Here is a 44,681-nt window from a genome sequence, read left to right as displayed (position 1 = left end):
GCTAAGAAAAATAAGCTATTGCACGTCGAACATATTGAGCTTCTTGGCGGTCTCCATAATGCTATCAAACAATCTTTATCAGCTATTGGTAAAGTCTTTTACGCTCGTTACATTACAATCAATTCTAAACAGCCAGCACCTGTAAAATGGACTTATCAGCCTTCATTATTTGGCTTTCCTTTTATGGGAGCGCTTTCTCGTTTGCATAGGTTTACCGATCTATTTGGTCAAGTTGATAATGTCAATTGCCAAAGTCAATTTTGGTACACTGAAGCAGACCTTTATAATGCTTGTTTGTGTAGTGCCCAGTTAAGATTTAGCAATGGTGTTATTGGGGAAAGTGTCTATGGCAAAGGTGAAACATTTTGGCTCTCAGAAAACACTTTTACTCTTTACGGGGAAGCAGGCACATTAATTTTTACTCCTAAACAAGGCCAACTATTGCAGGGAGAAAAAACACAAACTATAGAAGTGGGCGCGCGGCGTGGTTTATTTGCTAAAGATACAAAAATGGTAATTGAACATTTACTGGAGGGAACTCCTTTATATGTAACTCCAGAAGCAAGTTTGTATACGCTAAAAGTTGCTGAAGGGACTAGAAAAGCATCAGAAATAAATAAAATTATTAATCTATAAAAGAGGGAAGGAGTCAGGAGTCAGGAGTCAGGGAGTCAGCCCACCCTAACCCCTCCCAGGAGGAAGAAAGAAGAAGAAAGAGAAAGTTTTTTTTATCACTATGATATAAGTTCATAACTCATAGCTGATAGCTGATAGCTGAAAGCTGAATGCTTACATTTGATTTATGAGAATTTTAGCCTTTAAAATACTGAATTAATCTAGAATTTTGATAATTTTTAAATATTATTTTAGTATCTAATATGTTAGTAGTTCGTGAAAATTTTGGCAGTGCTAATGTTTATGCACAAAATGCTAAATCGATATTGAATAAAGCTAGTGGTTTTATTAAAGCTTATGACTTTACTTTAAATCCATATCGTGGTTGTCAATATGGTTGTAGCTATTGTTATGCGGCAGCTTTTAGCCCTAATGAAAAAATGAGAAATGAGTGGGGAAAATGGGTTGTGATTAAAGAAAACGCTGCGGAAGTTTTAGAGAAAGAATTATTGAAATGGGAGAAGAAAAATCCTGCTAAAGCTCCTAGTATTTATATGAGTAGTGTAACAGACCCCTATCAACCGATAGAATCTAAAACTCAATTAACTCGTAGATTATTAGAAGTAATGTTGGAATATAAACCAATTTTAGTTATCCAAACTCGTAGCCCAATGATAACTAGAGATATTGATATTTTACAGCGATTTAAACACCTAAGAATTAATATGAGTATCCCTACTGGTAGTGAAAAAGTTAGAAAAGATTTTGAGCCTCAAACCCCTAGTATTAAAGCTAGAGTTAATGCCATGAAAAAAATTAAAACAACAATTAATGATTTAACAGGTTATTTGCCTAAACTTTCTATTACTATTACTCCTTTACTGCCGACGTTGCCAGAAGAACAAGAAAATTTTATTAGACAACTAAATTTTGTAGATAGAGTTGTAATTCAAGAGTTTCATGCTAGTCATAAGCGTTCTCTCATAGCCAGCACTCGCAATGAGGCTATCGATATGAAAAAAAAGTATAGTTGGTGGTACGATAATGAAAATAACAATTATCAAAGTTTCAAATCTAAGTTAGTAGAAATACTGAGTGATGTAGAAATTAAAGAAGGTCAGGCAGGATTTACTTATGAATAATTAAATCGCCAATTTTTGGTATTTTATCAAGTTTTAGTTTGCCCTAAAACAAGGTAAAAATTCTCAAATTAATCAAATATTTAAAACTATTGAAAATTCAGGAGCTAAATTATCGCCCCTAGAAAAGTTTGATAGGGAAATACTTACAAAGTTTCAGGAATATTTACATCAGAACTTACGCAAATTGACTTTTAAACCACCATCTGTAGGGGCGAATAATATTCGCCTTCCTCATCTGTAGGGGTGAATGATATTCGCCCTCCCCATCTCTATAGCAAGAAACGAGTTGGTGTTTGACTTATGTTAATGATGAACCGTAAGACAGATAAATACTTTTTCCACTTCCACTGTTCCCTATTCCCTGTTCCCTATTCCCTATTCCCTGCTGTAGAGTCTCTGTGTAAGTCCTGTACATAACAAAGATAGATAAATCAACAGTTTAATCTAGGGATAAATTATCAAAATTCTCCCGCTAAAGTTAATACAAACACTAACAGGACTTACACAAAATATCAAATAATACACCATCTGTAGGGGCGAACGGCCGTTCACCCCTACTATATATGGTGGTTATGCGTAAGTCCTGACTAAATAATTGAGGAATTAAATAATTTCAGACAGAATTGACTAATGAAGAATTACATCACAAATTTTTGGCGTTCTCTCAAGTTTTGGTTTGCCCTAAAACAAGGCAAAAATGCTCAAGCTAATCAAATATTTAAAGCTATTCAAAATTCAGGAGTTAAATTATCACCCTTAGAAAAGTTGTATCAGGATAAGCTGAAATTTCAGGCATCTTTACATGACAAAGATAGAGAAATAAACAGTTTAACCGAGCATCTGAGAAAAGCTGTTTACAAATTAGATGAATTAGAATTAAAAGTTGATTTTGACGAGCCAGTAATTAGACGACTTGATGACTATATATTGACCCCAGAACCAAAATTTATTGATTTTGTCACGAATAGTTTTCAATTAATTGAAAAAGATGAAAATTTATTGCAATGTACTGGAATAAATGAACGGATATTTGAAGATTTTGAATCAAGTTTGGCAGAGTATATCAAAACCGAAATAGAAAGAATACCTGAAAAAAAACGAAAACTAGAATTAGAAAAAGCTAACAGAGATATAGAGTGGTTAAAGCGTGGAGCCGATCCAGATTATGGCTTCAACTTAACTCCTCATGTCTATTTTATGAAATATTTTTTAAATAATGTTTATTGTAATTATTTAGCTTGGTATTTTGTCTACAAAAGTGGATTATTACCAACAAAAATGAAGATATTAGATATTGCTGCTGGTCCGGGAACAGTAGCCTATGGATTAGCCTTATTTCTGCAAAGTAGTAGTGGCTTTTTAGTAAACCCTCCGATGCACATATCTTATTATTCCCTAGAAAAACAAGCTCAATTTCAGTATCGAGGTCTTCAGTTTTGGCGACAATATATAGAACAGCAAAGAATGCCAACTAATCTTTATTTTCGATTTGATACAACTGATATTTTGTCGTACAACGAGCAATCGAAAGTTTTGCCTCGAAGTTTCTTTGACTTTATAGTTATTTCTCATGGTTTATTTGCTGACCAAGCAGAAAAGAAAAAGTCTTTCGAGGTTTATCGAAAAATCTTTCAGGAAAGTTTGAGTAGTGATGGTTCTGTAATGTTAATTGTTCAAATAAATAAATTTTTTAAAGTTTATAATATGCAGCGCAAAGAAGATACGATCCAAGAAAAAAATTAGTTGAAAAGTTTGTTGAGGAATTAGGATTAAAATTAGAGTGGTATAAATATGTGACTTCAACAGGTATGAGAGAAGAAAGAGGAAATTTCTCAAAATTTGTCAAGACATTACCAGTTTTGAAATATATGAGTCCACTTCAACGTGAATATCTAGGACAAAATTATGACTCGCATCATATAATAGATGACTATATAATTCTCTGCAAAAAATGAAAATAACTCCAAAACTTATCTAGAAAAATGCTCTACAAAATTAAACGCCGAATATTTAAAATTATTGAGCTAGATAATCCCGGAGATACTTACAGCAAAACCTTCAAAATCTGCATCATCACATTGATTTTTATGAGTATTCTAGTTGTAATTATCTCCACAGTAGAAGAGATTTATCAGCAATACCAAACCTGGTTAGATAACTTTGAACTAATATCAGTAATTATATTTACCATAGAATATATTTTACCGAAAAATTAAGGTATAAAGCCTCTCCATTCATGGAGAAAAAAGCGGTCGAGGGATGGCGAGGAAACCTCTCCATATCCAATCGACCAAGAGAAGAAAAAAATCCTTTTAACCCAATCCTATCCATTTTCAAGGAGAGGTAATTCTAAATTCTAAATTCTAAATTCTAAATTCTTGAAGGGTTTGGTCATCCAATGTTGCTTCTGGATATAAACATCCAGTATGGGGAAGAATACGATTTATGGTTAAACCTTTAGCAATTATTGATTTAATCGCAATTCTTCCATTTTATTTACCATTATTTTGGCCAAATCTAATATTTACTCGTTCGTTTCGCTTATTTAGAATATTTCGATTATTCAAAATTGGTAGATATTCAACTACAGTCAAATTATTTGGTCAAGTTATCAAGTCAAAACAAGAAGAGATAGTTATTGCTTTATTTATTGGTTTAGTTTTATTAGTAACTTCTGCCAGTTTGATTTACTTCGCTGAAAATGAAGCTCAACCAGATAATTTTCCTCATATTCCTGCTGCTATGTGGTGGGGAATTATCACTTTAACTACTATAGGTTATGGAGATGTTTATCCTGTTACTCCTTTGGGTAGATTTTTAGGGGCGATCGTTGCATTAATAGGAGTTGGTATATTTGCTTTACCAGCAGGTATAGTTGCTTCTGGTTTTACTGAAGAAATAGAAAAAAAACGGGCTTCAAATCAAAATAAAAAATCTATAATTTGTCCCCATTGTGGTCAAAAAATAGATGAATAAGTAGGTCGGTGTTGAAAATTATCGTTATGAAAAGGCAGGAGGCAGAGGGTAGAAGGCAGAAAGGAAGAGAGTTTTTAGCAAATTTACTTTTCGTTACTAACTTGCTGTTTTTTTGCACCGTTCTACTTAATAGCAAGATGATGGCATTAAACAATTAATAATTAATAATTAATAATTAGGGCTTTTTGATTAAATCTAAAAGTCATTACAGATAAAAAATTAGTCTTTTAAGTATCAAAAAGTACGATTTTTTAGGTGTCTCAGGTTCAAAAACTTAGGATTTTGGTCAAGAGTTGGGCAGAAAAATCACTATATCTCATTCTTCCTACTATCTCCTCTATAATTCCCATTTATCCTGACTCCTGACTCCTACTTCAAAAGATTTTATACCGATGCTACCGGATTTGATATAACTACATTAGCATTCAGCTATTAGCTGTCAGCTCTCAGCTCTCATGAGGAAGTTTATATAAACAGGACTTACGCAAATTGACTTTTCAACCACCATTTGTAGGGGCGTTAGCGGCAGCTCTGCGCTAGCAAATGGCATTCGCCCTCCCTATATGTAGAGTCTCTGCGTAAGTCCTGATAAATATAGACTTTAAAGTAAACTTTGGTAGTAAGTATAAATTATACCTCAATTAGTAAAGCTTTTATCTCAAACTAAAGACAATAGCTGAATGCGAGCGCATCCCGCAGGGAAGTGCTGAAGTGCTGACAGCTAAATGCTTACCATTAAAGTTACAAAAACAGACTTTAATTATGCAATAATGCCAAATGGTGAAATGTATCAAGCTGAAAATTATTAGCCATCAACACCAAGCCATAATCAATTAACAAAAAAAACAAAATATGACAACCCGCAAAATAATCAAAACTGACAAAGCCCCCGAACCAGTTGGCCCATATAATCAAGCGATCGCTGCCACAGGTCAAATGATTTTCGTCTCCGGTCAAATAGCGATCGATACTAGAATCAATCAAATAGTCTACACCGAGGATGTAAGTAAACAAACAGAACAAGTTATGGCAAACCTAGAAGCTATACTCACCGAAGCAGGTGCCACTTGGTCAAATGTTGTCAAAACAACCGTATTCCTCAAAGATATGAACGACTTTGCCACCGTCAACGCCATTTACGGTAAATACTTCGACCCCGAAAATGCCCCTGCTCGTGCCTGTGTTGAAGTTGCTCGCTTACCCAAAGATGTACTTGTAGAAATTGACTGTATTGCAGTGAGATAAAGAGTTTACAGCGGTTTTCAAATTGATGAGCCACATCTTCACAAGCAAAATCTTGTAGCCCACATTCCGCACCACAAACATACTACAAGGGTATTTTTAACGAAGAATTTGGATTACAGCCTCTATTTTTGAGAATTTATATTAATAGCCTGTTTCAACAATGAATAATGAATAATGAATAATTACCTCTCCTTGAAAAGAAGAGGATTGACAAATTCATGAAAATTTTTCTTCTCTTGGTCGATTGGATATGGCGAGGAGACCTCGCCATCCCTCGACCGCTTATTATCCCCTTAAAAGGGGAGGCTTTAAACCACAATTTTTCGGTAATATGTATTTTTACCTTTGACACTCCACGGGATAAATCCGCGTGGATTCGTGACTAGGAGTTGTAAATCGGGTTAAAACCTCGATTTTCACATTGCTCGCAACAACCACATTGCCAGTACCGTACCGTAGTACGTATACAGCAGCAGTAGGGGCGATTCGCGAATCGCCCCTACTAGGCGGTGTCAATTGCCACTACTCTCTCCGGCCAAAAGACCATTGAGGCTACTTTTTAAGTTTAAGGTTAATTATAACACATTTTTTGACTACGGATTAAAATCCGCGCCCGTCGTTTCCATCCACCGCTTAAAAGACGGTGGTTTCCCACTTACCGAAATTTTACGATGATTTTCATAATTATTATCAGGCAAGGGTTTAAATGCTTAGTCTGGGATACTACATTTTGACGTGCGGAATGTGGGTTGTAGGGACGTTCCATGGAAGGTCCCTACTACAGTCTACCCCAATGAAAACCGCTCTAAACTAAGTGAAACACTTATCCCTGTTCTCTGTTCCCTGTTCCCTGTTCCCTGTTCCCTGTAATTGTGAATCCGGTTATATAGTATATGTTGATAATTCTATAATTACTTCAATATTTAATCTCCCCCACTCACCCACTCCCCTACTCCCCTACTCCCCCACCCCCCACTCCCCACTCCCCTCTTCCCCTCCCAGGAGGTTAGGGGTGGGTTCCCCACTCCCAACTATACCTATTACCCGAATATTAAAAGTAACAATTTATTTCTGAGTTATGGCCAATTTTTGACATTAAGATTTGAGAGTGTTAGAATATTATTAGTTTTTGACTATCGTGGGGCATCTTCATGTGTAATCTTCTCAAAATCAGGGATACACAAATATAAAACCAGAAAAAAACATCATCATTGATACAAATTATATCAGGAAATGTCTACTAGATCAGTGAATAGACTGGTAGATAACTCCCTGACATCTAAATATAAACAACTGTTAAATTGTTACCTTTGTCAATTTAATTAATTTTTAGTATGGGTGGTTTGAAAATAGAAAATAGGAGGATTTAAATGAAAAAAATTTAATATTTTAAAATTATTCAAGCCCACTCTACCTAAATTAAAACCACTATTCTCGTAGGAGAGAGAAAATCATTAATATTTATCGTCAACAGTTAGTATTAATTGATAATAACAATTATATTTATTACCCACAAATTAAATAGGAATCAAAACAATTTTATTTCAAAAAGTACACTATTAGATATACAGCGTATTCGGTGGTTTATGAAGTAGGGACTAGAATTCAACGTCTGTACAGAGCAGGGAGGAACGTTGCATGCAACGTCCGTACAGAGTAAGGAGTAGGAAAGAATATAGTTTTTCCAATCCTGAGTATGGGTGTTAAATAAGCTTTCATTATTTGGACTCTGAACTACTGTGCCACATTTACATGGAATCTGCTGTAAATTAATATACTCCCAGATCATCATAAACTTTGAAAATTATGAATGACCAAGATAAAACTAAAGAGGAATTGATTCAGGAGTTAATTGCTCTGCGCCAAACTGTAAGTGAACTAAAAACGGCAAATTCAAGCTGCATTTTAAATGAGCATCAGTTAAATATCATAATTGAAGACCGCACTGCAGCACTCAAAGAATCAAACGATCGCTTAGTGCAAGAAATAGTTCAACATCAGCAAACAGAAATAGCTCTAAAAGCAGCCCAAGAGCAATTAAAAACAGTTTTGGCAGCAGTACCAGGTACAGTATCTTGGGTTAGTTCAGATTTACGCTACATAGAAGTTAATCATCAGGTAGCTGAGATGTTCGGTATGCCTACAGAAGAATTTGCGGGCAAAAGTATTGGTTTTTTAGGAGCAGGTTCTGAGTTTAATAACTTTCTACAAGAATTTTTTGAAAGTTCAAATTTAGAAACAAGTCGTGAAATTACATCAATAGTTCATGGAGAACCTCGCAGCTATTTGATTGTAGCAGAAAAGTACAACAAAAACAAAGCTGCTTTTGTAGTAGGTATAGATATTACTGAACGCAAACAAGCAGAAAATGACCTAATAAATGCCAAAGAACAGTTACAAACAGTATTAGCAGCAGTACCAGGTACAGTATCTTGGATTAGTTCAGATTTATGTTATATAGAAGTCAATCAAAAGCTAGCTGATATTTTTGGTATACCCAGAGAAGAATTTATGGGTAAAAATATTGGTTTTTTAGGCACAAGTTCTGAATTTAATAAATTTGTTGAGAAGTTTTTTGCCAGTTCTGAATCTGAAATCACAGGTGAAATAGTATCACAAATTCATGGAGAACCTCGAAATTATTTAGTTGTAGCAGAAAAGTACAACAAAAACCAAGCTGCTTTTATAGTAGGCATAGATATTACCGAACGCAAACAAGCAGAACAAAATCTTTTAGCAGCTAAAGAAAAACTAGAAACAGCGTTAGAAGCAGTTCCTGGAATGGTTTCATGGATTAATTCAGACTTAACTTATATTGAAGTCAATCAACAATTAGCTGATATCTTTAACCGACCACGAACAGATTTTGTCGGCAAAGATATTGGTTTTATAGATAAAAGCTCTGAATTTAATACCTTAATTAAAGAATTTTTGCAAGTTATCAGCAGGAAATAACTTCTGAGATTATTTCAAATTACCACAATAAAACCAAAAATTATTTAATTGTTGCTCGCAAATATAATCACGATCAAGCTGCATTTGTTGTTGGTATTGATATTACCGAACGCAGACAAGCTGAATCAGACCTTGGAGCAACTCAAGAACAGTTAGGAGCTATTTTAGAAGCAGTACCAGGAATTGTTTCTTGGATTAGCTCAGATTTACACTACTTGGGAGTTAATAAACATTTAGCAGAAACTTACAATTTACCGAAAGAAGCTTTTATTGGTCAAAACATTGGCTTTCTCAAAGCCAGCCAAGAATTTACTGAATTTATGCGCCAATTTTTTGCTAGTCCCGCTCACGATGACTGTCGAGAAGTATCTGCTCATGTGAATGGCGTTGCTCGCAATTATTTAATTGTTTCCCAAAAATACGCTGGAGGAAAAGCAGCTTTTGCTGTAGGTATTGATATTAGCGAGCGCAAAGATGCAGAAGCAGCACTAAAACAAGCAGAAGAGAGATATCGTACTATCTTTGAAAATGCCGTCGAGGGAATTTTTCAAGCAACTCCCGATGGCTACTTCATCAGCGTTAACCCCGCATTAGCTAGAATTTATGGCTATGAATCTCCTGAAGAGATGATTACTAACCTTACCTCCTTACAACATCGACTTTACGGTAATCCAGAAAGCCGATCTCAACTTATGCAAATGCTACAGGAGCAAGATATTGTAGTTAACTATCAGTCACAAGTTTATCGCCGAGATAGTAGTCTGATCTGGACTTCTGAAAATGCTAGAGCTGTGCGAGACCGAGATGGTCAGTTAATTCGTTACGAAGGAACTGTTGAAGATATTACAGAACGTAAACAAGCACAAGAAGCTTTGCAAAGAGCTAATCAACAGTTAGAAACAAAGGTTGAGGAACGTACTGCTGCTCTCAAAGAATCAAATCGTTTGTTAATGATGGAAGTTACAGAGCGTCAACGAGTAGAAACCGCCTTAAGAAAATCAGAAGCGGAACTGCGGGTTTTGTTTGAGGCAATGACTGATGTAATTACTGTCTTCGATGCTAAAGGTAGATATGTCAAAATCTTATCTACTAATTCAGAAGTGTTATATAGTCCCATCAATGAATTGATTGGTAAAAGTGTTTATGAAGTTTTGCCACCTCAACAAGCAAACCTATTTATGATTAATATTCAGCGGGTGCTGAATACACATGAAACTGTTAATTTAGAATATAGTCTACTTGTAAATCCACAGAACGGCAATCTTCAAAAGCCTAACTCTCTATGGGGAATCTCATGCAAAGTTCCTAATTACAACAAATCTTCTAGCTCGCCTCCCTATCCCTATTCTCCTCTTCCTAATCCTAATGAAATTTGGTTTACTGCTAATATTTCACCATTACCAGATAACTGTGTGATTTGGGTGGCACGTAATATTACAGAACGCAAACGGGTACTAGATGCGCTACAACGAGCCGAGGAAAAATATCGTAGCATTTTTGAGAATACTGCAGAGGGTATATTTCAAACTTCCCCAGAAGGATATTTCATTAGTGCAAATCCTGCTTTAGTCAAGATGTATGGTTGTTCCTCAGAAACAGAGTTGAAAAATCAGATGACTGACATTAGCCAACAACTATATGTTAAGCCAAATCGTCGCTCTGAGTTTATTGTTGCCCTTGAAAAAGATGGTTCTATATCATCCTTTGAATCAGAGGCTTATCGTGTTGATGGTAGTATAATCTGGATTTCTGAAAATGCTCGTGTAGTTCGTAATGTTGAGGGAGAAATACTTTACTATGAAGGTACAATTCAAGATATTACAAAACGTAAGTCTGCAGAGAGGGCGCTCAGATTAGAACAAGAAAAATCTGACCGTTTATTGTTGAATATTTTGCCTGCAAAGATTGCCGAAAAATTAAAACAAAATCAACATCCAATTGCTAAACGGTTTGAAAATGTGACTATTTTGTTTGCTGATATTGTCGATTTTACTGGTTTTTCAGCTCGGATACCTCCTAATCAATTAGTTGATATGCTCAATCGAATTTTCTCAGCTTTCGATCAATTGACTGAAAAACATGATTTAGAAAAAATTAAAACTATCGGAGATTCTTATATGGTTGTTGGTGGTTTACCCGCAGCTAGAGACGACCACGCAGAAGCGATCGCTGAAATGGCAATAGATATGCAGCAGGCAATTCCTAAGTTTTTAAATGACTTGGGAAAACCTTTCCAAATTCGGATTGGTATTAATACTGGAACTGTTGTAGCAGGAGTAATTGGTACTAAAAAGTTTATTTATGATTTGTGGGGCGATACAGTTAACGTGGCATCTCGAATGGAAGCAAGTGGAATACCTGGAAAAATTCAAGTTACCCAAGCTACTTATCAACTCTTAAAAGATAAATATTTATTAGAACCACGGGGAAATATTTCGGTTAGAGGTAGAGGAGAAATGGTTACTTATTGGCTTCAAGGTAGAATGGAAAATAGTGAAAAAAGTCCGGTCTTTTCGCACAAAAATCATTTGCTTGAGGGGTAGATGGGTAGATGGGGAGATGGGGAGATGGGAACCCACCCCTAACCCCTCCGAGGAGGGGAATATCGAGAAATATTTGGTAATGGTTGAAGATGGAACATTTTTTACGTGCCGAATTAAACGGATTTGATATTACTTCTAATATCATGTCCGGTAGCATCGGTATTGTATAGAGAAGGTAGGGAAGAAGTAGGGGCGTTTTGCTCCGCAACATATAAAGCGGAGCTATGCGTCAGCAAACGGCCGAAAGCTTGCACATAACTATCGTTAACGCCCCTACAAGAGAAGGAAAAACTTTGTATGACGATAGATATTTCCCCAACTTTTACACAAACGATACCAACGGACACGATATGACTTCATAGTCGTGGTGGATGGTGGCTAAAATGCTCACCATACCTTTACCAAAATCATCAAATGCACCACTACTATAAAATAAATTCAGAATAAACTAGAGGTTTATACAAAAGAAAAATCACTGCTATTCAAATCCATATTTCTAACATTCCTGACAATACCAACCAAATCATCATTATTGTAGATAGCAGTTCCTGTTGGCAATCCAGAAACATTTTCTTCTAATGTATAGTCACCACTACTTCCAGATAGTTGAATTTGATCGCCTTGATCACCATTGAAAGTCTCAATCCGAGCATAATCCTTTACACCATTTCCAATGTAGTAAACTTGACTATCATCCCCTAAGATAAATAGATCGGCATCAGCACTGCCCTGCAAAACATCTCTCTCATTATAACCAGGTTGAGCAGAAGTTATATCTACTCCTATAAGAGTATCGTTACCAGAACCACCTCTGAGCTGATCGTTTCCAAGACCACCATTCAGTAGATCATCACCTGGGCGCCCAATGAGTACATCATTGCCACCTTCACCGTTGATAAAATCGTTACCTATTGTGCCACGCATACGGTCGTTCCTGTCACCTCCGTACATAGTACGGAAGTTTTCAAGCTCAGGTGGAGTCTCATCCACATCACTGAGATTAATAGTCAACTGTTGATTGAAACTTTCACCACCATCATCAGTAGTGCGCACAGTAATATTATGAGTCTCATCACTTTCAAAGTCTAATTTAGAACCATCAGCAACTACTATTTGGTCTCCATCTAGAGCAAAACGACCATTAGCATCATTTAATAATTCATAAGTGTGAGTATCACCAGCATCAGAGTCAGAAGTAGTTAGATTACCCACCACTGTATTATTGTTACTATTTTCGGCAATGGTATCGTTATCTATTTCTACTGCTGTGGGGGCGCTATTAGGTGGAGTCTCATCCACATTACTTACATTAATAGTTAAACGTTGCTCAAAACTTTCACCACCATCATCAGTAGTGCGCACAGTAATATTATGAGTCTCATTACTTTCAAAGTCTAATTTAGAACCATCAGCAACTACTATTTGGTCTCCATCCAGAGCAAAACGACCATTAGCATCATTTAATAATTCATAAGTGTGAGTATCACCAGCATCAGAGTCAGAAGTAGTTAGATTACCCACCACTGTATTATTATTACTATTTTCGGCAATGGTATCGTTATCTATTTCTACTGCTGTGGGGGCGCTATTAGGTGGGGTCTCATCCACATTACTTACATTAATAGTCAACCGTTGATTGAAACTTTCACCACCATCATCAGTAGTGCGCACAGTAATATTATGAGTCTCATTACTTTCAAAGTCTAATTTAGAACCATCAGCAACTACTATTTGGTCTCCATCCAGAGCAAAACGACCATTAGCATCATTTAATAATTCATAAGTGTGAGTATCACCAGCATCAGAGTCAGAAGTAGTTAGATTACCCACCACTGTATTATTATTACTATTTTCGGCAATGGTATCGTTATCTATTTCTACTGCTGTGGGGGCGCTATTAGGTGGGGTCTCATCCACATTACTTACATTAATAGTCAACCGTTGATTGAAACTTTCACCACCATCATCAGTAGTGCGCACAGTAATATTATGAGTCTCATTACTTTCAAAGTCTAATTTAGAACCATCAGCAACTACTATTTGGTCTCCATCCAAAGCAAAACGACCATTAGCATCATTTAATAATTCATAAGTGTGAGTATCACCAGCATCAGAGTCAGAAGTAGTTAGATTACCCACCACTGTATTATTGTTACTATTTTCGGCAATAGTATCGTTATCTATTTCTACTGCTGTGGGGGCGCTATTGGTGGGAGTAGATGAAGGTAAATTGTCACTGACTACATCTTGTTTGACGTTTTCGGAACCAACAGTAACTTCATAAGTTGCTGTATCATCTGCCTGACCATCCCCATCGAGATCCCCAGAGAATGTTACATCGTAAGTCGCATTTGGGTCTACATCTAAACTATAACCACCTGACTCCCAAGTTGTTGTGGTAAAAGTATTAGCACTATTTTCTGTATCAACCGCTGTAACTGTTATTCCGCCTATTCCTTCACCAACTGTATAGAAATCGTCATCAGTGACTGCATCAGTGTAGGCAACACCTGTGATAAATGGGCCACTCGCTGCCGAATAAGCAAAGTTTTGGGCACTCATCACTGCGTTGAAAGTTCTACCACCAGAAGTCAACCGTCCCTGTAGTGAAGAAATTCCAATTTCCTGGAAGTCATCATTCATCAGAGTTACACGATGTCCTCTGTTACGGTAGTCTTTGTCAATAAACAAGTTTTCGTAGTTTCTCCTCACAAAAGTAGTGAGGTTGGGCGTACCTGTTGTTCCTAACCAAGCAAGGTTTTCCCCATTACCAGAGGGGTTTGTGAATGTGTAGCCCGCAGCTTGCATACGTTGTCTGGAGTTTGTACCACCTTCTCCTCTGTGTTGAAACTTGTTCTCATCTAGTAACCATTGAGCGTGATCTTCAGTAGCAGTATTCAGGTTGAGATTAAATGCTAGAGGTTGTTTTGCATCAGTGGTGATTGTATCTCGTGCGCGAACTCCTTGATTTAGGTCTCCATCTCTTCCATTTATTCCATCTAGATAACGATCTGCTTCTGCTTGAGGATTTGCTCGACCTCTGTTGATCAATTCGAGCATATATTGGTCTTGAGCGGAAGGAAGTGTAGTAGCCATGGTTTGTTGTGTTGTAAATTTAAACTGCAGTACTTGAAAAACAGGGATTATTTCCCTTGTTAATTCAGGTTTTTAGTAATTAAATATTGCCCGAAAAATCAGCAAAATCATGTAGTTTAAATTCATAATTAATTGAAACAATTTAACTACTTGTTTTGTGTTTTAATAACAAGCGATTATTTAATTTACTATCCAGTTTTACATGAGACTTTGTAAAGTTCCGGGAGTAATTTTGCAAGATAAAAAAGTTAGTAATTTTGTATTAAGTGAAAAAACTATTGTTCGATTTTTTTTTAAGCTAAAAATCGTATTTTGACGAGTCTTAGGGTGGGATATCCTTGAGGAGATTGTTATTTGATTTATTTAATAAACAAAAAAACTTTTGAATAAAAAAAGTAATTACTTCTAATGAGGTTGCACTCAAAAAAGGAGTAATTACTTAAGATAAGATATTTAATTGAAAATAACTAGAATTAGGATAAAAATTAAATCAGTAAAATATCAAGGGAAATTAGGTTCTGAAAAAAACAAGTCATAGTCTTGAAACTGAGAGAAAAGCTTAAATTTCCATTCCCTATCCTATAGGATTAACCCTTTCCTAATTTACATCCTAGAAAATACTTACATTTTTACTTCCAAAGCTCTCAATTTTAGGAACTCAGTATTAACTCCAGACTCACGAGTTAAAGCTATTTTGCCTGTCCTAGCAATTTCACGGATACCGTATTTAGCAAGCATTTGGACAATGGCAACCATTTTTCCTGGGTCTCCTACTACTTCAATAGTTAATGAGTCGTCACCTAAGTCTACTACCCGCGCCCGAAAAATATTTGCAATCTCAACCACTTCCGATCGCATATTTGTAGTAGCATTAATCTTGATTAACATTAACTCTCGTTCCACACAAGGAATAGCAGTAATATCTTGTACTTTCAAAACATTAATCAACTTATATAGTTGCTTGGTCAACTGTTCGATAACACGGTCGTCCCCAGGCACCACCATTGTAATTCTAGAAACACCAGATTGTTCTGCTGGGCCAACCGCCAGACTTTCAATATTAAAACCACGACGGGCAAATAAACCAGCAATACGGGTCAAAACTCCCGCTTCGTCTTCAACTAAAACAGAAAGAGTATGTTTCATTCTCTAAATCAGTAGATTTTTTGGCCAACCTATAGCGCTACGCGTAAGTTAGAAGTCAAAAGTCAAAAGTTAAAAGTCAAAAGTTAAAAGTCATTCCTGACTAACTTTGAGCTGCTTGGTGCGCGTTCCCGAAAAGGAGTCAGCATTCCCTCTCTTGGTCGGCGTTCCCATGGCGAGGAGACCTCGCCGGGTTCCGACCGCTTGAGACTAAGGTCGTCGTGGGGTCGCATCCGCATTTATCTAACCTATTTGCGTAGTGCTATATTTGATATTTTGTTATTTTATACTTAAGTTTAGGTTTAATCGGGTTTTTATCCCAAGAACAATTTTTACCGAAAAATTCTGGTCTAAAGCCTCCTGTCCTTTTAATGGGATAACATAAAGAGAATATTTCAGATTTCAAGCCTCCTTATTCCAGAGGTACTGATAACTGATAACTGATAACTGATAACTGAAATGACAAGTTATGGCTGATGAAGGTTCAATAATTTTAGAAGTAAAGAGTAAGAGTGAATTTGTCAAGCAAATAAGTCAGCGTTTGGATGTCTGGATATCTGAGCAAATACCTGATATCTCGCGATCGCATATTCAAAAGTTAATATCCCAAGGTAATGTGAAAATAAACGACCAACTCTGCACTTCTAAAAAAGTAATAGTACAGTATGGCGATCGGATTATTTTAACTATTCCCCCACCAGTACCTTTAGAAATAGAAGCTAATGATATTCCTCTGGATATTCTCTACGAAGATGATGCTTTATTAATTATCAACAAACCAGCAGGTTTAGTTGTACATCCAGCTCCCGGACATTCTGAAGGTACTTTGGTGAATGCACTTTTAGCTCATTGTGATTCTTTGGCGGGTATTGGTGGGGTGCAACGACCTGGTATTGTGCATCGTTTGGATAAGGATACCACCGGAGCAATAATGGTGGCGAAAACAGACCAAGCGTATCAACATTTGCAGGCACAGTTGCAAGCAAAAACAGCAAGGCGGGAATATTTAGGAGTGGTTTATGGTAGTCCGAAAACAGATAGTGGCAAAATAGACCTACCTATTGGTCGTCATCGGGTAGACCGTAAAAAAATGGCAGTGACACCAGTAGAAAGAGGCGGAAAAGTCGCCGTTACTCATTGGGAAGTTCAGGAACGTTTGGGGAATTTTTCCATGATGTTGTTTCGGTTAGAGACTGGGCGGACTCATCAAATTCGGGTTCACAGTGCTAAAATAGGGTATCCTATAGTGGGCGATACTATTTATGGAAAAGGTCGTTCGGTAGGAGTCAATTTAACTGGTCAAGCACTTCATGCTTGGCGACTAGAGTTACAACATCCGGTTTCTGGAGAGTTAATTTCAGCGATCGCTCCTTTACCAGAAGATTTTCTCACTTTAGTTGAGGTTTTGCGTAGACGTTCTGGGTTAGAAGTCAAAAGTCAAAAGTCAAAATTCAAAAGTATTGATTGCTAAAGTTATAATATCGTAGGTTGGGTTAAGCGCTAGCGCAGCCCAACAAACTCCTTTTGTCTGTTGGGTTTATCCTTGGGATCGGCTTCCCTACGGAATGCGGAGCAAATGCTAATGTTCCTCAGCCCAACCCACAAAAACTAATTTTTTTATTTATATAATCTCAGGAGAAAATTATGGATCGTGGAAAAATTGTGGCTATTATTACTGGAGCTATTTCTATAGCTTTAGCGATCGCCTATTTAATTATTGTACAACTACTAGATTTTAGAGGTAGTGAAATGATACCTGCCCCCACTTCAATCATACCTTTCTTATTTTAAAAAAATATAGTCTTTTAGAAGTAGTGATATTAGTTCAGTACATCCTTTTAATTATCAGGAGGTAAACTAAAAATCACTACTTAATTTATAATTCAATTTAATTGTTTTGCTCAACATAAATCATCCGAGTTCTGATATCAATACCTTGGCTTGAAGAAGTCCAACCTATAATAAAATAATCTTCGATGGCATCTTCAATTGTAATTTTTGAATGGTCATAAACCGGAACAACAAAGTTTTTAATATATTCCTCTGTCATCTCATCAAGACTGATGATAATAGCTTGACGGGCAATTCGATAAATATGCTCAATTGCTGTTTTAGCATCTTCGACAAAATGCAATGAACTTAAACAAAAAACAAAATCATAAGACTGAGAATCAATTTCAGCTAAAGCAGTTTCAATAGATTTGTGAATAGTTTTATAACCTCTTTTAGCTGCATAATCCAGCATCTTACCTGAAATATCAACCCCTGTATATTCAAAACTTCCTTGTAATAATTCACTTAAAAGTCCAGTTCCACAAGCAATATCTAAAATACTACCTTGATGATGATTGTATTTTTGGAAGATTTTCAACATCTCATTATGCAGATTTGCATTAGACTGTCTCTTTGCCACATCATCATATTTTGCAGCATAATTATCATAAAATTCTTCCGCGGAAATTTTATTTACCATGATTTATAGTTCAAAATTGACTTATCTTTTCCATTCCATATAATCTAATTAATCCACAACATTAAACGTTAAATATTATTAAACCATTACTTTAGTTTTTTGGTTCAATATAAATCATGCGAGTTCGGATATCAATACCTTGGCTTGAAGAAGTCCAACCTATAATAAAATAATCTTCGATGGCATCTTCAATTGTAATTTTTGAATGGTCATAAACCGGAACAACAAAGTTTTTAATATATTCCTCTGTCAATTCATTAATGCTGATTATAATAGCTTTGCGGGAAATCCGATAAATATGTTCAATTGCAGTTTGAGCATCTTCAACAAAATACAATGAACCTAAACAAAAAACAAAATCATAGGACTGGGAATCAATTTCAGCCAAAGCAGTTTCTATCGGTTTATGGATAGTTTTATAACCTCTTTGGACTGCATAATCTAGCATATTAGCTGAGACATCAATACCTGTATATTTAAAATCCCCTTGTAATAATTCACTTAGAAACCCTGTTCCACAACCAATATCTAAAATACTGCCTTGATGATGATTGTATTGATAAAAAATTTTAGCTGCCTCATTATGAAACTTTAGATTACTCCTAGCCTTTGCCAAATCATCATACTTAGCAGAATAATCATCATGAAACTCTTCAGCAGAAATTTTATTTACCATAATTTATAGCTCAAAATTGACTTAGATTTTCCATCCCATATAATCTAATTAATCCGCAACATTAAACGTTAAATATTATTAAACAATTACCGAAAAATCGTGGGTATGCGCCTCCCCTTTTAAGAGGATAAAAGAAAGAGAATTCCGTATTTTCGTAGCTTCCTTATTGCAGAGGTACTGATAACCGATAACTGAAAAAACCTTAGTTTTTCTGTTCAAAATAAATCATGCGAGTTCGGATATCAATACCTTGGCTTGAAGAAGTCCAGCCTATAATAAAATAATCTTCGATGGCATCTTCAACTAAAATTTTTGAATGGTCATAAACCGGAACAGTAAAGTTTTTAATATATTCCTCTGTCAATTCATCAATGCTGATTATAATAGCTTTGCGGGAAATCCGATAAATATGTTCAATTGCAGTTTGAGCATCTTCAACAAAATACAATGAACCTAAACAAAAAACAAAATCATACGACTGGGAATCAATTTCAGCCAAAGCAGTTTCTATGGGTTTATGGATAGTTTTATAACCTCTTTTAGCTGCATAATCTAGCATATTAGCTGAAATATCAATCCCTGTATATTCAAAATTTCCCTGCAATAATCCACTTAGAAACCCTGTTCCACAACCTATATCTAAAATCTTACCTTGATGATAATTGTGTCGATGGAATATTTTGACCGCCTCATTCAAATGCTGTGCATTACACTTACCCTTAAACACAACATCATCATATTTGATAGCATAATTATCATAAAATTCTTCGGCGGAAACTTTATTCAGCATAGTTTATATTTCAATATTTACTGATATTAATCTACCGATATAACCAAACTTTAGTGAGAAAACACATGACAAGAATACGATAGTTAAAAACTAAATATTACTGAAAAATATTAGTTGCCTTAATCATATGATAAGCAACAAGTAACTGAGTCAAAGCCAAAGGATAACTTTGAAGCACCTCCCCAGTCGTACCAACTAACTTACCAATATCTGGGTCTCCTTTCGGCGAACAAAAATCCTTTAAATAAGGCGTATCCTGACATAAAATCATCTCTAACTCATTTACCTGTTCCTTAGTAGCATGACTATCAATTTCCAAAACATCCACCGGTTTACCCATATCCCGGTCCAACCCCAAACGCACTGCTGGCTGAAAACTAGGACTACCTTGGCCAATAATCTCTAGAAAATCTGGGTGAGGAATAGTTGGCCTAAGCACCAAGCGTACATGAAGTTCAGAGCTATTTTCATCATTTGAAGGAGGATAGAAAGTAACAACCACATCTGCCCATTTTCTCTGGGGGCGAATAAACTCCTCCGAATCTGGTTCCCGTTTTTCCATCTCTTTGAGAACCTGTTCTTCACTATATCCCCTCTTCATCGTATCCCGTTTTACCTTCCATTTCGCCCTTAAATCCTCTGGTGGTGCAAGGTACACCTTCACATCGTAACAATCTCTCGCCCCCCTAGTCGAATAACCCAATAGTCCCTCAACAACCACAAACTTGTTAGGCTTAATATATTCTGGCGGGTCAAATTTTCCCGTTGAGTGATTATAAATGGGCTTAAGAATTGCTTGTCCAGTACGCAGCAGAGTCAAATGTTGCTGCATTATATCAAGATGGTTACAATCTGGGTGTAGGGCTGTAATACCTATTTCTGCCCTTTGTTTTCGATCATAGCGATGATAGTCATCTGTACAAATCACAGTCACATTTTCTGGCCCTAAGACTTGAGCAATTCCTCTAGTCAAAGTAGTTTTACCCGCAGCGCTATCACCGACAATTCCTAGAATAATTGGACGATAATTCATAATTTCATTTCTCCCTACTACCGGACAATGGCTTACATAACACAACCGGAAGTTTATAATTATTTCTTAATTTTACGATCTATTTAACACTGGGGCAAGATTTTTGAGAGAGGGACTAGGTGTTCAGACATACTACCTACAACTTCCCTTCTTCTACAGTTAATTTTCAGTCTTCCTTCTTCCTTCTTCCTTCTTCCTTCTTCCTTCTTCCTTCTTCCTTCAACTAATAGCAGACTTCAAACTTCGGCAAAACTGCCCGATCGCCTCCAAACCCTCATCCGGCGTCCCCTCTGCCAAACGCTTCACCACCGCACTACCAACAATAACCGCATCACTCCCCCACTCCTTTACTTGCACAGCGTGTTCCGGTTGAGAAATGCCAAAACCAACACCAATAGGTTTATCTGTCACCCCTCGCATTTCTACCAACAAATCTTCAACCCGTGTCTGTACCTGATTACGTATTCCCGTTACCCCAGTCACACTCACCAGATAAATAAACCCTTGAGACTGACGAGCGATCGCCTCTATTCTCTCTTTTGGGCTAGTAGGAGCCACCAACAAGGTCAACTCAACCCCAATATCCCCAGCAGGTTTTAACAAAATATCCGCCTCTTCCAACGGCAGATCCGGCACAACCAAACCCCTAGCACCAGCATCATAAACTTTTTTCAGGAAGCTCTCCACCCCTCGAGACAAAATCGGATTATAGTAAGTAAACAAAATAATTGGCGATCGCAACTTTTTGCTCGTCGTCTGCACCACCTCCAACACCGACTCCAAAGTAGTCCCCCGTTCCAAAGAACGAGTAGCAGCAGCCTGAATTACTGGACCGTCAGCCAAAGGGTCAGAATAGGGCACACCCAACTCAATCAAATCGGCCCCATTATTATCCAATACCTCCAAAGCTTTGGCCGTAGTTTCCAAATCTGGATCGCCTGCCGTAATAAAAGGAATAAAAGCACACTGGCGACCATTTTCCGAATTGCGTAGAGATTCAAAGCGATGAGAAACTGAAATCATTTTTAATTTTCAATATTGGATAAATAATTTATTCTGTTGCGGGTTTAATACCCCACCGTCATTTCAGTTATCAGTTATCAGTTAGCCTCCTGTCGGAGGAACTGCGTTAACAGTACCTCTAGTTAAAGTAAAGTGAATTGAAATATTGAACTTGATTTTTTTTCATCCCCTTGTAGAGCGGTAGCTCGCGGCGGAGCCAAGGGGAGGCTTGAGACCCTATTTTTTGGTCAATGGGGGTACTTAAAATTGCTTAGGGTTATAAGACACGAAGTGGTCGGTCATTGACTATCCATGAGCAATTTTCCCTTCTGACTTCTAACTTCTGACTTCTGACTTCTAACTTCTGACTTCGTTATTCCTGCTTATTCTGAGCTGCCCTTTCTTGTTCCACTTCTGCCTGTAACTGAGCCAACTCCTCTGGAGTCATTTCTTCCAGACGCTTTTGGATCACTGCTTCCTCATAATCCTTTAACTGTTGGTTATAGGTCATATTACTATTAGTAACCCGAAACAAATAGGTCAGTAGCCAGCCAACCAAGCCACCGACCAAAACTGCTTGTGTCCAGATACCAGCATCTACACCATTTACTCCTACTACCTGCAATATCAAGTAAAGGATACCACCAGCAGCAAAAATACCGACACTTATTCCAATGGCCTCAATTCGTCGCATTAACCTTCAATTTGTCGCCGTTTGGGGCGAAAGTTCAAAAATGGGGACAAAACTAACATACCAGGGAAGAAGAAGAACATCAAGAAATACATAAAGCCTCGTTCAAAGGAACTAACAACATACCAACGCATATTCAAGTAAGCATAGACTATAGCTGGCATTACCAAAAGGTAAGTTCCTGCTAGGACTGCATAAATAATTAGGATTATCAGATTCTCGTCTAGTTCTAAGTTCATAAACAATATTTATTTAGAAATTGCAATAGTTAATTGTATTCTGTTTAATATATTATTGGTTGAATGGCTATTTTTCCCTCAACCCTCCAAATTATTGCATATTTTGGCAGGACTCAGTTTTTTGAGAAAAAAATTCTGAAGTTGAGTAAATCTCTATGATAGAAAAAATCTGTGAACCAGAAATCCTATCTATTTTCAGGAGAATATCTGTCCTTGCCTCTTTACTTCTTTTGTTCAAGAATGCTGCCCTAGTATGTATAAAAGCTCGGCCTAGATGCGCGATGGTATGCCAAGCCTTAACTTTAGTCCAGGTTGAAAATTGATTCGGCCAGCCTTAAATACCTGGTGGTGGTCTATTGTAATTATTTTGTTAAGGGAAACAGCAGTGGGAGCATCTTGATCCCATAAAGCGACGTTTTTCATCTTCATCTACCATTACGCGAGTAGAACAAGCAAATATCTTTAGTCTTCCCTTTTTGAGCAACTCCCATTACCAACTTTTACAAGGAGTCTCAAATTTTTTTTTCAAAAGACTTGCCAAAAATTTGAACATTGTGATTAAATAAAGAAATGAGCTTTTTATGCAAATGCAGTAAGTTCAACACTCGACATAAAAACGGGGGTGTGGCGGAATGGTAGACGCTACGGACTTAAAATCCGTTGACCTTAACAGTCGTGTGGGTTCAAGTCCCACCACCCCCATCCGCAAGCGTAAATCAAATTTGGCCATCCGAAAAAAAATTTCAAACTTCAAACCAAACAAATCAAAGGCAACTTCTAAATTTATTCTCCTGGGGTGCTTCACAGAATGAATTTCAGAAGATTTGCTCTTCACCTTTAATCGAGAAGCATAATCACATCTAGTACAGGATGACGGAAATAACTGGTTACAAAATCCTCAAACCATTAGAAATAAATACTTTTGACTGTAATGAAGTGCGTCTTACATTCTGAGGTTTCCTCGCCAATTAGCACTCGCTTTTGTAGGGGCGAATGGCATTCGCCCCTACGACTTTTAACTTTTAACTTTTGACTTCCGCGTAGCGACACTAGGAATTTCATAACTCAGAAAATCATAAGCCATATCAGTATTAGGGAAAATAGCACGGGCCTCCTGTAGCAAATCATCCAACAAAATCGGATTCCCAGGAGCATATCTAGGACTAAAATGAGTCATCATCAAACGTTTAGCACCTGCGGCCAAAGCCACCTGTGCAGCCATAGTCGAAGTAGAATGTAATCTTTGAAAAGCCATATCAGCATCGCGATGAGAAAAAGTAGCCTCGTGAACAAGTAAATCAGCATCCTGTGCCAATTCCACCGCCCCATCACAAAAAACAGTATCAGTACAATAAACAAACTTCCGGCCAATCTGAGGTGCCCCACATAAATCTGCCCCACTAATTCTCCGTCCATCAGACAAAGTAATCCACTCACCCCGTTTTAACTTCCCATATATAGGACCAGGAGGAATACCCAAAGCCTTAGCCTTTTCCACATCAAAATGTCCTGGTCGGTCTTTTTCCGTTACCCGATAACCAACAGCAGGAACCCGATGTTTTAAATAACCACAACTAACAACATATTCATCATCCTCATAAATTACACCAGGTCTAGATTGGTAAATCTTCAAAGGATAAGCCAAACGAGTTTGAGAATATTTAATACAACCTTGCAAGTAATTCTCCAGCTCCGGGGGGGCCATATATGTCGATACTTTTAACATTCCCCCCCCCAAACCACAACTAGCTAATAACCCCATCAGACCAAAAATATGGTCGCCGTGCATATGAGTAATAAAAATACGAGTCAGTTGACTGACCTTAAGTTCACTGCGGAGAAACTGATGTTGAGTTCCTTCCCCACAGTCAAACAACCATAATTCACCCCGTTGAGGTAAACGTAAAGCAACACTCGAAACATTACGCGATCGCGTCGGGACACCAGAGCTAGTTCCTAGAAAAGTTACCTGCAAAACTTCAAAATTCCTCAGTAAACTCAAAAATATGATAATTATATCCACAAGTGATAATTATTCTTTAATTTTACCCTGTGAAATTTATTATCAAAATAATGTGGGTCGAAAACCCCGCCTTTTAAGGCGCAATATTTTTGGAGGTTTGCTCAAATCCCCTAGTTCCCTCCCCTCCACCGGAGGGGTTAGGGTGGGTTGGGAGGGGAGGGGCGAGGGGTGGGTTAACTTCTGACTTCTGACTTCTGACTTCTGACTTCGTTAAGGCTTGTGCCTACATTTTAGTTAACCTTAAATATAAAATCTAAAATCTGATGAGTTCTGGATTGCTATTTATTTCTGTTATTAATCGTTCCATTAAACCACTAAAACACTATTTGTGGACATCTATTCTATTCTGGTTACTAGCGATCGCCCCTGCTCAAGCTTCCCTAGTCTTGCGAATTGCCATTCAAGAAGGGGCGAAAGAAGTTAAAGTAGGAAGTTCTACAAGCGCCGTAATTAGAGATGGTGCGGGTAGAGCTATTGGCGAACTACAGCCGACGAAAGGCTTTACCGCCGAATTAAAATCGGGAAAAGTTGCTTTGTCTAACTGGGTATCTGGTCAAATGTGGATCGAACCTAAAGGAGAAGGTTATGTATGGATAGGCGATCGCTGGTATCGTGGACGTACTCACATTATCCCTAGCAAATCAGGAATTACAGCTATCAATTACGTTGATATAGAACAATATCTATATAGTGTTATTGGAGCAGAAATGAATGGCAACTGGCCTCAAGAAGCTTTAAAGGCCCAAGCAGTGGCTGCCCGCTCCTATGCTTTAAATAAGCGTCAAGAAAATAGTAACAATTTCTATGACTTAGGAAATGACCAACTATGGCAAGTATATCAAGGAATTAAAACAGAGTCTCCAGGTACTTATGCTGCTGTTGATGCCACTAAAGGTCAAGTGCTTACCTACAATGGTCAAATTATTTTAGCCCTATTCCATTCCTCCTCTGGAGGCCACACAGAAAATGTAGAGGATGTCTGGTCAAACCCACTTCCTTACCTCCGCGCGGTTCCCGACTTTGATCAAGATGCTCCAGTTTATGAATGGACAGAATCATTTACTCAAGCAGAATTGAAACAGCGAATATCAGGTGTAGGAAATATTATATCTATGACACCTCAGACTACTACTCCTCACAATAGTGTTATTACTATCAAAGTTTTAGGGGATGCAGGAGTTAAAACTCTTCAAGGTACAGATATTACAGCAGCTCTGGGATTAAAAAGTACCAGGTTTACAGTTACTCCTAATAAAGATGGAGGGCAACAAATTCCCAGCAGTTTCAAAATTACGGGGAAAGGTTTTGGTCACGCTGTAGGAATGAGTCAATGGGGAGCTTATAATTTAGCTCGGAACGGATATAATTACCAGCAGATTTTGTTGTATTATTACCAAGGTGCAAATTTAGCTAGAATTGATGTACGCTAAAACTAAATAAAATTTAGGCATTCTTTCTAAATCTAAGTAAATAAATCCTACTGTTAACGAAATAAATTTCAAAAAGTCAGATTTTACTAAAAATAAAAGAGTTAGATTGGTTTAATTAAAGCTTTTGAAATACAAAAATACTCCTGATTTAGGTAGAACTAGAATTTTATTGATTAGCTCATTTTCAAACAACTTTTTTTCAGATTAGGTTTAGATGATAATTCTTATGATAATTCTATAATCACAGGTATTTTTAGTTTAATAAAGTATATAACTTCTTCCTTTAAACCAAAGTTTATTTGCTCTATATAGGATATATTTTGGAGCTATATAAGCATATCCTCCAAAAGAGGGAGTAAGCGGTAGAGACGTTGTACGTCCGTACAGAATAGGTGGAAAGAATTGATGAATAAGAGTACAAAAATTGATTTTATTTTTGATGATTGGAGATTTCTATTTATGTACTTACAGCAGATTCAGTGATATATAAAGTACAAATATTAATAATTAGACGTTCCCAGTGCGGGCATCTTTGTACCCCACACCTGGTTGAATTTCTGTAAATTAAGAGAGATGGGGAGATGGTGAATATGAGGGTAAATTTCAACCTTTTTACCTTATTCTATTTTTCGAGTTCTTGACAATTAAAGGGATATACAGCAATCCTAAATAAGTTGCGGGTAATCAAAAAGTAGATAAAAAAACTGAAACTCCCACCTGTTGCCTGTTGCCTGTTGCCTGTTGCCTGTTCCCTAAAAGCGGTAAGATTTTTATACACAAATAAAATACGATTGCTATAGTGGCTAACATCCTGACATCTTTAGGAAGATCTAAAATAATACTAAGTTTTGTAGAAAAAAAGAGATGATAATTTTTACCTATTTCCCTGTACCTTCTTTTCATAATAAACATCAGTAAACCTGATTTATAATGTTAATTCTGCCTTCAAACCTCTAGACAGTTCTCGCAGAAAAAAAATGGTTCTATAATTTTATATTTTTAGATAACAAATGCAAAAATGGGAATATATATTAGTAGATGCTAGTCCTTATCCTTTTGGAGATAAACTGATTAGCATATATATCAACGGTCAAGAATGGCGAGACTGGAAAGACAGAGAATTACACGAGTTAGTTAATTACTTAGGGAATGAAGGATGGGAATTAGTAGCTATTCGCCATGACTCAAAAAATGATAATAATTACTTCATATTTAAACGCCCTAAAATGACACCAAATTAAGACTTTGTTGCATAGAATAAAATCTCGATCAGGGTTAACTGTATATCGAGATAGACAAGTTAATAAATTTGATAATTCTGTGTCGCCTCACATAAAATTGGTATAAGACCTAAAACCCAAAACCTAGCCCCTATCAGCAAATACCTAATTCTATGCCTCCTCACATAAAATTGGTATAAGACCTACCACCTAACACAATTTTAAGCACTTCAGTTAATATCTTAAGCATCTGATTGATTTAATCTTTTTTGCCATTCAGCATCAATTTTATCAGCTTGTTCAGCTTCCTGTTCTAGAATACTCTTTTCAGTTGTATATGCTAAACTTTCACGACCAATAATAGTTTCACTAGCAAATTTTTTAGCATATTCAATTTTCTGTTTTAACTGACTATCTGCTTGATTCAAAGTAATAACTCTTTTTTGTCTTTGTTGATTCCGTGCCTCTACTTTACCATTACGCCATTTTACCCAAAAATAACGAATTAAAGGTAAAACTAAAAAACCAACACCATAAACCAGTAGAAGAGGATAAATAACTTCAACAAAAGAAATAAATCCTCCTATCTGAGCTGCTACCGTACCATCTTCTAGCAAAGAACCCAAAACTAAAGCACCAACAAAATTTACAGCACCCAACCCAGTTGCTAACATTATTTGACCGGAAGTTGCTTCACTAAACCGCCAAATTTTTTCCTTTAAAAATGCAGAAATAGGTTGAGAATTCCACCCTTTTGCCGTTGCTTGTAACTCAGGAAAATGATAAACAATTTGACCTTCAGGACTAACCTCCGGGCGACCATTAAAACGAATTAATACTGGTAAAATATACTCCTCATATTCCAAAGCATAACCTTTACCCAAATCATCTAAATAAGGAGCAATTTGTTCAGCAACTACCGCCCCTTGATTATTCTTAATCACAGTAGCGATCGCTTGCCAACGTCGTTCATCTAAATTATAATTTGGGTTGCCATCTCCAAACAAAAAAGAAAACACAGCTTCAAAAAAATTCATCCCATCTTTTTTACCTTGAGAATGATATTCTTGTCTTTGACGTTGATATCTGTAGGGTCGGTCGTAATAACCCCAATCAAACAACAAAAACCAATTAGGATTAAACCAAAACCCAGGGAAAAACATCATCCCGCCACCGGAATTATTACTCCTACCACCTGAGTCATTTCTATCGCTACTAGAATTAAGAGAAATCACAATAATAGCAATAGCTACCAGTATAATTACCAGAGAAAGTATCAACAAAATACCAAAAGAAATCCGGATTAAATAAAACAATACTCGCCAAACTTTCTCCCACCATTCTCGCCATCTTAACCGCCAGAATTTATTCCTTAAAATACCTCTAAAATTCTTAGGAAATAAATAAGCAATTTCCCCTGCTTCTGATACTTGTAAATGACCACCAGCATCTGTAGCTAAAGCTAATAATCCTTGTTCTGCCACTTTCACATCTAATCCAGCTTTAGCCGCCACATCTCCCACAGTAACACGGTAGTCCAAATTCTCCACAGCTTTCATTATCGCAGGATTTGGAGTCATAACATTACCTCTGACCTAATTTACTTATCTATTAAAATTATAGACAAAAAATAATCTATCTAGGAGTAAGCATTTAACTATCAGTTATTAGCACTCAATTATCAAAACGTTATACTAATTAGGGTTTGCTGAAAAAGTCTTTTAGTAGGAGTAGGAGACAGGAGACAGGAGACAGGAGAAATGGCTTGGGAGCGAGGAGGTAGAAGTAAGAATTGTAAGAATGATTTTTCTGCCCAACTATGCGCCTAAAATACTAACTTTTTGAGCCTTTTAGACTGAAACAGGCGCACTTTTTTCGACTCCAAAAAGGCACTTTTCTTTGATCTGTCAATGCTTTTAGATTTAATCAGCAGAGCAATAATTAGAAAAATTAGCCCATACAAATTTTCCTCAAAAAATGTAGAAGTTGCCAGGTAGATCAAATCTAGTTTAATGCCATTTTATCCATAATTTTAATTCTTTCTCGATTGCTGAATCTTAATTCTGATTTCATTTGACCATAAACTATAGCAGAAGTAAGAAAGTGGATTATTCATATTTGATTGTTTCTCCTGCGGAGTGCTACGCAAACAGTTATTCCATAACTCAAGAATAGTAATAACAACTGTTATAATAACTGATTAGTGATGACTCATACCATTTTCATAAAATATTGCTACAGTGGTTGATTTCTAGGTGTTAGGTATTAGGTGTTAGGTGTTAGTTATGAGAGAGAACAAGTGCCAATTTTCCAATCCTTTGACCCCCGAATTTTACTGTAACAATCTTTCTTGAATTTGGTATTACACCTAGAGGCAAAAAGTGAGACTTGTTAACAAATTTCCGTTATTTATTGAGTTTATCAAAATCATAAGGGTCGCTCAACCCCGCTTTTTAAGGCGAAATATTTTTGGAGAGTTGCTCACGCATCCTCGTTACAAAAATAATTTCTGTACGAGCGAATAACCATTGGCTTCTACTGACTTCTGACTTCGTTAACTTCAGTCTCTTGTCACTGTATTTTTGCTACAAATAAAGTATTGATAAGAGGTATGCTTAAATGAAATTTATCAGCCCCAAAACCGACTTTGCCTTTAAAAAAATCTTTGGTTCTATTCACAGTCAAAACATCCTGATTAGCTTTCTCAATGCGATAGTTTATAACAATCAAAATATTATTCAATCCCTAGAGATAATTAATCCTTACAATCCTGGAGTTACTAATACTCTTAAGGAAACTTATTTAGATGTAAAAGCAGTTTTAGATAATGGTTCGACAGTCATCATTGAAATGCAAGTATTGAATGTAGAAGAATTTGAAAAACGAGTAATTTATAACCTAGCTAAAGCTTATGGCAATCAATTAGATGTAGGAGAAAGTTACCTCATGTTGAAACCTTTTGTGGCTTTGACAATTACCGACTTTGTTTTATTTGAAAAAACGGATAAAATTATTACTAAGTTTAGACTTAAAGAAGAAGCATAATTATTTAATTATCGTTCTGGAATTAACATTAATGTTTGTAGAATTACCCAAATTTAACAAATAATTATCAGGATTAGAAACTCTGAGTGAGAAATGGATATATTTTCTGACTTCAGCTCCAAAATTAGAAGTAGTAACCTCTTCATTAGGAGAAGTATCAGAAATAGAAGCAGCATTAAATATTGCGAATAAGGCGAACTTAAACAATGAATAATTAGAGGAATTAGAGAAACAGGAAAAGTTGATTAGAGATAGAAAAGGAGAAATTTCTCTAGCGAGAAGGGAAGGAATCGAAATTGGACGGGAAGAAGGAATAGGAATATTAATTAAACGTCAAATTCGCCGAAAGTTTGGAGAAATAGCGTAAGCATTCAGCTATTAGCTGTCAGCTATCAGCAACAAGACTCTCTCTTATACCAATTTGAAAAAAGAATGTTACGAATAGTTTAGTCAACTAAAGTAGTTTAATTCAGATACAAATTTACGCTTAATAGATTTTTCATGGCAAAAAATGATAATAAAAGCTACTTATACTGACTACTGACTATTGACTATTGACTACTAGAAATAGTCCAAATATTTGTAGCAAAAATTTATAAAATTGGTATTATGGGAGAGTATTTAAATTAGTATAAGCTTTAAGGGCAAGGGAACCAACTTTTTTAGTAAGACAATTAATACAGCTTTTATCCTAAACTAAAAGCAATAGCTGATAGCTGATGGCTGACGGCTGAATGCTTACGAAATAGCTCCAGAAGTTCAGACTCAGATAGAGCAGTTATCTCTGGAAAAATTAGATATTTTAGGTGATGAAATTTTTGACGCGCGCAACTATAGTAGATTTGGAAAATTGGTTGAATCAACAACTAAAATAGCTGATGGCTGTTTGGGCAGCTATTAGCTGTCAGCTAGCCTCCTCCGGAGGAACTGCGTTAACAGCAACAAGATTCTCTCCTTAAAGACAGTGTTTGAATTAATATAGACTTTAATAGCAAAGGAGCCAACTTTTGTAGTAAGAGAATTAAATATTGCTTTGATCTTAAACTAAAAGCAATAGCTGATAGCTGATTGCTGACGGCTGAATGCTTACAAAGTTTCCAATATCTCACAACTCAAATCATATTGCTATAGTTGATATTCTACTAATAAACAAAATAAAAAAAATATCCCTAATCCAATCAAGCCTTAATGTATTCTTCTGATTTGTATATTATAATTTTATCTTGAAGACCTCCAAGAAAAGAGAGTATTTACTGGCATAATTTTAGTCAGAGATTAAAGTCATAAACTCAAAAATTATGTTTGAGCGAAGCAGGATAAAAGTAAAGTGCAAACATTGTAATCTTCACTTCTTCCTTCTTACCGAAATATTGTGGTTTAAAGCCTCCCTTTTTAAGGGGATAATAAATAAAAATTTTCCTGTTCGTCAATCCTATCCGTTTTCAACGAGAGGTAATTCTAAATTCTAAATTCTAAATTCTAAATTCTAAATTCTAAATTCTAAATTCTAAATTCTAAATTCTAAATTCTTGAATTCCTTGAATAAATGCTTATATCCCTTCGCATTAACAACTTTGCTCTTATAGACCATCTAGACCTAGAATTATGTCCCGGTCTAAATGTCTTCACAGGAGAGACGGGTGCTGGTAAGTCCATTATCCTAGATGCTCTTGACGCAACTCTAGGCGGTAAAGTAGACCGTCGTGTAATCCGAACAGGAACTAAACGAGCTATCTTAGAAGCAACCTTTGAGCTAAACTCATCTCTGGCCAAATGGTTAGGAAATCAAGAAATAGACCCAGTAGATGGTACATTAGTAGTGTGTAGCCGTGAAATTAGTTGTGCCCAAAGTTCTCTCCGTACTAGGTCTCGTCTCAATGGTATTCTGGTTAATCGCAAAATAATGGACCAATTGCGCGATCGCCTAGTAGAAATTACAGCCCAAGGCCAAACTCTACAATTAGGAAATCTTAATCTCCAAAGGGAATGGCTCGATCTATATGGCAGTCATCCCCTACTAGAATGCCGAGAAGCAGTAAGTATTGCCTACCAAAAAGCTCAAAAAGCCAAAGCAGCATTAGAAAATCGTCGTCAGTCAGAGCAGGAACGTTTACAAAGAATAGATTTATTAGAATATCAAGTACAAGAATTAGATAAATCTAATCTTACTGAACCTCAAGAATTAGAACAATTAACACAAGAAAGTCAACGCCTTAGTCATGCAGTTGAACTTCAACATCAAAGCTATCAAATATATCAAGCTTTATATCAAAATCAAGGAGATAATTCAGCAGCAGCAGACCTCCTGGGAGAAGCAGAAACCATATTAAACGATATGGTAAACTACGACTCCACATTACAACCTGTATTAGAAATGATTAATGAAGCTTTATCTCAAGTTGTTGAAGCTAGCCGACAAATTAGTAGTTATGGCGAGGAATTAGAAGCCGATCCTCAAAGATTACAGGATGTAGAAGAAAGAATTCAAGAACTTAAACAAATTTGTCGCAAGTATGGTCCAACTCTAGAAGAAGCTATTAATTATTATTACAAAATACAAGCAGAACTCAAAGAATTACAAGATGGTGGAGAGTCTGTTGAAGCACTCGAAAAAGTATACTTAGAAACTCAAAAACAATTACAAGATAAATGTAGCGAACTTAGCTTAAAACGTCATAGTGCCGCTGCTAAATTAGAGACACACTTAGTAGAGGAATTAAAACCCCTCGCTATGGAAAAAGTTAAATTTCAGGTACAAATTACTCCCACTACCCCAACAATTACAGGAGCTGACCAGATTACATTCTGCTTCAGTCCAAACCCTGGTGAACCACTACAACCTCTAAACTCAATAGCTTCTGGTGGAGAAATGAGTCGATTTTTATTGGCATTGAAAGCTTGTTTTTCTCAAATAGAAGGATCTGGTACCCTAGTATTTGATGAAATAGATGTTGGAGTCTCAGGAAGAGTAGCAGCAGCCATTTCAGAAAAACTACATCAACTTAGTCGGAAACATCAAGTCCTCTGCGTAACCCATCAACCCATAGTAGCTGCAATGGCTGATAATCACTTTAATGTCAGTAAACAAGTAGTTGAGGAAATACCTAATCAAAACTCTGAAGTACGGACTATAGTTAGAGTTAAAAATCTCAATAATTATCAACGCCGGGAAGAGTTGGCACAATTAGCTAGTGGTAGGCCAGCTCAAGAAGCTATAGCTTTTGCAGAATCTCTTTTAACTGAAGCTGCTACTAAACGTCGGCAAAATTTGACTATACCTATTTCTAGTTCTGGAGGAGATTCTTAGTCCATGATACCGATTCTATTAAAAATACAATAATATAGAATAACATTAACAATTGACTTTAACAAATGGCAAAAAATTGTGTAGATTATGTTGAATTATCAACTTAGATATAACACTATCCATAGTATCAATAGCAACTTTTTGTGCTATATTATGAATATCAAACAACAAGAGGGCACAATTTTAACAACAAATAAAAACTTGCTTCTATGTGGAGAATAAATTAGAAACTTTTAGTAATGATAGTTTTGATAATTATGAATTAAAGGTTGAGCAAGTGCAAGATATAAGCTTCTATACTATCAAACAAAATTAATATGCTTATTGAAGAGCTAGCATTAAATTAAGGGGTTAAAAGTCAAAAAAATTTTCATAACTGAAGAACCTGAAGCTAACACTTAGAACTTTTGTAGTAGACCTTATCTAAAAATATTTAGAATAAATTTATTGAAAGAAGAGTAAAAATTTAATTATGTTAGACTACACTACAGATATGAATGATTTTTAAATCACTCAATTCTTAATATTAATTAACAAATTGATCTTGAAGGACTGAAAAGCCTTACATAGAAAGAGCATCCAAAATATTTAATTAAACTGTTATGACATCTGCATCTCCAAACCAAATAGCAACAGAGTACACAATCCCAACAGAGGATGTGGAAGTTATAGAGGGTCCCAACCATCAGGTGTCTCACCCTCAAAGTTACTCTGATAATAATACTTATAATAATCCAGAAAATAATCGTAATAATGGAGATAACCCCAAAAGTTACTCAAAAGTCAACGAAAATAGTGCATTAGTTCATCCTGGGTCTAGTTTCTCAAGCTATCTAGCTCCCCTAACAAAAGAAACCTTTGTTGAAGCGGTTAAAGATGTTGAAGAAAAGCTCAAGACAGTTAATCAAACCCTGGGAATGCTCAACAATTTGTTAGAAGCTCAAGGATTTGATGCAATTCTACATGAAATGTTGCGCTCAATTACCCTCAAAACAGGAGAATTATTAAACGCAGACCGGACAACAATTTGGCTATTAGATGAAGAAAAAAATGAACTTTGGTCAACAGTAGCAAAAGGAGCAGATGGGAAACTCTTAGAATTAAGAATTCCAGCCAATGTAGGAATAGCAGGAGAATCAGCTCAAGAGAAAAAAGTAATCAACATACCCTACGATTTCTATGACGATCCACGTTCCGCTTCAGCACAAAAATTTGACAAACAGAATGGATATCGTACCTATACTATGGTAGTAATGCCATTACTGAAAGAAGATACAGGGGATTTAATCGCAGTTGTCCAACTCCTAAACAAGTTCAAACCAGACCACGAAAAATATGAACAACTCGGAGACAAAATAGATGTCAACGGATTTACTCAAGAAGATGAAAGAGTATTTCGTGAATTTGCCCCTTCCATTAGTCTAATTCTAGAATCCTCTAAGTCATTTTATGCAGCAACTCAAAGACAGAGAGCAGCAGAAGCTCTAATGAAAGCTGTAGACTCCCTCAGCAAAAGTAGTCTAGACTTAGAAGATACTCTAGGAAAAGTTATGGAGCAGGCCAAGGAACTGATGAACGCAGACCGCAGTACCTTGTGGCTCATAGATAACGATAAAAGTCAACTATGGACAAAAATCCCGATTAATGGAGAACTCACAGAAATCAGAATTGCTAAAGATAAAGGCTTTGCTGGCATGGTGGCCACATCTGGCGAACCACTACTTATTCCTTTTGACGTTTATAAAGATACCCACTCAGTTACAGCCAAGGAAACAGATGAAAAAACAGGTTATCGTACCTGTAGTTTGTTGTGTATGCCTGTTTTTAATGCTGACGATGAATTAATTGGTGTAACTCAGCTAATTAATAAAAAGAAACAGGGAGATTATCCACCATATAATCATGCCAACTGGCCTGAAGCACCAGAGCAGTGGAAAGCCAGTTTTAATCGCAACGATTTAGAGTTTATGAAGGCCTTTAATATTCAAGCAGGTGTGGCCCTCCAAAATGCTAAATTATTTGATACAGTTAAACAAGAGCAACAGAGACAAAAGGATATTCTACGGAGTCTGACCAACGGGGTAATATCTACAGATCAAAAAGGCAAAGTTATTGCTACAAATGAAAGTGCTAGACATTTACTAGGCATTAGTGACACAGATATATTAGCAGGTAAATCTGTAAGCGAATTAGTACGTCTCAAGGAAGGTGACTTTTCTAGGTGGCTAGATTTAGCCCTTTCTCCGAATTATACTAAAGAATACCAACAGTATTATCCAGACCAAACTTTGTTACCCCTGGGAAATTTGCCTCCTCAAAGTATTAATTTGTCAATTAACTCTATGATTGATGTTTGCGACCTTGAGAAAGTTAATGGCGTTTTAGTAGTGATGGAGGACATTACTGGAGAAAAGCAAGTGAAAAACTTGATGTATCGCTACATGACACCAGAAGTTGCAGAGCAATTATTAGCAAGTGGCGATACTGGTTTAGGAGGAAAACGTCAACAGGTTTCTGTGCTTTTCAGTGATATTCGTAGCTACACTACTTTGACAGAAGGTATGGAAGCTGAAGAGGTTGTCACTATGCTGAATGAATACTTTGAAGAGATGGTAGATGCTGTATTCAAATACAAAGGTACTCTTGACAAATATATAGGAGATGCTCTAATGGCAGTATTTGGCTCTCCAGCTCCTCTAGAACATCATTCTTTGTGTGCCATGCAAAGTGCTGTAGAAATGCGTCAACGCCTGAAAATTTTCAATGAAGAGCGTGTAGCTAAGAACAAAATGGCCATTAAGATTGGTATGGGCATTCACTCAGACGAAGTAGTTAGTGGTAATATTGGCTCTAGTAAGCGTATGGAGCTAACTTCTATTGGAGATGGTGTGAATCTTGCTTCTCGCCTTGAAGGTACAAGCAAGCAGTATGGTACAGACCTGATCATCAGCGATAATACTTATCAACCTTACAGAGATATGCTTTGGGTTCGGGAACTAGACCTTATTACTGTGAAGGGAAAAAGTAAGCCTGTGAGAATATACGAATTGTTAGGCTTTAAGGAAGGCGAGCTGAAGCAAGAGTTAACTGAGCAACAACACCATATAGTTGAACATTATCATCAAGGACGAGAGTATTACTCAAGACCATCCAAAGAAAAAAATTTAACAGACCTCTCTATCAAAGAAGCTTTTGCCATGGCTGCAGCTGAATTTAAAGAAGTCTTGAAAATCGATCCAAACAACAAAGCTGCTAAGTTGCACCTTGGTCGTTGTCAGCTATTTCAGACCGAGCTTCCTCCAAAAGATTGGGATGGAGTCTGGAATTTAACTGAAAAGTAAATAATTTCTATCTAAATAAAAATAGAATTTTAGCTCTCATTTTGAAAAAACTAGCCCTAGTTATGACTAATTTAAATTCCCACTACTCAGATACTGAGTGGATAGATCAGGTTCATCAATTATTGTTTGAAGTTGTCCGTAATTCCTTGTCGGATAAGCCTAAACTACCAGAAAATCTTGCAGACAAAGCTCTACCACTAGCACAGAAAGCAAAAACTATTCAAGAAAAAGCTGATGGCCAAGTTATTCCTCCAGATTCTTTAGAATGGGTAGAAAAAGTCCGTCAACTTTTGTTGGATTTATCTCGTGCTTCTTTGGCAGATATACCTAGACTACCTGTAAGTATGGGTCAAAGATCTCTTGTACTGGCACAAACAGCTCAAGAGATTAGGGACAAAGTTACTGAAAAAAATCGTAGTTTTTAACAATAAAAGTTTAGAGCAATCTCCATTATAATAATACAACTTGTATTGCTACTCAGTATTACTACTAACAATTTTAAGTTTTTAGAAGCTTTTTTAATATGGAATCAGATAGTCAACCTGTCAGTTACTCGGACGATGAACCTCCTCAAAGGATTGCAAATATTTTGGGATGTGCGATCGCTGTACTGACTCTGACACTACCTTTATTGGCCATTACTCGTTATTCTGATCGTAATATAAATGTATTTCCTCAAACCTCTTTTGACACTCCACGGGATCAATAAATCCGCGTGGATTCTTAAGGGTCATAAATTTGCCCGGATAAATCCACGTCAAATTTAACCCTTAATGGTATAGCCAAAGATACCTCTAATCTGTCCGGGGTAAACCCCCATAAGGTTGCTTTTGATTCCAATGTTGGCAGCAGCATTACAGTCTGCATCTATCAATTTCTTTTGCTTAGTTCTATACAAACCACGTTTGACTCGTTTGCCACTAAAACTGTATTCACTTGGATTATCAGTATTGTAAACAGGTAACTGATCGCCGTCTAAAAAACTAGCTTTAGAGTTATAAGATTCTTCTTGTTCTATATAGGTTAATCCATATCTATCACACATAGTTTTTAGCTTAAACCTGAAACTATGGTGTGGTATTTGTACAAACTTTTGGTTAGTTTTTTTACCTAAATTGATATTTTGTTTGATTCGGTGATTAACACCGACAACAATAGTAAAGTAAATATCTTGTTTTCAGTACACCAGTTGATTAAATATCTAGCTGCTTTATTGAAGTAATCCCTAACTTTATTGTTTCGATTTACCGTAATACTAACTTGCTTTTTGGTTAAACCTTTGATGCCTTGTTTATCTTTTATAGACTGCAATAAGCGATTTTTCTTTGTTGTACCACTGGTTGATTGATTTAAGTTTTCTACCGTCTAAAATAAATGATGACCCAGTGTTTGATACACAAGTTGCGCTTATTGTCTAGACCAAGGTCTACTGCTAAAGCATTGTCAGACTTTACTTTTGGTTGTGGTTGTTCTTCTGTAATAAATTCTACTGCCTCCTGTGGAGGAGCTACGCTTTCAAAAAACCTAGCATCATATCTAGGAATTATTCTAACTTCCTTGAGATGTTTACCTACTAATCTTTCTGGAAAGGGGATTTTAACTGCACTATATTCAGCCTTGAATTTCCTAGACATTGGAATATTAAAATACCCATTTTTTACCTTCGCTTAAAGGACGGTGGTTTCCCACTTACCTGAAGCTTATAATGATTTCCAACAAAATTTCTAGGAAATTTAGTTTCAATTTATGAATTTTAGACTGGGCAATGTTTTTCCCACTGTTGCCTGTTGTCTGTTGCCTGTTACCTGTTACCTGCTATAAATAAAATATTCAAGAATTTGGAGCTACTACAACTCGATTACGTCCTTCATACTTAGCCTGATAAAGAGCAGCATCAGCAGCTTGAATCACCTTTTCCCCAGTTTTGCCATGTTCGGGAAAGCAAGCAACTCCTAAAGAAACAGTAATAGAACTTAGCAGTATACCATCATATTCTACAGATAATTGTTTGATTTCTTTCCTGATTTGTTCGGCTCTTTTTGCGGTGCTTTCTAAAGAACTTCCTGGTAATATCATAATTAGTTCTTCCCCACCATAACGACAAGCTATGTCATAATCTCTAACATTCTGTTTTAAAAAAGAGCCTAAATTTTTGAGAATAATATCTCCAGCAGCATGACCAAATTCATCATTAAACCTTTTAAAATGATCTACATCAATCATAATTATACCAATAGGCTTTTCAGTTCTAATAGCTCGGTAAGTTTCTCTATTCAGAAATTCTTCTAAGTAACGGCGATTAAATAATCCAGTTAGAGGGTCACGAATGCTTTGAATTTTCAAAGTTTCCTGTAATTTGAGATTGGCTAAAGCTAGTCCAAATTGTTTAGCTAATGTTATCGCTAATTGATGTTCTTCTTTTGTGATTTTTGTTTTTCTTGATAATAAAATGAAATAACTCCAATGGCTTGGCCTTGTGCCATAATCGGTATACATAATGTTGTTTTAGGTAATGGTTGTGGCAGATGTTTACAAGTTAAAGCTGTTTGAGTATCCTCTACAAAATGAACTTCTCCCCGACGTAAAGCAATACATTCATGGGGGGAAAAAAGTGTTTCTTCTGGTATTTTTGCTCCCCAATTTGCAATGGCTTCAACTAACATTCTTGAATCACTAATTTTAAATACCGATCCATAAGTATTGGGAAATAAATTTTGAATTAATGGCAGAATAACTTGACAAGCTTCTTCAACAGTAAAGCAAGCTTGAAGTAAGTCAATCATGTTATTTAGTAAGGTAATTTCTTGATTCCGACTTTCTAAAGCTTTGACCCAATTTGTTAATTTTTTATTAGCTTCTTGAGATTGATTTTGTGCTTGCTCTCTTTCCTGAATTTCTTGAGCGATCGCTTCATTCATTTCTCGTAAGGTTTTCTCTGTACGTTTTCGTTCAGTAATATCTCTAAAAGAGGCAAGATAAGCTTTTTTTCCTTCCCAAATTATATTGCCAAGTCGCATTTCAGCCATTCCTATTTCTACGCGCAATTCATTCAATGGTCTGACTATCTCTATTTCTACTCTTTCTCCCACAACTAAAGGAAACCCAAAAGCTTTTCCAATTAGTTCATCTTCTGTACGACCAAAAAGCAATGCTCCTGCAGGATTAACAAATTGAATTACACCTTCTGTATCAACAATTAAAATTCCATCAGGATTCATTGTAGTCAACATTTGCATGACTTTTTTTTGTCTTTTCAGCTCATTTTCTGTTTCTTGACGAACTGTCACATTTTCAAATAATATACCCACACAATTATTCAGCAAAGGAAAGGCTTTTACTGCAAAAATACTATGAGGAATTCGTTGTTCAAAATATTCAATTTCACCCAAATCTCTATTTTTTCCCGAATGAATAACTTCAGCATAAATTTCTGGTAAGTCAGTCTTTAATAAGTGAGGAAAACATTCACTAATTCGCTTGCCCATTATTTCTTTTTCTTCATATCCAGTTAAATGAGTAACAGCAGGATTAGTCGCTTTTAATCTAAAACTACTAACATCATTCAGGTCTTCCATCTGCCAAACGTGCAAACCAACTTGCATATTTTTAACTATATCTGCGTATATTTTATTTTCTGTAAGTTTTGCTTTTAATTGTTTATTAACTTCTCTTAGTTTAGTTTCTGCCTGCTGACGTTGCTTCAATTCTTGTTGCAGTTGTTGATAAAGTTCTGCTTGTCGAATAGCAATTGCCATTTGCACTGATAATTGTTGTAGTAATTCTATTTCTGAATTTTGCCATTCTCTAGCATCAATACAGTGATGAGCAATTAATAATCCCCATAGATCGTCTCCTTGTAAAATAGGTACTACTAATATAGATCGTACTTGAAATCTGAGTAATAATTCTACATAACAAGTTGGCAGATTACTGTTAGTAATGTCTGTAGCTGAACTCACACGACCAAGTTTATAAAGATTGATTAAATCTTCTTTAAAACATGGATCATACAGAACTTCATTAATTATCGATCTTGATTGATAGCTAACTGATTCTACTTCAACAATACCACTACCATCTGGTTGAAATTTATATATAAAAACACGGTCAACATTGAGTAAATCTCGTACTACTGCTACAGCAGTATTGAGGATATAGTCTAACTCCAATGATTGGCGAATTTTGAGAGATATTTCTGCCAAAATTTTAGAAAATTTCTTTTCAGATATTAATTCTGAATCAGATAAAGAATTTGGGTGCATAATATCAATATCTCTTAAATTTATAATTATTTTTTATAATTTATTTATCCTAGTTAAAAATCACTAAATCTATATTTTTTGTGAAAAATACATATTATTATAGACAAAATATTTATATTTTTAGGATTTAGCAAAGTCTTGCGCTAAGGAAGTAAATATTTTACAATTTCATATATAGTCATCCTCGATATATAAATTTTACTGTGTGTAAAAATACTTATGCAGATAGCAGAAGTCATTTCAGTTATCAGTTAGCCTCCTCCGGAGGAACTGCGTTAACAGTTATCAGTTAGCCTCCTCCGGAGGAGCTACGCTTTCCGTTTGTCATGCTCCGCAAACATGTCGCGGGCGTTAACGTTTGCGCCCTTCATTCCGTTAGGAAAGTTGTGCGCTAGCAAAACAGTACCTCTGCAATAAGGAGGCTTGACATAAGGAATATTCTCTTTTTTATCCCTTTAAAAGGGTAGGTTTTAGACCACAATTTCTCGGTAAAAAATTATTATCTTTTCTTATATCTTAAAAATTTTCAAAACTGATGCAACTAAAAATAATAAAATTCATTCAATTCCTTGAATAGATAAATGATATTTTAGTTATCTTCTTCTCAGAAAAACTAAGATACTTAACCATAATGAAAATTGGCAATATTTGCAGTATAAAATTTGAGCATATGACTAATACCAGTAAAAAAAAGAATGCTATAAAAAGTGCATTTTGAACGGAGATACTTAAAAATAGCTGTTCCAATTTATTTTATATAGCTATCTCTAATCATTTTTACCTTTTTTTCAATATCTACTCCCTCTTCCTTCTTATTTCTTCCCTCTGATATACGGACGCCCTTATGCAACCTCCCTACCATTTGTAACAAAAATTTATCAAAATGGCATAATACCAATTTAAAAAGAATATTAGTCAGTATTTCCTGCGGAATGCTTACGAATGTTACGAATAATAAGGGCGATCAAAAGACTTTATAGGAGATGTTCCTTTGACTAATAAGATAAGTTATGAACTAAGAAATGGCATACAAGCTATTCATTCTAACTCGGTCCTCCTGACTTCCCCTCCCCTCCACGGTCGGGGTTAGGGGTGGGTTGACTCTTAAAAAATCCGGTTGTGCGTCAAGAAAGTGTGGTTCCTGTGGGGAGGGTGGTTCCTGTGGGGAGGGTGGTTCCTGTGGGGAGGGTGGTTCCTGTGGGGAGGGTGGGGAGAGCTGAGAAAGTAGGAGGAATAATTGGTAGTGCGTCAAGGAAGTGTGGGGAGCGTGGGAAGTTGGTTCCTGTGGGAAGACGCTCGAAAGTAGGAGGAATAATTGTACCTGCATCTTTTTGGGAAGTGTCTCTCACCCGTCCTAACTTTTTAGTCTTAAAGGCTGAAAAATTTGCACCCCCTCCGCGACAAAAATGCGCTCAAGCTTGATATATCAGTGCTTTTAGATTATATTGACCTGCCCTACTTACTTATCCCACACTTTACGCTCTGCACAACCAAAAATCCTCTAGCTATTTTTCATTAATTGATAATTGATAATGGATAATTGATAATTACCTCGGGTTTTAACCGTTACGGAATTGAATATAAGGAAATATTATTTCTTTATTTCCCCGATCAAGGGAGGCTTCAAGGCGCGAATTATTTAATTATTAATTATTAATTATTAATTATTCGGTAACAAAAATTTATCAAAATGGTATAATAGGGTATCAGACTATATTTCAACACCACAGGCTAAATTTACCTGCGAGATTAGTCTATAAAAAATAGGTAAGCATTTCCTGCGGAATGCTTACAAAAATAGAGTTATTTGCACTAAGAAATAATTCAGCTACGAATAGTCATTTTGCTCAACTATATAATTATCTAAAACATCAAATAAATCCTCAACACTAGCATTATGATCTAGAAAAGAAAACAAATGTTTATAACTAAGTCTACCTTGTTTATCTAATACAAATTGTCCTGGCAGAGGTGCTCCTAAAGCTTGACCGACTCGATAATTTTTAAATACCTGACAACTAGAATCACTCAGCAAAGGCATTTTTAAACTTAGATCGCTGACAACAACCTTACTTTGTTCCCTATCTGTACTCGTAATCATTAATATTTCTACTCCCGCTCTAAAATTTTTCATAATTATTATTTAAAGCTAAAATATGAGGAAAACAAAATGGACAATACTGTTTCTCAGTAAATATACGAGTCAAAGCAACTATTACAGGTTTTACCCCCCAATAATCTGATAAACGAACTAATCTACCATTTGTGATATCTGGCAATTCAAAATCTGGCGTTCTTTTTCCGTTATCCAAACTATTAATAGGTGGAATAGGTAATAAATTTTGAAAAAACGTTGATTTATTAAACCTCTAAAATCATAGGAAGTTAGCATAATATTGATTAATTTAAAAGTTAAAACTCAAAATTTTAATGTGTTGAAATATCCTCTAAACTTACAACTCCAACACTTTTAGAACTAGAATATCTAAGAAAGTGTCGGAGTTGACATTTTTGTTAATTATGTAGGTACTTTATAGTCTGCCTAAATCAATTTATTTAACAGCTGCAAAGAATTCCTTAGATTTGATTGGATCGGGATTCATAGTTTTATCTCCTGGTTTCCAACCTGCAGGGCAAACCTCATCTGGGTTAGCCTGTACATACTGAATAGCTTGTAGAGTACGCAAGGTTTCATCAACATTACGACCAAAAGCAAGATTATTAATCGTGGCGTGTTGAATAATACCTTCTCTATCAATAATGAACAAACCACGCAGAGCAATACCTGCTTCTGGGTCTAAGACATTATAGGCAGAACTAATTTCTTTCTTAATGTCAGATAATAGTGGATAGTTAAGATCTCCAACTCCACCAGATTTACGATCTGTTTGAATCCAAGCTAAATGTGAAAATTCACTGTCTACTGAAACTCCTAAAATTTCAGTGTTAAGTGACTCAAACTCTTTGTAGCGATCGCTAAATGCCGTAATTTCTGTTGGACAAACAAAAGTAAAGTCCAAGGGATAGAAGAATAAAACTATATACTTACCACGATAATCAGACAGTTGAATTGTCTCGAATTCCTGATCTACTACAGCTGTAGCAGTGAAATCTGGGGCTTCCTGGCCCACACGCAGGCATTCGTCTGTCATGATTTAATTCTCCTTAAAATAACTTGTTGACACTCAAAACTAAAAGAAAACTTATGGTTTGATATTCTTTAATTCTTCCATATTGCCTCTTCATACTAGACCTTGAATTACAAAAAAACACCCTAGAATTTCTCCTTTCAGACCTCCCTAGACCAACTTCAGTCAATTAAATATTTTCAGACGTGGTCTATCATTCCATTCTGATTCTCAAATATCTAGGTGGACGTACAAATCAAAGTTTTATTTATGCAGTTAATCAGTTGCTAATTAAATCTATTTTTA

36 protein-coding genes, 1 tRNA gene and 4 pseudogenes are annotated in these 44,681 nt (G+C 36.1%); 22 read left to right on the top strand and 19 right to left on the bottom strand.

Annotated elements, in window-relative coordinates; translation table 11 throughout:
* The 9 genes and pseudogenes from SAGCYANO_RS32140 to SAGCYANO_RS32095 form a co-directional block, all read left to right on the top strand.
* Window positions 1-636, top strand: a 636-nt coding sequence (locus SAGCYANO_RS32140; RefSeq protein ID WP_237396905.1) for a Gfo/Idh/MocA family oxidoreductase, incomplete at its 5' end; no start/stop codon positions are given.
* A 242-nt stretch (window positions 637-878) separates the two neighbouring features.
* A complete protein-coding gene (locus SAGCYANO_RS32135) occupies window positions 879-1,757 on the top strand; it encodes a radical SAM protein (protein WP_202223782.1) in 879 nt (292 codons plus the stop codon).
* A gap of 630 nt (window positions 1,758-2,387) precedes the next feature.
* Entirely contained in the window at window positions 2,388-3,500 is a 1,113-nt protein-coding gene (locus SAGCYANO_RS32130) for a photosystem II assembly protein (protein ID WP_237396904.1), read from the top strand.
* 239 nt (window positions 3,501-3,739) lie between these two features.
* On the top strand, window positions 3,740-3,973 hold the full coding sequence (locus tag SAGCYANO_RS32125; RefSeq protein WP_202223781.1) for a hypothetical protein: 234 nt from the start codon (window positions 3,740-3,742) through the stop codon (window positions 3,971-3,973).
* Window positions 3,974-4,202: 229 nt separating this feature from the next.
* On the top strand, window positions 4,203-4,733 hold the full coding sequence (locus tag SAGCYANO_RS32120) for an ion transporter (RefSeq protein ID WP_202223780.1): 531 nt from the start codon (window positions 4,203-4,205) through the stop codon (window positions 4,731-4,733).
* 852 nt (window positions 4,734-5,585) lie between these two features.
* Complete coding sequence (locus SAGCYANO_RS32115; protein ID WP_202223779.1) at window positions 5,586-5,978, top strand: RidA family protein; 393 nt, start codon at window positions 5,586-5,588, stop codon at window positions 5,976-5,978.
* Between the two features lie 1,806 nt (window positions 5,979-7,784).
* Window positions 7,785-11,476 (top strand): annotated as a pseudogene (locus tag SAGCYANO_RS50840) (adenylate/guanylate cyclase domain-containing protein).
* Complete coding sequence (locus tag SAGCYANO_RS32100; protein WP_202223777.1) at window positions 11,466-11,603, top strand: hypothetical protein; 138 nt, start codon at window positions 11,466-11,468, stop codon at window positions 11,601-11,603. The pseudogene SAGCYANO_RS50840 and the gene SAGCYANO_RS32100 overlap by 11 nt, the downstream one beginning before the upstream one ends.
* Before the next feature lie 97 nt (window positions 11,604-11,700).
* Window positions 11,701-11,838: a hypothetical protein gene (locus SAGCYANO_RS32095; RefSeq protein WP_202223776.1), complete on the top strand. Its 138-nt coding sequence runs from the start codon at window positions 11,701-11,703 to the stop codon at window positions 11,836-11,838.
* A gap of 94 nt (window positions 11,839-11,932) precedes the next feature.
* Here the strand turns inward: SAGCYANO_RS32095 and SAGCYANO_RS46080 are convergent, their stop codons facing one another.
* Both SAGCYANO_RS46080 and ilvN read right to left on the bottom strand, forming a co-directional pair.
* Window positions 11,933-14,572 carry a cadherin domain-containing protein gene (locus tag SAGCYANO_RS46080; protein ID WP_202223775.1) on the bottom strand — a complete coding sequence of 880 codons (2,640 nt, stop codon included), beginning with the start codon at window positions 14,570-14,572 and terminating at the stop codon, window positions 11,933-11,935.
* Between the two features lie 621 nt (window positions 14,573-15,193).
* On the bottom strand, window positions 15,194-15,718 hold the full coding sequence (gene ilvN, locus SAGCYANO_RS32085; protein WP_202223774.1) for an acetolactate synthase small subunit: 525 nt from the start codon (window positions 15,716-15,718) through the stop codon (window positions 15,194-15,196).
* Between the two features lie 466 nt (window positions 15,719-16,184).
* Between ilvN and SAGCYANO_RS32080 the strand changes: the two genes are divergently transcribed.
* On the top strand, window positions 16,185-17,186 hold the full coding sequence (locus tag SAGCYANO_RS32080; RefSeq protein ID WP_202223773.1) for an RluA family pseudouridine synthase: 1,002 nt from the start codon (window positions 16,185-16,187) through the stop codon (window positions 17,184-17,186).
* Window positions 17,187-17,359: 173 nt separating this feature from the next.
* A complete protein-coding gene (locus SAGCYANO_RS32075) occupies window positions 17,360-17,506 on the top strand; it encodes a hypothetical protein (protein WP_202223772.1) in 147 nt (48 codons plus the stop codon).
* Between the two features lie 97 nt (window positions 17,507-17,603).
* Here SAGCYANO_RS32075 and SAGCYANO_RS32070 read toward each other — a convergent pair whose 3' ends face one another.
* From SAGCYANO_RS32070 to ndhL, 7 genes are all read right to left on the bottom strand, one after another.
* The gene (locus tag SAGCYANO_RS32070) at window positions 17,604-18,188 is read right to left on the bottom strand and encodes a class I SAM-dependent methyltransferase (protein ID WP_202223771.1); all 585 of its coding nucleotides are present in this window, start codon (window positions 18,186-18,188) and stop codon (window positions 17,604-17,606) included.
* A gap of 91 nt (window positions 18,189-18,279) precedes the next feature.
* Window positions 18,280-18,864, bottom strand: a complete 585-nt coding sequence (locus tag SAGCYANO_RS32065) for a class I SAM-dependent methyltransferase (RefSeq protein ID WP_202223770.1) — start codon at window positions 18,862-18,864, stop codon at window positions 18,280-18,282.
* Between the two features lie 202 nt (window positions 18,865-19,066).
* Window positions 19,067-19,654: a class I SAM-dependent methyltransferase gene (locus tag SAGCYANO_RS32060; protein ID WP_202223769.1), complete on the bottom strand. Its 588-nt coding sequence runs from the start codon at window positions 19,652-19,654 to the stop codon at window positions 19,067-19,069.
* Window positions 19,655-19,751: 97 nt separating this feature from the next.
* Window positions 19,752-20,687: a phosphoribulokinase gene (locus tag SAGCYANO_RS32055; RefSeq protein WP_202223768.1), complete on the bottom strand. Its 936-nt coding sequence runs from the start codon at window positions 20,685-20,687 to the stop codon at window positions 19,752-19,754.
* Window positions 20,688-20,906: 219 nt separating this feature from the next.
* Window positions 20,907-21,710, bottom strand: a complete 804-nt coding sequence (trpA, locus tag SAGCYANO_RS32050; RefSeq protein ID WP_202223767.1) for a tryptophan synthase subunit alpha — start codon at window positions 21,708-21,710, stop codon at window positions 20,907-20,909.
* A 352-nt stretch (window positions 21,711-22,062) separates the two neighbouring features.
* Window positions 22,063-22,383 (bottom strand): DUF3007 family protein, encoded by a 321-nt coding sequence (locus tag SAGCYANO_RS32045; RefSeq protein ID WP_202223766.1) that lies wholly within the window; start codon window positions 22,381-22,383, stop codon window positions 22,063-22,065.
* Window positions 22,383-22,619, bottom strand: a complete 237-nt coding sequence (gene ndhL / locus SAGCYANO_RS32040; RefSeq protein WP_202223765.1) for an NAD(P)H-quinone oxidoreductase subunit L — start codon at window positions 22,617-22,619, stop codon at window positions 22,383-22,385. The genes SAGCYANO_RS32045 and ndhL overlap by 1 nt, the downstream gene beginning before the upstream one ends.
* Before the next feature lie 618 nt (window positions 22,620-23,237).
* Here ndhL and SAGCYANO_RS32035 point away from each other — a divergent pair.
* Window positions 23,238-23,321 (top strand) — tRNA-Leu (locus tag SAGCYANO_RS32035).
* 313 nt (window positions 23,322-23,634) lie between these two features.
* On the opposite strand, the gene SAGCYANO_RS32030 is transcribed toward SAGCYANO_RS32035, so the two are convergent.
* The gene (locus SAGCYANO_RS32030; RefSeq protein WP_202223786.1) at window positions 23,635-24,594 is read right to left on the bottom strand and encodes a ribonuclease Z; all 960 of its coding nucleotides are present in this window, start codon (window positions 24,592-24,594) and stop codon (window positions 23,635-23,637) included.
* A 311-nt stretch (window positions 24,595-24,905) separates the two neighbouring features.
* Here SAGCYANO_RS32030 and SAGCYANO_RS32025 point away from each other — a divergent pair, with 311 nt between their 5' ends.
* Both SAGCYANO_RS32025 and SAGCYANO_RS32020 read left to right on the top strand, forming a co-directional pair.
* Window positions 24,906-26,072, top strand: a complete 1,167-nt coding sequence (locus SAGCYANO_RS32025) for a SpoIID/LytB domain-containing protein (RefSeq protein ID WP_202223764.1) — start codon at window positions 24,906-24,908, stop codon at window positions 26,070-26,072.
* A gap of 1,010 nt (window positions 26,073-27,082) precedes the next feature.
* Entirely contained in the window at window positions 27,083-27,313 is a 231-nt protein-coding gene (locus tag SAGCYANO_RS32020; protein WP_202223763.1) for a hypothetical protein, read from the top strand.
* Window positions 27,314-27,534: 221 nt separating this feature from the next.
* On the opposite strand, the gene SAGCYANO_RS32015 is transcribed toward SAGCYANO_RS32020, so the two are convergent.
* The gene (locus tag SAGCYANO_RS32015) at window positions 27,535-28,872 is read right to left on the bottom strand and encodes a hypothetical protein (protein WP_202223762.1); all 1,338 of its coding nucleotides are present in this window, start codon (window positions 28,870-28,872) and stop codon (window positions 27,535-27,537) included.
* Between the two features lie 1,039 nt (window positions 28,873-29,911).
* Here SAGCYANO_RS32015 and SAGCYANO_RS49625 point away from each other — a divergent pair.
* The 7 genes from SAGCYANO_RS49625 (at window position 29,912) to SAGCYANO_RS31985 (ending at window position 37,694) form a co-directional block, all read left to right on the top strand.
* On the top strand, window positions 29,912-30,337 hold the full coding sequence (locus tag SAGCYANO_RS49625; protein WP_307786047.1) for an Rpn family recombination-promoting nuclease/putative transposase: 426 nt from the start codon (window positions 29,912-29,914) through the stop codon (window positions 30,335-30,337).
* A 241-nt stretch (window positions 30,338-30,578) separates the two neighbouring features.
* Window positions 30,579-30,704, top strand: coding sequence for a hypothetical protein (locus SAGCYANO_RS49620; RefSeq protein WP_307786045.1), 126 nt, complete (start codon window positions 30,579-30,581; stop codon window positions 30,702-30,704).
* 363 nt (window positions 30,705-31,067) lie between these two features.
* Entirely contained in the window at window positions 31,068-31,238 is a 171-nt protein-coding gene (locus tag SAGCYANO_RS50835; protein ID WP_202223785.1) for a DUF4351 domain-containing protein, read from the top strand.
* A gap of 645 nt (window positions 31,239-31,883) precedes the next feature.
* Window positions 31,884-33,644 (top strand): DNA repair protein RecN, encoded by a 1,761-nt coding sequence (recN, locus tag SAGCYANO_RS32000; RefSeq protein ID WP_202223761.1) that lies wholly within the window; start codon window positions 31,884-31,886, stop codon window positions 33,642-33,644.
* Window positions 33,645-34,246: 602 nt separating this feature from the next.
* Complete coding sequence (locus SAGCYANO_RS31995; RefSeq protein WP_237396902.1) at window positions 34,247-36,985, top strand: adenylate/guanylate cyclase domain-containing protein; 2,739 nt, start codon at window positions 34,247-34,249, stop codon at window positions 36,983-36,985.
* 62 nt (window positions 36,986-37,047) lie between these two features.
* Window positions 37,048-37,410, top strand: a complete 363-nt coding sequence (locus tag SAGCYANO_RS31990) for a hypothetical protein (RefSeq protein WP_202223760.1) — start codon at window positions 37,048-37,050, stop codon at window positions 37,408-37,410.
* 98 nt (window positions 37,411-37,508) lie between these two features.
* A complete protein-coding gene (locus SAGCYANO_RS31985; protein WP_202223759.1) occupies window positions 37,509-37,694 on the top strand; it encodes a hypothetical protein in 186 nt (61 codons plus the stop codon).
* A 54-nt stretch (window positions 37,695-37,748) separates the two neighbouring features.
* Here SAGCYANO_RS31985 and SAGCYANO_RS31980 read toward each other — a convergent pair whose 3' ends face one another.
* The 6 genes and pseudogenes from SAGCYANO_RS31980 to SAGCYANO_RS31960 form a co-directional block, all read right to left on the bottom strand.
* Window positions 37,749-38,030, bottom strand: coding sequence for a hypothetical protein (locus tag SAGCYANO_RS31980; RefSeq protein ID WP_237396901.1), 282 nt, complete (start codon window positions 38,028-38,030; stop codon window positions 37,749-37,751).
* Between the two features lie 6 nt (window positions 38,031-38,036).
* Window positions 38,037-38,105 (bottom strand): annotated as a pseudogene (locus tag SAGCYANO_RS50830) (hypothetical protein); the annotation flags it as partial.
* Window positions 38,096-38,320, bottom strand: a pseudogene (locus SAGCYANO_RS31975) (transposase); the annotation flags it as partial. The pseudogenes SAGCYANO_RS31975 and SAGCYANO_RS50830, both read right to left, overlap by 10 nt.
* A gap of 23 nt (window positions 38,321-38,343) precedes the next feature.
* Window positions 38,344-38,619 (bottom strand): hypothetical protein, encoded by a 276-nt coding sequence (locus tag SAGCYANO_RS31970; protein ID WP_202223757.1) that lies wholly within the window; start codon window positions 38,617-38,619, stop codon window positions 38,344-38,346.
* 196 nt (window positions 38,620-38,815) lie between these two features.
* Window positions 38,816-39,328, bottom strand: coding sequence for a GGDEF domain-containing protein (locus tag SAGCYANO_RS31965; RefSeq protein ID WP_237396900.1), 513 nt, complete (start codon window positions 39,326-39,328; stop codon window positions 38,816-38,818).
* 59 nt (window positions 39,329-39,387) lie between these two features.
* The gene (locus SAGCYANO_RS31960; protein WP_202223755.1) at window positions 39,388-41,247 is read right to left on the bottom strand and encodes a GAF domain-containing protein; all 1,860 of its coding nucleotides are present in this window, start codon (window positions 41,245-41,247) and stop codon (window positions 39,388-39,390) included.
* A 1,119-nt stretch (window positions 41,248-42,366) separates the two neighbouring features.
* Here SAGCYANO_RS31960 and SAGCYANO_RS31955 point away from each other — a divergent pair.
* The gene (locus tag SAGCYANO_RS31955; RefSeq protein ID WP_202223754.1) at window positions 42,367-42,669 is read left to right on the top strand and encodes a hypothetical protein; all 303 of its coding nucleotides are present in this window, start codon (window positions 42,367-42,369) and stop codon (window positions 42,667-42,669) included.
* A 406-nt stretch (window positions 42,670-43,075) separates the two neighbouring features.
* On the opposite strand, the pseudogene SAGCYANO_RS31950 reads toward SAGCYANO_RS31955, so the two are convergent.
* Window positions 43,076-43,639, bottom strand: a pseudogene (locus tag SAGCYANO_RS31950) (peroxiredoxin family protein).
* A 160-nt stretch (window positions 43,640-43,799) separates the two neighbouring features.
* The gene (locus SAGCYANO_RS31945) at window positions 43,800-44,399 is read right to left on the bottom strand and encodes a peroxiredoxin (protein WP_202223753.1); all 600 of its coding nucleotides are present in this window, start codon (window positions 44,397-44,399) and stop codon (window positions 43,800-43,802) included.
* Window positions 44,400-44,681 lie beyond the last annotated feature (282 nt).

This window comes from Okeania sp. KiyG1, assembly GCF_014132355.1.
In the GTDB taxonomy this organism is placed as follows: domain Bacteria; phylum Cyanobacteriota; class Cyanobacteriia; order Cyanobacteriales; family Microcoleaceae; genus Okeania.
Note: the sequence above shows the minus strand (reverse complement) of the source record. Positions and strands in the feature narration are given on the sequence as shown.

What these genes read in the sequence shown, in the direction of transcription:
- SAGCYANO_RS31985 (WP_202223759.1), top strand. Translation starts at nt 37,509, where the DNA reads ATGGAATCAGATAGTCAACCTGTCAGTTACTCGGACGATGAACCTCCT.
- SAGCYANO_RS32020 (WP_202223763.1), top strand. Translation starts at nt 27,083, where the DNA reads ATGCAAAAATGGGAATATATATTAGTAGATGCTAGTCCTTATCCTTTT.
- SAGCYANO_RS32060 (WP_202223769.1), bottom strand. Translation starts at nt 19,654, where the DNA reads ATGCTGAATAAAGTTTCCGCCGAAGAATTTTATGATAATTATGCTATC.
- SAGCYANO_RS31995 (WP_237396902.1), top strand. Translation starts at nt 34,247, where the DNA reads ATGACATCTGCATCTCCAAACCAAATAGCAACAGAGTACACAATCCCA.
- SAGCYANO_RS31960 (WP_202223755.1), bottom strand. Translation starts at nt 41,247, where the DNA reads ATGCACCCAAATTCTTTATCTGATTCAGAATTAATATCTGAAAAGAAA.
- SAGCYANO_RS32120 (WP_202223780.1), top strand. Translation starts at nt 4,203, where the DNA reads ATGGTTAAACCTTTAGCAATTATTGATTTAATCGCAATTCTTCCATTT.
- SAGCYANO_RS32075 (WP_202223772.1), top strand. Translation starts at nt 17,360, where the DNA reads ATGGATCGTGGAAAAATTGTGGCTATTATTACTGGAGCTATTTCTATA.
- SAGCYANO_RS49625 (WP_307786047.1), top strand. Translation starts at nt 29,912, where the DNA reads ATGAAATTTATCAGCCCCAAAACCGACTTTGCCTTTAAAAAAATCTTT.
- SAGCYANO_RS46080 (WP_202223775.1), bottom strand. Translation starts at nt 14,572, where the DNA reads ATGGCTACTACACTTCCTTCCGCTCAAGACCAATATATGCTCGAATTG.
- trpA (WP_202223767.1), bottom strand. Translation starts at nt 21,710, where the DNA reads ATGATTTCAGTTTCTCATCGCTTTGAATCTCTACGCAATTCGGAAAAT.
- SAGCYANO_RS32055 (WP_202223768.1), bottom strand. Translation starts at nt 20,687, where the DNA reads ATGAATTATCGTCCAATTATTCTAGGAATTGTCGGTGATAGCGCTGCG.
- SAGCYANO_RS32115 (WP_202223779.1), top strand. Translation starts at nt 5,586, where the DNA reads ATGACAACCCGCAAAATAATCAAAACTGACAAAGCCCCCGAACCAGTT.
- SAGCYANO_RS32125 (WP_202223781.1), top strand. Translation starts at nt 3,740, where the DNA reads ATGCTCTACAAAATTAAACGCCGAATATTTAAAATTATTGAGCTAGAT.
- SAGCYANO_RS31970 (WP_202223757.1), bottom strand. Translation starts at nt 38,619, where the DNA reads ATGTCTAGGAAATTCAAGGCTGAATATAGTGCAGTTAAAATCCCCTTT.
- SAGCYANO_RS32135 (WP_202223782.1), top strand. Translation starts at nt 879, where the DNA reads ATGTTAGTAGTTCGTGAAAATTTTGGCAGTGCTAATGTTTATGCACAA.
- SAGCYANO_RS31980 (WP_237396901.1), bottom strand. Translation starts at nt 38,030, where the DNA reads ATGTGTGATAGATATGGATTAACCTATATAGAACAAGAAGAATCTTAT.
- SAGCYANO_RS32015 (WP_202223762.1), bottom strand. Translation starts at nt 28,872, where the DNA reads ATGACTCCAAATCCTGCGATAATGAAAGCTGTGGAGAATTTGGACTAC.
- SAGCYANO_RS32130 (WP_237396904.1), top strand. Translation starts at nt 2,388, where the DNA reads ATGAAGAATTACATCACAAATTTTTGGCGTTCTCTCAAGTTTTGGTTT.
- ilvN (WP_202223774.1), bottom strand. Translation starts at nt 15,718, where the DNA reads ATGAAACATACTCTTTCTGTTTTAGTTGAAGACGAAGCGGGAGTTTTG.
- SAGCYANO_RS32070 (WP_202223771.1), bottom strand. Translation starts at nt 18,188, where the DNA reads ATGGTAAATAAAATTTCCGCGGAAGAATTTTATGATAATTATGCTGCA.
- ndhL (WP_202223765.1), bottom strand. Translation starts at nt 22,619, where the DNA reads ATGAACTTAGAACTAGACGAGAATCTGATAATCCTAATTATTTATGCA.
- SAGCYANO_RS32025 (WP_202223764.1), top strand. Translation starts at nt 24,906, where the DNA reads ATGAGTTCTGGATTGCTATTTATTTCTGTTATTAATCGTTCCATTAAA.
- SAGCYANO_RS32080 (WP_202223773.1), top strand. Translation starts at nt 16,185, where the DNA reads ATGGCTGATGAAGGTTCAATAATTTTAGAAGTAAAGAGTAAGAGTGAA.
- SAGCYANO_RS32095 (WP_202223776.1), top strand. Translation starts at nt 11,701, where the DNA reads ATGCGTCAGCAAACGGCCGAAAGCTTGCACATAACTATCGTTAACGCC.
- SAGCYANO_RS31990 (WP_202223760.1), top strand. Translation starts at nt 37,048, where the DNA reads ATGACTAATTTAAATTCCCACTACTCAGATACTGAGTGGATAGATCAG.
- SAGCYANO_RS32065 (WP_202223770.1), bottom strand. Translation starts at nt 18,864, where the DNA reads ATGGTAAATAAAATTTCTGCTGAAGAGTTTCATGATGATTATTCTGCT.
- SAGCYANO_RS32045 (WP_202223766.1), bottom strand. Translation starts at nt 22,383, where the DNA reads ATGCGACGAATTGAGGCCATTGGAATAAGTGTCGGTATTTTTGCTGCT.
- SAGCYANO_RS31945 (WP_202223753.1), bottom strand. Translation starts at nt 44,399, where the DNA reads ATGACAGACGAATGCCTGCGTGTGGGCCAGGAAGCCCCAGATTTCACT.
- recN (WP_202223761.1), top strand. Translation starts at nt 31,884, where the DNA reads ATGCTTATATCCCTTCGCATTAACAACTTTGCTCTTATAGACCATCTA.